Annotated in this window: 43 protein-coding genes, 2 tRNA genes, 3 rRNA genes and 2 pseudogenes (1 of these 50 running past the window's edge); 31 read left to right on the top strand and 19 right to left on the bottom strand. The window is 32.5% G+C overall.

Going from position 1 to position 57,671, the window contains the following annotated elements; genetic code table 11:
* The 5 genes from EAG11_RS11785 to EAG11_RS21950 form a co-directional block, all read left to right on the top strand.
* Positions 1-910 carry the 3' portion of a restriction endonuclease subunit S gene (locus EAG11_RS11785; RefSeq protein WP_129539351.1) on the top strand. It extends 335 nt beyond the left edge of the window, so only the last 910 of its 1,245 coding nucleotides appear in the window; its start codon lies off the left edge, out of view; its stop codon occupies positions 908-910.
* 105 nt (positions 911-1,015) lie between these two features.
* Complete coding sequence (locus EAG11_RS11780; RefSeq protein WP_129539350.1) at positions 1,016-4,174, top strand: type I restriction endonuclease subunit R; 3,159 nt, start codon at positions 1,016-1,018, stop codon at positions 4,172-4,174.
* A 1-nt stretch (position 4,175) separates the two neighbouring features.
* Positions 4,176-4,868, top strand: coding sequence for a M48 family metallopeptidase (locus tag EAG11_RS11775; RefSeq protein ID WP_129539349.1), 693 nt, complete (start codon positions 4,176-4,178; stop codon positions 4,866-4,868).
* A gap of 337 nt (positions 4,869-5,205) precedes the next feature.
* Positions 5,206-5,985, top strand: a complete 780-nt coding sequence (locus EAG11_RS11770; protein WP_129539348.1) for a DUF2971 domain-containing protein — start codon at positions 5,206-5,208, stop codon at positions 5,983-5,985.
* A gap of 166 nt (positions 5,986-6,151) precedes the next feature.
* Positions 6,152-6,607: a hypothetical protein gene (locus EAG11_RS21950; RefSeq protein ID WP_207209597.1), complete on the top strand. Its 456-nt coding sequence runs from the start codon at positions 6,152-6,154 to the stop codon at positions 6,605-6,607.
* 255 nt (positions 6,608-6,862) lie between these two features.
* Here EAG11_RS21950 and EAG11_RS11755 read toward each other — a convergent pair whose 3' ends face one another.
* The 3 genes from EAG11_RS11755 to EAG11_RS21755 all read right to left on the bottom strand — a co-directional run bounded on the left by EAG11_RS11755 (position 6,863) and on the right by EAG11_RS21755 (position 8,567).
* Positions 6,863-7,483 carry a hypothetical protein gene (locus EAG11_RS11755; protein WP_129539347.1) on the bottom strand — a complete coding sequence of 207 codons (621 nt, stop codon included), beginning with the start codon at positions 7,481-7,483 and terminating at the stop codon, positions 6,863-6,865.
* Positions 7,484-8,122, bottom strand: coding sequence for a hypothetical protein (locus EAG11_RS11750; RefSeq protein ID WP_129539346.1), 639 nt, complete (start codon positions 8,120-8,122; stop codon positions 7,484-7,486).
* 268 nt (positions 8,123-8,390) lie between these two features.
* Complete coding sequence (locus tag EAG11_RS21755; RefSeq protein ID WP_164998700.1) at positions 8,391-8,567, bottom strand: hypothetical protein; 177 nt, start codon at positions 8,565-8,567, stop codon at positions 8,391-8,393.
* A 793-nt stretch (positions 8,568-9,360) separates the two neighbouring features.
* Here EAG11_RS21755 and EAG11_RS11745 point away from each other — a divergent pair.
* Positions 9,361-9,573 (top strand): hypothetical protein, encoded by a 213-nt coding sequence (locus EAG11_RS11745; RefSeq protein WP_129539345.1) that lies wholly within the window; start codon positions 9,361-9,363, stop codon positions 9,571-9,573.
* Here EAG11_RS11745 and EAG11_RS11740 read toward each other — a convergent pair.
* The 3 genes from EAG11_RS11740 to EAG11_RS21945 are packed head-to-tail and all read right to left on the bottom strand — an operon-like array spanning position 9,570 to position 10,804.
* Positions 9,570-9,875, bottom strand: coding sequence for a hypothetical protein (locus EAG11_RS11740; protein WP_129539344.1), 306 nt, complete (start codon positions 9,873-9,875; stop codon positions 9,570-9,572). The genes EAG11_RS11745 and EAG11_RS11740 overlap by 4 nt on opposite strands.
* 3 nt (positions 9,876-9,878) lie before the next feature.
* On the bottom strand, positions 9,879-10,139 hold the full coding sequence (locus EAG11_RS11735) for a hypothetical protein (protein ID WP_129539343.1): 261 nt from the start codon (positions 10,137-10,139) through the stop codon (positions 9,879-9,881).
* A gap of 14 nt (positions 10,140-10,153) precedes the next feature.
* On the bottom strand, positions 10,154-10,804 hold the full coding sequence (locus EAG11_RS21945; RefSeq protein WP_207209596.1) for a hypothetical protein: 651 nt from the start codon (positions 10,802-10,804) through the stop codon (positions 10,154-10,156).
* 357 nt (positions 10,805-11,161) lie between these two features.
* Here EAG11_RS21945 and EAG11_RS11725 point away from each other — a divergent pair, with 357 nt between their 5' ends.
* The 4 genes from EAG11_RS11725 (at position 11,162) to EAG11_RS11710 (ending at position 13,018) form a co-directional block, all read left to right on the top strand.
* Positions 11,162-12,088, top strand: a complete 927-nt coding sequence (locus tag EAG11_RS11725; protein WP_129539342.1) for an IS1595 family transposase — start codon at positions 11,162-11,164, stop codon at positions 12,086-12,088.
* Entirely contained in the window at positions 12,081-12,320 is a 240-nt protein-coding gene (locus EAG11_RS11720) for a hypothetical protein (protein ID WP_129539341.1), read from the top strand. Before EAG11_RS11725 ends, EAG11_RS11720 begins: the two co-directional genes overlap by 8 nt.
* Positions 12,321-12,407: 87 nt before the next feature.
* Positions 12,408-12,593, top strand: coding sequence for a hypothetical protein (locus EAG11_RS11715; RefSeq protein WP_129539340.1), 186 nt, complete (start codon positions 12,408-12,410; stop codon positions 12,591-12,593).
* Positions 12,590-13,018: a hypothetical protein gene (locus tag EAG11_RS11710; protein WP_129539339.1), complete on the top strand. Its 429-nt coding sequence runs from the start codon at positions 12,590-12,592 to the stop codon at positions 13,016-13,018. The genes EAG11_RS11715 and EAG11_RS11710 overlap by 4 nt, the downstream gene beginning before the upstream one ends.
* A gap of 100 nt (positions 13,019-13,118) precedes the next feature.
* On the opposite strand, the gene EAG11_RS11705 is transcribed toward EAG11_RS11710, so the two are convergent.
* A complete protein-coding gene (locus EAG11_RS11705) occupies positions 13,119-14,093 on the bottom strand; it encodes a hypothetical protein (protein ID WP_129539338.1) in 975 nt (324 codons plus the stop codon).
* Positions 14,094-14,723: 630 nt separating this feature from the next.
* On the opposite strand from EAG11_RS11705, the gene EAG11_RS11700 reads away from it, so the two are divergent.
* Positions 14,724-15,503 carry a glucose 1-dehydrogenase gene (locus EAG11_RS11700; protein ID WP_129539337.1) on the top strand — a complete coding sequence of 260 codons (780 nt, stop codon included), beginning with the start codon at positions 14,724-14,726 and terminating at the stop codon, positions 15,501-15,503.
* Between the two features lie 190 nt (positions 15,504-15,693).
* Positions 15,694-16,671, top strand: coding sequence for a YheT family hydrolase (locus EAG11_RS11695; protein ID WP_129539336.1), 978 nt, complete (start codon positions 15,694-15,696; stop codon positions 16,669-16,671).
* Positions 16,672-16,909: 238 nt separating this feature from the next.
* Here EAG11_RS11695 and EAG11_RS11690 read toward each other — a convergent pair whose 3' ends face one another.
* Positions 16,910-17,293 carry a hypothetical protein gene (locus tag EAG11_RS11690; RefSeq protein WP_347349695.1) on the bottom strand — a complete coding sequence of 128 codons (384 nt, stop codon included), beginning with the start codon at positions 17,291-17,293 and terminating at the stop codon, positions 16,910-16,912.
* Positions 17,294-17,837: 544 nt separating this feature from the next.
* Between EAG11_RS11690 and EAG11_RS11685 the strand changes: the two genes are divergently transcribed.
* From EAG11_RS11685 to EAG11_RS11640, 10 genes and pseudogenes are all read left to right on the top strand, one after another.
* Positions 17,838-18,908, top strand: a complete 1,071-nt coding sequence (locus EAG11_RS11685; RefSeq protein WP_129539335.1) for an exopolyphosphatase — start codon at positions 17,838-17,840, stop codon at positions 18,906-18,908.
* A gap of 99 nt (positions 18,909-19,007) precedes the next feature.
* The gene (locus EAG11_RS11680) at positions 19,008-19,613 is read left to right on the top strand and encodes a PAS domain-containing protein (protein ID WP_129539334.1); all 606 of its coding nucleotides are present in this window, start codon (positions 19,008-19,010) and stop codon (positions 19,611-19,613) included.
* Positions 19,614-19,663: 50 nt separating this feature from the next.
* Positions 19,664-20,905: an MFS transporter gene (locus tag EAG11_RS11675; RefSeq protein WP_129539333.1), complete on the top strand. Its 1,242-nt coding sequence runs from the start codon at positions 19,664-19,666 to the stop codon at positions 20,903-20,905.
* A 327-nt stretch (positions 20,906-21,232) separates the two neighbouring features.
* Complete coding sequence (locus EAG11_RS11670; protein ID WP_129539332.1) at positions 21,233-22,066, top strand: universal stress protein; 834 nt, start codon at positions 21,233-21,235, stop codon at positions 22,064-22,066.
* A gap of 91 nt (positions 22,067-22,157) precedes the next feature.
* Positions 22,158-23,204 carry a 3-oxoacyl-ACP synthase III family protein gene (locus EAG11_RS11665; protein ID WP_129539331.1) on the top strand — a complete coding sequence of 349 codons (1,047 nt, stop codon included), beginning with the start codon at positions 22,158-22,160 and terminating at the stop codon, positions 23,202-23,204.
* Positions 23,205-23,264: 60 nt separating this feature from the next.
* Positions 23,265-24,359 carry a sensor histidine kinase gene (locus EAG11_RS11660; RefSeq protein WP_129539330.1) on the top strand — a complete coding sequence of 365 codons (1,095 nt, stop codon included), beginning with the start codon at positions 23,265-23,267 and terminating at the stop codon, positions 24,357-24,359.
* A gap of 4 nt (positions 24,360-24,363) precedes the next feature.
* Positions 24,364-25,119: a LytTR family DNA-binding domain-containing protein gene (locus EAG11_RS11655; RefSeq protein WP_129539329.1), complete on the top strand. Its 756-nt coding sequence runs from the start codon at positions 24,364-24,366 to the stop codon at positions 25,117-25,119.
* 402 nt (positions 25,120-25,521) lie between these two features.
* The gene (locus EAG11_RS11650; protein WP_129539328.1) at positions 25,522-26,655 is read left to right on the top strand and encodes an efflux RND transporter periplasmic adaptor subunit; all 1,134 of its coding nucleotides are present in this window, start codon (positions 25,522-25,524) and stop codon (positions 26,653-26,655) included.
* A 29-nt stretch (positions 26,656-26,684) separates the two neighbouring features.
* A pseudogene (locus tag EAG11_RS11645) lies at positions 26,685-29,836 on the top strand (efflux RND transporter permease subunit).
* A 2-nt stretch (positions 29,837-29,838) separates the two neighbouring features.
* Positions 29,839-31,248, top strand: a complete 1,410-nt coding sequence (locus EAG11_RS11640) for an efflux transporter outer membrane subunit (RefSeq protein ID WP_129539327.1) — start codon at positions 29,839-29,841, stop codon at positions 31,246-31,248.
* A 249-nt stretch (positions 31,249-31,497) separates the two neighbouring features.
* On the opposite strand, the gene EAG11_RS11635 is transcribed toward EAG11_RS11640, so the two are convergent.
* From EAG11_RS11635 to EAG11_RS11610, 6 genes are all read right to left on the bottom strand, one after another.
* Positions 31,498-32,679: a cytochrome-c peroxidase gene (locus tag EAG11_RS11635; protein WP_129539326.1), complete on the bottom strand. Its 1,182-nt coding sequence runs from the start codon at positions 32,677-32,679 to the stop codon at positions 31,498-31,500.
* Between the two features lie 74 nt (positions 32,680-32,753).
* On the bottom strand, positions 32,754-34,313 hold the full coding sequence (locus EAG11_RS11630) for a DUF6850 family outer membrane beta-barrel protein (protein ID WP_129539325.1): 1,560 nt from the start codon (positions 34,311-34,313) through the stop codon (positions 32,754-32,756).
* A 67-nt stretch (positions 34,314-34,380) separates the two neighbouring features.
* Entirely contained in the window at positions 34,381-35,733 is a 1,353-nt protein-coding gene (locus tag EAG11_RS11625; RefSeq protein WP_129539324.1) for a DUF4876 domain-containing protein, read from the bottom strand.
* 22 nt (positions 35,734-35,755) lie between these two features.
* Positions 35,756-38,485, bottom strand: coding sequence for a TonB-dependent receptor domain-containing protein (locus EAG11_RS11620; RefSeq protein ID WP_129539323.1), 2,730 nt, complete (start codon positions 38,483-38,485; stop codon positions 35,756-35,758).
* A 250-nt stretch (positions 38,486-38,735) separates the two neighbouring features.
* Complete coding sequence (locus EAG11_RS11615; protein ID WP_242499151.1) at positions 38,736-39,104, bottom strand: SRPBCC domain-containing protein; 369 nt, start codon at positions 39,102-39,104, stop codon at positions 38,736-38,738.
* A gap of 80 nt (positions 39,105-39,184) precedes the next feature.
* Positions 39,185-39,757 carry a Crp/Fnr family transcriptional regulator gene (locus EAG11_RS11610; protein WP_129539322.1) on the bottom strand — a complete coding sequence of 191 codons (573 nt, stop codon included), beginning with the start codon at positions 39,755-39,757 and terminating at the stop codon, positions 39,185-39,187.
* Positions 39,758-40,910: 1,153 nt separating this feature from the next.
* Between EAG11_RS11610 and EAG11_RS11605 the strand changes: the two genes are divergently transcribed.
* The 5 genes from EAG11_RS11605 (at position 40,911) to rrf (ending at position 46,063) form a co-directional block, all read left to right on the top strand.
* Positions 40,911-42,424 (top strand): 16S ribosomal RNA (locus EAG11_RS11605).
* Between the two features lie 123 nt (positions 42,425-42,547).
* A tRNA-Ile gene (locus EAG11_RS11600) sits at positions 42,548-42,621 on the top strand.
* Between the two features lie 87 nt (positions 42,622-42,708).
* Positions 42,709-42,782 (top strand) — tRNA-Ala (locus EAG11_RS11595).
* Between the two features lie 134 nt (positions 42,783-42,916).
* Positions 42,917-45,801, top strand: a 23S ribosomal RNA gene (locus tag EAG11_RS11590).
* Positions 45,802-45,953: 152 nt separating this feature from the next.
* A 5S ribosomal RNA gene (rrf, locus tag EAG11_RS11585) occupies positions 45,954-46,063 on the top strand.
* The 16S, 23S and 5S rRNA genes sit together here with 2 tRNA genes alongside, the layout of an rRNA operon.
* Before the next feature lie 255 nt (positions 46,064-46,318).
* Here the strand turns inward: rrf and EAG11_RS11580 are convergent.
* The 5 genes and pseudogenes from EAG11_RS11580 to EAG11_RS11565 all read right to left on the bottom strand — a co-directional run bounded on the left by EAG11_RS11580 (position 46,319) and on the right by EAG11_RS11565 (position 50,062).
* Positions 46,319-47,140, bottom strand: coding sequence for a serine hydrolase (locus tag EAG11_RS11580; RefSeq protein ID WP_207209595.1), 822 nt, complete (start codon positions 47,138-47,140; stop codon positions 46,319-46,321).
* A complete protein-coding gene (locus EAG11_RS21940; RefSeq protein ID WP_207209594.1) occupies positions 47,134-47,442 on the bottom strand; it encodes a hypothetical protein in 309 nt (102 codons plus the stop codon). Before EAG11_RS21940 ends, EAG11_RS11580 begins: the two co-directional genes overlap by 7 nt.
* Before the next feature lie 337 nt (positions 47,443-47,779).
* Positions 47,780-48,619, bottom strand: a pseudogene (locus EAG11_RS11575) (IS3 family transposase); the annotation flags it as partial.
* Entirely contained in the window at positions 48,613-49,143 is a 531-nt protein-coding gene (locus tag EAG11_RS11570; RefSeq protein ID WP_129538344.1) for a helix-turn-helix domain-containing protein, read from the bottom strand. The gene EAG11_RS11570 and the pseudogene EAG11_RS11575, both read right to left, overlap by 7 nt.
* Before the next feature lie 91 nt (positions 49,144-49,234).
* Positions 49,235-50,062, bottom strand: a complete 828-nt coding sequence (locus tag EAG11_RS11565) for a M57 family metalloprotease (protein ID WP_129539321.1) — start codon at positions 50,060-50,062, stop codon at positions 49,235-49,237.
* Between the two features lie 583 nt (positions 50,063-50,645).
* On the opposite strand from EAG11_RS11565, the gene EAG11_RS11560 reads away from it, so the two are divergent.
* The 4 genes from EAG11_RS11560 to EAG11_RS11545 all read left to right on the top strand — a co-directional run bounded on the left by EAG11_RS11560 (position 50,646) and on the right by EAG11_RS11545 (position 57,480).
* A complete protein-coding gene (locus EAG11_RS11560; protein WP_129539320.1) occupies positions 50,646-53,360 on the top strand; it encodes a S8 family serine peptidase in 2,715 nt (904 codons plus the stop codon).
* 120 nt (positions 53,361-53,480) lie between these two features.
* On the top strand, positions 53,481-54,503 hold the full coding sequence (locus EAG11_RS11555) for a hypothetical protein (protein ID WP_129539319.1): 1,023 nt from the start codon (positions 53,481-53,483) through the stop codon (positions 54,501-54,503).
* Between the two features lie 8 nt (positions 54,504-54,511).
* Entirely contained in the window at positions 54,512-56,386 is a 1,875-nt protein-coding gene (locus tag EAG11_RS11550; RefSeq protein WP_129539318.1) for a LodA/GoxA family CTQ-dependent oxidase, read from the top strand.
* Positions 56,387-56,454: 68 nt separating this feature from the next.
* Positions 56,455-57,480: an NAD(P)/FAD-dependent oxidoreductase gene (locus tag EAG11_RS11545; protein WP_230727823.1), complete on the top strand. Its 1,026-nt coding sequence runs from the start codon at positions 56,455-56,457 to the stop codon at positions 57,478-57,480.
* Positions 57,481-57,671: the final 191 nt, after the last annotated feature.

Below are 57,671 nucleotides of genomic sequence, written 5' to 3'. Positions count from 1 at the left end.
TAATCAGTCATGTATGGCACTTTATCCAAATAAGCATTTACTTGACAAAATGTATTTATTTTACTTCTATGCCTTTAATGGTGATAAGTTAGCCTTCAGATACTGTCAAGGAACTAAACAACAAAGTTATAATGCAAAATTAGTTAAAATATTACCTATTATTTTCCCTCCCCTTCCTGAACAAAAAGAAATAGCTAACTGTCTTTCTACTTGGGATAAAGCGATAGAAAATCAAATAACGTTAATTAAAGCAAAAGAAATTCTTAAAAAGGCAATAATGAAAGAGTTGCTTACAGGTAAAAAAAGATTGCCTGGGTTTAATGAAGATTGGAAAGAGTTTAAGTATTCTCAACTTATCAAGCAAGTTACAAGAAAAGAACAATGGGATGATTCAAAGATTTACAAACTTATAAGTATTAAAAGAAGATCAGGTGGTGTTTTCGCTAGACAAAGATTATTTGGACATCAAATCGAGGTTAAACAATTGGTTAAAGTAAAAGAAAATGATTTTTTAATATCGAAAATGCAAATTGTTCATGGGGCATCATCAATCGTAAGGAAAGAGTTTGAAGATTATTATGTGTCTGGTTCTTATGTGATATTAAATATTAAAGACGAAAAAGTTTTAACTCCGTTTTATTTGGATTATGTGTCAAAACAAAAATCATTTTACCACCAAACATACATTGCAAGTTACGGTGTACATATCGAAAAGATGACTTTTGATTTTAAATCATTCTTAAAAATGAAAATTACTTTGCCATCACTTCTTGAACAAGAAAAGATAACAAAGATCATTGATATAGCACAAAAAGAGATCCAAATAGAAAAACAAAAATTAGCTGATTTACAAAAACAGAAAAAAGGCTTGATGCAACAATTGTTAACAGGTAAAGTAAGATTGGTTTAATAATAATTAAAAGGTTTTTAAAACTATGGGAAAAACAATCTATATTAATGAAACCTGTCATTTAAAAAATGGACAAATAGCACTAAATTTCCAAAGTAACATATAATGGCATTTACAGAGAACAATATATCACAAATACCAGCACTTAAATTACTAATTAATTTAGGATACAAATATCTTTCCTCAGAGGAAGCATTAGCATTTCGTGACGGTAGATTAAGTAATGTCATTTTAACAGATATACTTAGGGAACGTTTAATTTATATAAATGAAATTAAGCTAGGAAATAAAAAAGTTAAGTTCGAACCTTCTAATATTGAAAGGGCAATACAAAAGTTACAAGATATTCCTCTAATGGAAGGCTTGGTTCATGCAAGTAATTATATTTATAACTTGTTACTATATGGACAAGCTCTAGAACAATCAATTGATGGGGATAAAAAGAGTCATACTATTCAATACATCGATTGGGAGAAACTGGACAATAATTATTTTCATGTAGCCGAAGAGTTTTCAGTAATGCGAACGGGGCGAAAAGACAGCTATAGGCCTGATATTGTATTATTTGTAAATGGTATACCTTTGGTAATTATAGAATGTAAAAGCTCAACAATTAAAGAGCCTATTAAACAAGCTATCTCGCAACATATTAGAAATCAACAAGAAAACGGCATTCAAAATCTGTACTGTTACAGTCAGATTCTAATGGCAACTTCATTAATACAGGCAAGATATGCCACTACCAATACAAAAGAAGAATTTTGGGCTGTTTGGAAAGAAAAGGATATTTCATTTAGCGAAAACATTGAGAATCTTGTAAATCAACCATTAGATAAGGAAACTGAATATAAATTATTTGAGACCTCAGATAATAGAAGCAAATATGATTATAAAGCTTATAAAGAAAAATATGATCTTTATGTAGCACCTTCACAACAGGACATATTAATTTATGGTATTCTAAGCCAGCAACGCTTACTGCCGTTTATTAAAGATTTTGTTTTATTTGAAGCTGGTATAATTAAAAAAGTAGCTCGTTTTCAGCAATTCTTTTCTATAAATAAAATTATTGATCGTATAAAGCCCATTCGAAATGGAAAAAGAAAGGGTGGCGTAATTTGGCATACACAAGGAAGTGGTAAGTCATTAACCATGGCTATGCTTGCTCGAAAAATTAAAGATACAATTAGAAATCCACAGATTATTTTAGTAACCGATAGAATTGACTTAGACAGACAAATTACAGCGACCTTACGAAAAGTAGAAGTTGATGTCATTAATGCTACATCGGGAAAACAATTAGTAAGTCTTTTAAGAGGTAATGGCGATTTCGTAATTACAACCATTATAAATAAGTTTGATGCTGCTGTTAAAAGTTTATCAGAAAATCAATTAGAGAGCCCAAATATTTTTGTCCTTATTGATGAAGGACATAGAACACAACATGGGGTTTTCAATGTGAACATGGAAAGAGTTTTACCTAACGCTTGTTTCATAGTATTTACTGGGACACCTTTAATGAAAAGACAAAAAAATACTGCTAATAAATTTGGAGGAATTATTGACGAATATTCTATAAAAGAAGCTGTTGAGGATGGTGCCATTGTACCTATTTTGTATGAAGGGAGGTTAGCAATACAAGATGTAAATAAAACAGCATTAGATAAAGGTGTTGAAAGGGTCATGGAAAATTTAGAAGACTATCATAAAGTGGACCTCAAAAAGAAAATGAGTCAAGCTGGTTTAATTTCTAAAACAGACCAAAATATTTTTCAAACTGCATTGGACATTAGTATACATTTTCAAAGCAATTGGGGAAAAGATAATACTGGGGAGCATTCTGGTTTTAGAGGCATGGTGGTTTGTCCTGATAAATTAACTGCTGTGAAATACAAAAAAGCGTTTGATTTAATTGCTAAAGTAACCACTGAAGTCATCATGTCTGCTCCCGATACAAGAGAAAACAATGAAGATGTTCACAGTTCCGAAGCACCTGAAGTAAATCAATATTACGAATTGCTTAAAACAAAGTATGGTCAGGATATAGATAAAATGATTATTCAGCAATATGAATATGGGGAAAATATAGAATTACTAATTGTTATAGATAAGTTACTTACCGGATTTGATGTCCCACAAACTATTGTAATGTATTTATGTCGTAAACTACGCGAGCACACCTTACTACAGGCCATTGCAAGGGTAAATAGAGTTTATCCCGGAAAAGAGTTTGGATATATCATAGATTATGCTGGAGTAATGGAAGAATTGCAAGAAGCTATTGAAACGTATTCCAATGATAGCGATGGTTTTGATCCTAAAGATTTACAGGGTACAATGAAAAATATCGGAGAAGAAATTGATAAGCTGCCTCGTGCTTATGCTGATGTCATTGAAATCTTCAAACCTATAAAAAACAAACATAATATTGATGAATATGTTTCATTTTTAGCGGATGATGCTTTACGAGAAGAGTTCTATAATAAATTCAGTGTTTTTGCACGTATTCTAAAAATAGCGTTAGCAACAGTTGAATTTCACGATAATACTTCTATTGCTGAAATACAACAATATAAAAATGAGCTTAAAAAATTTGCAGATATTAGAGTTGCAGCTAATAGTACTTATTTAGATACAGTAAGTTTTTCTCAATATGAAAAACAACTTCAAAAATTACTAGATCAACATGTAATTACGGAAGAAGTTATAAGACTTGTTGATCCAATTGATATTTTAGATTCAAAATCTTTTGAAGAAGAAGTCGAAAAATTAATTGGCCCTAGAGCCAAAGCCGAAAAAATTGCAGCAGCTACCTCCAAATATCTTTCCATAAATATTGATTCTGATCCCATTTTATTCAAAAAACTATCAGAATTAATTAAACAAACTATTATTGATATGAGAGCTAATCGTCTTTCTGAATTGGATGCCTTAAAAAAGCTAAAAAATTTGAAAGATCAAGCATTAAAAGGAGCAACAAATGATCTGCCTGAAATAATTAAAGACAAACGTAGAAAAGTAGCTATTTTTCACTTGCTAAAAGAAGAGATAGAATTGAAAGATAGAGAGACAGAAATAACGTTGATGTTTGATGAAATACTATCTAATTGTGAAATAGTTGATTGGCATAAACGTGTAGATATCATCAATAAAATTGAATTAGAATTTGGGGATTATTTAATGGATGTAATAGATTTATCTTTAGAAAAAGCGGATGAATTAACAAAAAAAGCAATTGAAATCGCTATTGCAAATAAAGAGTAAAATGAATGAGCAAATTGTTTTCGGGAGACATCATATCGATTTCGAATTAAAGTATGCTAATCGAAAATCTTTAGGGATTAAGGTACAACCAGATACCACGGTTATAATTACAGCTCCTACAGACACACCTATAGATAAAATTAAGACATTTGTATCTAAAAAAGCAATGTGGATTTTAAAAAAGAAATCCTACTTTCTTAGTATGGATACTATTAATATTGATTTAACAATTAAGTCAGGATACTCGGTAATTTATTTAGGTAGGCAATATAAATTAGTAGTTGAACAAGATCTAAAAGATGATGTAAGATATAAAGGAAATTTATTTCATATTTCAGTCAAAAAAAAAGAAAATGCACAAAAACTGTTTGAAAATTGGTTACACCAAAGAGCTATTTTTAAAATTACCGAAATTGCAAAACCTATAATTAAAAAGTTCTCTTTAAAATATGAAGCACCAATTGATATCTACTTTCAGGAAATGCCTACTCGTTGGGGCAGTTGTACTATTAAAAACAAGCTTATTTTCAATCCCAAATTAATACATACGCCGAAACGTTGCGTTGAATATGTGGTTATGCATGAATTATGTCATATAGTTTACAAACATCATAATCCAGATTTTTTTAATTTATTGACTACAATGATGCCGGACTGGGAAAAAAGAAAAGAAAAGTTAGATACTTTTGCTTAAAAATAATTATATCTAGATAATCGGAATTAAATAAGTACTTAATTCAGAATATCTGTTAACAATATAAATAAGTAAAAAAAATATTAATATTTTGTCAACTCTCCTGTGACCATTTGTAAATACTTTAAAATAGTCTCTATATTATTTTATTCAGAGATCACATATACCAAATATTGATAAAGTAAAAAAAATACATTCCATTTTACGGAAAACCATATTTCCATTATACTTTTTTTGCTTAGTATTGTAAATATTAAAATTCCTTGTTAATGAGCATAGGTCTGTAGTTAGGGGATTAGTATTAGAGAAGTTCTAACCAATCATAAAATCAAATTTAATGGAAAGTAGATACCAAAAACTTGTTCGTAAAATGGTTATTGATGACCAATTGCCTCAGTTTGTATATAGAATGAGGTCTGTAAATCGATATTTATTCGATACATTAATAAATGGAGAAATGTGGTTTCCAAATCCTATGGATTTTAATGATCCTTTTGATTGTGATATAAATATGACTTTCAATGATTCACAACACTCTTCCATTCAACATTATTATGATACTTACCTCAAAAAGAAATTTTCACAAAAAGAATTAGAAGGAATAGAAACGGCTAAGATTTCTAATCTTGATTTTGGAATCTTACTTAACAAAGTTGCTAAAAGAGTAGCTCATCAAAAAGGTATTGCTTGCTTTATGTCCAACTGCGACAATTTATTGATGTGGGCACATTATGCAGATTCTCATAAAGGAATATGTTTAAAATTTGACATATTGGAGGACGTCGAATTTTTTACTCCAGCAAAGAGAGTTATTTATGCCAATGAATATCCACAATACAATTACTTGCAAGATAAAAATGATTTTGTGAATCAAATGTTTTTCACAAAATCTGACGAGTGGAAGTATGAAGGTGAAATTAGAGTTCTTAAAAGTAAAAAAGACAATTATAAATTCAACAAAATTTGTCTTAAAGAAATGATTTTTGGATGTAATATTTCCGAAAATGACAAGAAGACTTTGATGAAAATTATGCGCCAATATTATCCAGATACTAAATTAAAACAAGCCGTAAAAAACGAATATAAGTTTCAATTAAATTTTGAAGACATTGAATAAATAATGGCTATAGTAACTAATACAACCTATTTGGGTAATTAACATAATGGAAAGTTTGATTTTATATTAGGGATCAAGTAGTAAACCCAAATAATAGGCTTAGTTACAAATGTAATAAAACAAAATAGCCCTTGCATTAATAAACTAAAAAAATCATAAATCAATTATGGAAATTAAACAATTATCTGAAATCTTAAAACTTAATTATGCAAATGCTTATAATGGAGAAAAAGTTGTTCAAATTCACCTATTTGGAGTTAAATACGGAAAAATAATTAGAGAAAACAACTATTCTTCTAAAGATATTATTAGTGAGTCAGGATTAAATGATTCCTACATTGCTGAACTAAATAAGGGAATTAAACTAAGAGATGAAGTAATTTTTGAGAGTGATGAAATAGAATTAAATGCTTTAGGAAAAACCCTAAAAGATAATTATGAAAATGCAAAAACAGGAGAAACTGTTGCTTCCATTTTCTTATTTGGAATTAAACATGGAAAACTAATTAAAATGAAGAATTATTCTATTAACGAAATTATTAAAATATCTGAAATTCATGAATCATATTTTGCAGAACTAAATAAAGGAATAAAATTATCGGAATATCTTTCAATAAAATAAATGCACCACTACCAAAAAAAAACATTTTACATTTAATATTGCTAGCTATATAAATATCAATTGATTGAGTTCATTATTGAGACCTTTTTTTAAGGTGTTTGTGAAGACCATCCATTATTGATCTTGGAACTTTTCTTAGCCTATTAAAAAAAACTATTTACTAAGAATAATGGCTTAGAAAAAGCTAGCATCAAAAATTAAATAAAATGTGTGCTAGATTCTTGACTTTGTGCAAAATAGTTATAGATGTTTTTTTTACAGTTTAATAATTATAAAAGTTGCTAAACCTAAAATAATCATAGAAAGAAATATAAACCCTCCTAAAATTAGTTTAGTATTTTTTTCTACTAATCCGGTTTTTTCCAATTTATTTAATCGGCTATCGAGTTTTTGATATCTCTTTTTATCATTAACTGCTCTATTTATAGTGCTTTCTATAAATAGATTAAATTGGTCATTATGTTTTAGAAATATGGATTTACTGTATTTTAATTCATTATAAATCTCTTCCGATGTTTTATTGTTTGTAACGATATCAGAGTAAATTGATTGGGAAATGCTTAATAATATCCTCATCATTTTGTTTATGTCTACGATGTTCTCATTTGAAATTGAGGATATTTGTGAAATTGAATTAATCAATGTCGATGTATGTCGAGTTTGAGAGTTAATCATTTCTAACAATGTTTCTGTATCTATAGTTTTATATAGTCCAAATAAACGTTCTTTTTGTGATTGATCGGAAAGAACTTTTAGTTGTCTTGACATTAAATCCAGAGTCTCTTTTAAATGAGTTATTTGTTTTTTTGACTTCTCATTATTCTTTTCTATAAGATCAAGATTATCAATATGATCAGTAAATATATTTCCAGTCATTTATGCTAAGTTTAGTTGGTAAAGCAAATCTTGACTTTTATCTAAAGATGTTTCAATTTTTTCAGACTCTGTCTTAATCTCGTTTTTTAATTGATTTATATTTTTTTTTGCTTCTTCAATTTCAGCTTTTAGCGATTCAAAAATAGGAAGGCTGTTACCAAATATTTTTTTTGTAGCAAATATACTTTCTTCTGCTTTTAATGACGAAATATTTGACCTTATGATATTGTTATTTGTTAAAAGAGTATTAGAAAGTACTTTTTGATTTTCTAATCTAAAAATATTGTCATCTGTTTTTAAGATAAATCTATCTTTATATTTGTCCCAAGCTTGAATAATTAAAACCGAAGCTAATCCAACAATTAATCCGGATAAAATTGGAGAAATATAGCTGGCTACAGAAGCAAGTGGAGGAAATGCACTTATTAATGCTTTTTCAATAATTTCGTCTAGTGCTACACCTATTAAAATAACCACAGCAGCTCCTAGTATTTTTAGAGCTTCTTTTAATCTAACTTCCCAGGAAAATTCACTAGAACATATTATTTTCACTGCCTTTAAGATGGAATGAAAAGCAGTTTTCACAAACTTTAAAATATTTTTTGCAATTTTAAAAAGGCTGGTTAATATTGCATCCAATAGAGTAGAAATAAAAGCGTTAATTGAATGGTCCTTAAATGTGCTTAAAATATCTTTACTTTTTTTAATGGTAACTATATACAATAATACACTAACAAATAATTACAAACTTTAATCCGCTACTCTTAGCGGATTTTTTAATTTAAAAACATTATGGAAAATAAAATTAACAAAATAGCACAGGAAATCAGTATTCTTTTAAAAGGATTAAGTTTAAAAGAATTTAAAGAGGTTATTAGAAAAGTAGAAACAGAGGTATATGAGTCAACTAAGATAAATTAGATGTATTTCTTACAACATCATCTACACTTGAAACCACTTTATCTATTTTTTCACTAATATCATAAACTTCATATTCAGAAGATATCTTTTTTGAAATATCTGTTAGTTTATTACTAATCTCGACTAGTAGTTCAATCATAGTTTGTGCTTGATCTTCATTCATGGTATAGAGTTTTAAGAGTTAAATAAAAAAGAGCAAATAATTACTACTTGCTCTATAACTTAATCTAAAAGAAGAACCAGAAAAATCGTAGACTGATATTCAAGTTAATTCTTAAAGCTTTGTTTTTGTGTTTGTTCTTACTCATGTTTATCGGATTTAATATGATTCATATTTTAAATTCGCATGTGGAACAGCACATTTCAAATATATCAAAAATACTTACACTTTTAAAAATGTGTAAAAATTTTTTACGCGCGGGTGTATTTTAAATACATATTTTAATTACATTTGCACTATACAAATATTATTAATATTACTAATAATAATTTAATAAAAAGAAACCCTAGCGCAATGGCTAGGCTCTTTAAATTAAACATTGTTAAACAGAGAAAATCCACTTAATCAATTCAAATACGGCAGCCACCGACAAGTTGATTAAGAAATTCTCTAGCCAAGCAACAATAGATTTTTTATCCATTTTTGTTTAGGTATTAAAAGTTGATAATTCAGTTTGCAGAAGTAACCTCTACTGGTCTGTCTAAGATTCAAGGTTGTTTTCATAATAATTGGATTAGATTTAATTAAACTTACGCCTACTTACTTATTGTGAGCTAGGCTTTTATTATTTATGGTAAAGATACTTTATCCTTCTGTTGTAGGCAAGGCTTCAATATTACCTAATTTACCAAGTTATTAACATATATTTATTAATAAGTGCAACAACTTAATAAAAAACAATTATTAACAACAAAGCCACTCCTTAAATGAAGTGGCTTTTTTAATACTTAATATCATGACAGAGCAAGAATATTTAAATAAACTAAAAAGGCTTGATATAAATACCAAAAAGCATTTTGATGAAATTTTTGTAAAAATCTACCCTCATTTTTGTAAATTGTCCTATAGTCAATTAGAATTACTTACTGAACATATAAAAAGAATGGGGGCTAAAGATTCTATTATTATTTCCCAATTATGGGAAAAAGGAAAAGAACCTAAAGTTTAATTTTCAAAATATAGACTACTTTCTATATCTTTAATTATTATTTCGGAATCTTCTTTTACAGCTTTAACTAAGTAAACGGTTTGATTTGCGCAATCTACATCATTAAACTCTTTTTCTGTAAATTCATCATAGAATTCTACTTTAAAGTAAACTCTTTCTTCAATTGGTTTGATGTACCAAAATACAGCTATACAATCTTTAAAGATGTAATTTCTATCAGTTCTATATACAATATCAAATGGTTTGTGCGTATGATTTTTTCCTGTTATGGTAGAGTTTTCATTAATGTTAGATTCATTCATGATTTATTTGTTTTTTATGATTAGCTTATAAGTGAACAATAGAAATAAAGGTAAAGAAATATAGAATATAAATTCTGTAATATCGTAAGCATGTAGTAAGCTATGCATTTTTTCTCCATCATAGGATATAACACTTGATTTTCCAATTGGATAAAAATAATAATCGCCAACTTTATCAGAAATTAAAAGAATAGCAAAATTAACAAAAAACCAAATTGAATAAAAGATTGAGAAATCACGATTTTGTTTTATAAATTTTTCCATAGTTTGTGGAGTTATTAATTAGTTGGCACAATAGATGAAACAGAATCGCCTATTGCATATAAATATCTCTTAGTGTTGTTGCTTGTATCGTAAAACAGTATAAATCTAAGTTTATCGTCCAAGAGGGTTAAACCGTATTCAGAGTTATAGACATATAGGTTCTTATCTGACTTGTACTCTACAAAATCGTGATTTCTAATTAACCAATTACTTTGTCCACGCTTAAAGTAAAGTGTGTTCTTGTCGAAAAATAAATAACCATTATACTCTTCCTTCTTAATTGTTCTCCATTCTTCACCTTCACGTATTTGTTCTAAAATCATAGGAACAACATAGCCACCATCCAAAGGAGTAGTAACCTCAATTGTATAATTTTTTTGTTTAGCAGAAAGTGTACTTTGAATCAGTGGTATGTTTACAGAGGATTGAGGTATTTGAATTGTATAACCATTGTCCCTAGGCAGTGTGCCAACCGCTCCCGTGTATGGATTAGTATTACCTATAGTTGTAAAATTGTTATTTACAGTTTGGTCACGATTAGTTCGATAATGGTCTTGAACAATAGTACCGTTTGTGCGTGTGTAACCATTTACCCAGACATCTTGGGCAAAAGAATTTGAATAAATAAAGAAAACTGACAGTAAAAGAAAAGTAACTTTTTTCATAGAGTTTAGTTTATATCACTAAAACCCTAAGTGAAGTTGTTACAAAAAAGAGCGTGGGTTTGTAACCGTACCAAGAATCGGGGTTCTGGACAAACCTTGCACCATGATAAAGTTACGCCCACGCCATAGCATGAGCATAGTCTTATTATCGTGTGGTGCTTTTTGAAATTGTCCAGATTTCGATACCATGATAATAGCTAACGCTAATATTTTAATAGCTGTAAAAGTAATAAATTACAATAGATTTCAAACATTTGATGTTAGAAAATAAAAGCCGTAAATTTGAATAAAAGTTAGACGATTTTTACACTAAATGAATAATTTTCACTACCTTTAAACTAACCTAAACCACTAGTTATGTTCAATACTAATATCAAATCCGTTTTAGAACTTATCAAGACTTTCCCCAATGAACAAACTTGCATTGAGTACCTTGAACAAATAAGATGGGATGGGAAACCAGTAAGTCCTTTTGATGAAAATTCGAAAGTGTATAAATGTAAAGACAATAAATACAAGTGCAAAAACACAGGTAAATATTTTAATGTTCGCACAAATACAATGTTTGATAATACGAAGATGGAATTACAAAAATGGTTCTTAGCTATTTGGTTAGTAACTGCTCATAAGAAAGGAATTGCATCAACACAATTAGCAAGAGATATAGATATTACTCAAAAGTCGGCTTGGTTTATGTTGCAAAGAATTAGAGCCTGTTTTGGAATTGAAAACTATAATGAATTAGAAGGAACAGTCGAATGTGATGAGAGTTTCTATGGTGGAAAAAATATTAACAGGCACAAAGATAAAAAAGTAGAAAAGTGCCAAGGAAGAAGCTTTAAAGACAAAACACCAATATTGGGTATGTTACAGCGAGGTGGAAAACTAAACTGTTTTGTTGTTAGAGATACTACAAAGAAATCTATTCAACCACTAGTTAGAAAATATGTAAATTCGGGAACAAGACTTATATCAGATGAATGGCACGGATATAGAGGATTAAATAACATGTATGAACATAACATAGTAAATCACGCCAAAAAAGAATATGTAAATCTAAACGATTCTACATTACATTCTAACACAATAGAATCTTCTTGGAAAATAATGAAGAATTCTTTACGAGATATGTATAACTTTGTATCTAGAAAACATTTACAGTTATATGTTGATGAACATGTTTACAGATATAACATGAGAAAGTTACAAGACAGTGATAAATTCAATTGGTTAATATTGAATTCGGGAATAAGAACAAAATATAAAGATTTAATAAATGGATAAATTCACAAAAACAAAACTACTTAGAGAGGGAGTTGCAAATCAAGTAATTGATGGTGAAACTTATTTCGCAGTAGAAGACGTAAAAACAAGATATAAAGAAGTGAAGATTAATGTTGCAAATATTAAAACATTATCTAATACTAGATACATTAAAGTTGAGGATATAGAACCTTACACAGACTTTGATGGAAAGATAAAACAAGCACTCAATTTTAATCCTAGAAAGAAATAACATTTGATTATAGTGCACGTATATACTATAAGAAAATACGATGATATTAACAATGTTATTAACAATTGAATACATTATATTTATAGTATGGAAGTTTTAGAAGAAATATTAGAAAAAGATGATGTAAGATTTATAGCTGTTGAGGCTACTAATCCTGACAATATTATTGCAAGTGGTAACAACGCTAATGAGGTAATAAAAAAAGCTGAAATGTCTGGTATTGAATTTATATTTTCATATATACCTGATAAAAATCAAACTTTTATTTTTTGAATTCAATAGACTACCCATTTACTGAAATTGCTGGAAAAATTAGACCTTTTATACCTATAATGATACTTAACCCATTTAATGGGAAGCAGCATATTTTTAATGCTTTATTAGATAGCGGTGCTGATGCATGTGCATTTCCCAAATATGTTGTGGATAGCACAGGACATAATTTAAAAGCTGTCGATGTTATTAATTCTGTTTCAACTGGAATTGGAGGTGTACCAGTTACTACTTGGAAACATAGTTTTTTAATTGGGTTAGTCCATCCATCTGGAAAAGGCGTAATAAAATGGAGTTCTAAATTATTGATAGATTGCTTTGATCATGATAATGCACCACCTCTTTTAGGAACAAATGATTTTTTAAAAGATTTTAAAGTTATCTTAGATTATCCAAATAAAATAATCACTCTTATATGGAGCTAAACATACAATCCTACTAGTTATAGTAGGATTTTTTATTACAACATCTTTTCTAAAATCCGCGGAGAAAAGAATTAAACAGAAAAATCTTTCGCGGTGTAAACTAATATATAGTTACCTTTTTAATAATCCTTTTTGAAATATTTTTAATTTTTTCTGTTAACTCTCTTTTCTCTTCAATTTTGAATTCATTGACGATTTCAACAATAGTTATCGATAGTAATTTGCCCAACGCAGCTTTCGCTGCACTTTTTCCTGCGTTTTTTAATGCAATTTTACCAGTTGTTTTAATATTGTAATGAGTAGTTTTGGATTCTAACAGTTTCTCTTTTTTTTTCGTAGCTTTTTCAAAAGCTTTGTCCATTTTCTCTCCATTTATTTGCAAATATTCTTCATTGGACTTTGTGGGATCTTTTTTTGAAGGCTTGGAACGCCATTCAGGAGTATCTTTAATTTTTGTATTGTTTTTGGATATATTTATATCTCTTTCAGCTGCTCCAAAATTTTCTTCACTATGCAGAAATTTCTTTTTTTCTTCAATTGTAAAAAATTTATTTAGAACAGCATCGGTAGCAACTTCATTAACTGATACTATATGTTCCATGTCCCACTTCTCACTATAACCTAAATTTCTATCAGTATAGAGTGAAGCAATACCATCAGGATTTCTGTCGAATATTTTTTTTAGTGCCTCATTGAATTCTTTATCTGTATGTACGTTCCTGTTATATTTAATTTGTTCAGCATTATCCTTCATAGTTTTATACTCGCTATTTGGAACAAATTTTGTTTTGTATGTAGCAGATCTCTCAGTAATTGGCTTTCTTTTCCATTCCTCTTCTCTTTTGGCTTCTTTCTCAAAATCTAACCCCGTATTGTGAGCTCTATTTTCTAAAATATCAGACAAACCAAGAGATGTTGCAATTGATTCGATAGTTGTATTTTTAATTGAATCCAAAAGATCTCCATTCATTTTAACAAATTCAATTTCATCCATTTCCTTTTGGAGTTTTTGTATTTCTTCAATTAAATGAATATCTTGATTATTTAAATCTATTTCAATTTTTTCAAAATCCATTTTTTTTTATTTAAAATAACAAACAATTCAATTAATTAAGATAAAAGCACATTACGCAAATATAAGTTTTTTCAATAGGTATCTCAAAATATTTAATACGTCTACAACTCCTTCTTAATTCCTCCTTAACTTCCTGCGCACACCATTTAGATTCTACTACTTACAGTTGAGATATGGGAAGATCTAATAATGAGTTAATTTCAAATTTGAAATGTAAATTTCAGCATTTTTATTTAGGTAACTCTTAAAATTATTATGTATTTATACATAATAATTTTAAGAGTTACCTATTAGTGACCCTTCTTTTTTCTGACATAACATAACACTCAGTGTTTACTGGTGCTTACGATACAGGTGACGGAGCCTCTTTCTCCGCCAGTAAAAGTTTCAAAAGAAATTTTAAAAATCAAAAGCCTTTAAACAGTAATGTTTAAAGGCTTTTTTTGTTTTAGTAACCTTTCAAAAAGCACATATATTATTTCTGAATTATTGCAAGATTTTTCATTATATTTGAGTTAGGTATTATTTATTTTTTACAGGATGCTAAATTTTAGTTTTTTGAATAATATCTGATTTATATTTTACTTGAAATAATTGCGCCCAACGGGTTAATCATAATAATTTAAGAAAATGGATACTTCGAAATTTTTTGACTTAAAAGGAAAGACCGCTATAATTACTGGTGGAGCAAACGGAATTGGAAAAGCATGTTGTGAGATACTTGCGGCTTATGGAGCAAATGTGGTCGTTTCGGATTACAATCTCGAAGATGCAAAAAACACTTCAAAAGGAATAAATGATAATGGCGGAAAATCTATTGCAATATATTGTGATGTTACAAAAGATGAAGCTTTGGTAGATCTTGTTAGTCAAACAGTAAAAGAATTTGGAAGTATAGAAATTTTGGTTAATAATGTTGGGGGTGGTGGTGCAGGAAAAGAAAGTCCATATGATATTACTGTAGATCAATTTAAAAAGGTGTATGATATGAATGTATTTAGTATGTGGAGATTATGCCAATTAGTAGCGCCAGAAATGAAAAAGGCAGGTTACGGTAGCATTATTAATATGTCATCAATGGCTTCTATAAATACTAGTCCAGCTATTAGCGCTTATGCTTCTTCAAAAGCGGCAATTAATCATATGACTAGAAATCTAGCTTATGATTTTGGTCCTGATAATATTAGGCTTAATGCTATTGGGCCGGGAGCGACAAGAACACACGCATTGAGTACAGTTTTAACACCAGAAATAGAAAAGGCAATGCTTAAACATACTCCAATTGGTAGATTAGGAGAAGCGATTGATATTGCAGGAGCGGTACTCTATTTTGCATCACCAATATCAAGTTGGACAAGTGGGCAGGTTATTTTTATCAATGGTGGCGGTGAGCAAACATTGGATATGTAATTGTAATAAATAATTTCATCAAGTCTAGTTAGTATATTCCGTTTTTTGTTTTGTAAAAGCTTAGAGAAATTCAAAATTAATTAGATCGACAATATTGTAATGTAGATTAGGTAACAAAACATTTTATAGATATAATGAATTAATTATTAGATATGCTTAAATTTGTTTTGTCGGATAAATTATTTATATCATGCCATTAATTGAACAATCTCATTATGATTTCCCTTCTATTATGCATAGAAATAGGCATTTTTCTACTATTTATGCAGCTATGTTTAAGCGATTTCCTATACCAGATTACAAGAGAGAAAAACATGAATTAGTCGATGGAGATTTTATTAATATCGATTTTATTATAAATAGTCCCGATAAAGCTATTATTTTATGTCATGGGCTTGAGGGTGATTCACGCAGGACTTATAATAATAGTTGTGCTGATTATTTTCAGAAGAAAGGATTTTCAGTATTTGCTTGGAATAACCGAAGTTGTGGAGGAGAAATGAATCGCTTGCCCAGACTTTATCATCATGGTGCTATAGATGATTTAGATGCTGTGGTTCAATATGTTTTACAAAGAGGGTTTAGCGAAGTTTATTTAATTGGATTTTCAATGGGGGGCGTTCAGCTCTTAAATTATTTTGGATGGTCAAATATAGATAAGCGTATTAAGGCAGGAGTTTCTATTTCTGTACCAACACATATTGCAACAAGTGCCGCGGTTCTTAAGCAAGGTTTTAATAAATTGTATTTAAAGAATTTTACTATTGATATTGTAAAAAAACTTAAATACAAAGCAGTGCAGTTTCCTGATTTGATAAATAAAGATCAGATCGACAAAATTACTTCTTTTGACGAAGTTGATCATTACTTTACGGCTCCCTTGCATGGTTTTGCAAGTCGTGAGGAGTATTATCAACGTGTTTCTCCCGAATTTTCGTTACAAAACATTACGACACCAATTTTGATTATTAATGCTTTAGATGATCCTTTTTTGGGCGAAAGATGTTATCCTAAAACTATTGTACGAGATAGTAGTTATGTTTATCTTGAAACTCCAAAATATGGAGGACATTGTGCATTTCCTCTTCGTAATTCAGAGTATTCTTATGCAGAGAAAAGAGCTTACGAATTTTTTAATTCTAGTTTTGATTTTCAAAATCGTTTGTAACTGATTTTAGCTTTAATTACTTCTCTAGTTACTGCTTTGTTATTTTCTGGGCAGACTATTATTCTTTTTTAAGTATAGAAGCTTAGAATCGTAAAACATTCTTGTTGTTTAAAGTATATTTTATCAAAGTTTTAGAGAAGGAAAAAATCATTAACTGTTACTTGTAAATGATTATTTTACATCAAGACTGGTGTTTAAAAGGGTAAAATAATTTTCTTCAGCCGTTATGCCTTTTTTATTAAGATTGAAATTTATTTGAAATTTCTGAAATTTGTTTGTTTAGGATAGCTTTTGTAAAAGCTAAATTTGCCTTTGAGGAATCAGCAACTAGATAAATAAAATAACTATTATTCTGTGAGATTTTTAAAAACTGATACTGATTTGTCAATGTTATAGTGATATCATCTATACTTTGATCCGATTTTAGAAAATCATTAGCATTCAGCTGCGCTCTGATCATCTCTAATGCAAATTTGGAAGCACTTTCGATGTTAAAGTTCTTATTGTTTTTTTTTGAATAATAAATATTTCCACTTTTGATATCAATAACACTTAAAGCTACAAATCCTGGCATTTCCTTAGAAATGTTCTCTCCAAATAATTTTAAAAAATCTGACATCATAAAAATTTAAGGGGCAAATTTAATTTTTTTCTGAATCAAATACTACAAGAACTTCTTTTAATTCTTCTAAGTAATTATTAATTAATGTCTAAAAAAATAATAGTCAAAAAAAAGATAAAAAAGGAGATAGCTCTTGATGCTGATTTTTATCTCAAAATGAGCTAAAAACATTTTTATGGTGTGCTAAATACGTATAATTTATACGAAAATAAAAATTGTATTAATATATTAAGTTGTATTTATCTGATATTAGAATTGAAAAAAAAATGTACTAACGGATTATATATTAAATAATTAAAGAATTCGATTTGTTAATGTCTTACAATTTACCGTTTAAAAAAATCAAACCGAGTATTTTTTTCGTACTTTTGCAGCCCAAAAACACCAGTAATTGCGGTAGAAAATTGCATTTGAGATTAGCTTTAGTATTACTAATTATCTCCTTAAATTTTACACTAAAAATGTAAGATGTTTTTGTATCGTTAGAGCGTATAATAAAAACACAAGATTTAATAAATGTCCTCATACAAATAAAACTTAACCTATGAAAAATCTAAAATTATATTTTACACTATTTCTTTTAATTTTTATTACTCCAATACTTTTTTCACAAGTAAATATTTTTGCTGGAATTGAAATTGGAAGTAAAGGAATAAAAATGTCCGTTATTGATGTTCATAATATCAAAAAAGGAAATATTGACGTCAAATCATATTGGACAGAAAATGTTGCTATAGCAAAAGGTATTTCCATTGATGGAAATATGACTGAAGAAAATATAGATAAAGCTGTTACAATCATTAGTAATAATTATAATAAATTCAAGAATGAGATGAAAGTCTCTGATGATAATATTTTTATAGTAGGTTCTTCTGGTGTTGCTATGGCGCAAAATACACAACTTCTTATTGATAAAGTAAAAGCAGCTACAGGAAAAGAAGTTGAGTTCATAGAAGCTCATATGGAAGGGAAAATGCTTTTAAAAGGGTGTATTCCTCCAGTTGATTATAAAAACTCAATAATCTTAGATATTGGTGGAGGAAATACTAAAGGAGGTTATGTAGATGTAGTTAACAATGATACTTTTGTTTTCTTTCCGTTAAGCTTAAACTATGGAAGTGTAACTCTTACGGAAACCATAATGAAAAAAACGAATAGTGATGATTTAGGAGAATATAATTCACGCTCATTTACTTTTTTACCTGTACTAAGAGAACAAGTAAATGCGATGTACAAATCAAAACCTCAGGCTTTAAATAAAGAAAAAATTTATATGTCTGGTGGGGCTGTTTGGGCTTTTTATACGTTATATAAAGGGGTGACTAAAGAGGCGTTTAATCAGTTTAAGTTAGAAGATGTTATTAACTACGATGCGATCTTGAAAAATAATTTCAAAAAATTTGAAGATCTGGCAAAAACAGATGAAGAAATCGCAAAAGTATTAAAAACATATTCGCAAAAATATTTGATTTCTGGTAGTAACATCTTATTGGTTTGTTTAGAAGCGGTACCTGAGGTTGACAAGAAAAAGCTATATTTTGCAAAAGAAGGACAAATTGCATGGTTGGTATCATACATTACAGATCGTTCTAAAAAAGTAAAGAAAATTTATTAAAAACAACCCTGCACACAACTATATTATATTCGACTAATTTTATTTAGCAACGTATTATTCGTCAAAACCTAATTACACAAAATAATAAATTTAAATTTTATGGATAAAAAATGTCCAACCCCAATTGATCAAGCCGTTGAATGGGATACTACTCAAACTATTGTGAGTAAAGCCGATTTATATGGAAATATAGAATATGTAAATGAGACTTTTTCGGAAGTTTCAGGATATGATGAATCTGAATTGGTTGGTCAGGCACATAATATTATCCGCCACCCTGATATGCCAAAAGTGATTTTTAAAGTCTTATGGGATAATATATCAAAAGGGAAAAAATTTCATGGTATCGTTAAAAACTTAGCCAAATCAGGAAAGTATTACTGGGTAATTACAGATTTTGATTATATAGTAAGTGATGATGCAAAAATTTTAAAGTATATCGCTCGTCGTAAAGCTATTTCTCCTGGAGTAATAGAAAAAGTGGAAGACTTATATAAAAAATTATCCAAAATTGAGCAAGTAAGCGGAGTAGATGGAAGTGAAAAATACTTAATTGGTTATCTTGAAGATCATAATCTTGATTATGTAGAATTGATTACAAAATTAATGATGGATGATTTGAATGAACAAGTTGAGACAGAATCTTCTACTGAAGAAATAGAAGAAACTAAAAAAAGTTTTTTCAGTAGGTTTTTTGGTAACTAATACTTTTTTCAGTACTCAAAAGAATGTCTCCTAATTAAATATTTTCGAAAATGCTTAACCGTTATTTAGGGAATTTTAAAAATTTCCCAAGAGAAATATGGATTCTCGCCCTGATTACTTTAGTAAATAGAATAGGAGCCGTAGTTGTTCCTTTTTTGTCTAAATACTTTAAAGACGAATTAAATCTGAGCTATTCACAAATAGGTTGGGTTATGGTTTGTTTTGGTATTGGATCTTTATTTGGGACTTTTTTTAGCGGGAAATTATCTGATATTTTTGGAGCTTACAAGATTATGGTTTTTAGCTTGTTCTCCAGTGGTGTTATTCTTATTTCATTGCAATTTGTGAAAACTTTTGAGCTGTTATGCTTTTCTATTTTCCTTCTAACTGCAGTTGCTGATATGTATAGACCAGCAATGATGGTTAGTCTTAATGATTATGTGAGTAGTGATTCAAGAGTTCGAGCTTTATCATTATTGAGGATGGCAACGAATGTTGGTCTTGTTGTGGGGCCAGTTTTGGGAGGATTGTTAATTATAAATTCGGAATATAATACCTTATTTATTGTAGATGGTTTGACATCTATTATTTCTGTATGTCTTTTTGTAGTTTTTGTTAAAGAGAAAAAATTACTATATAAGCTTGAAATGAATGCAGTAGGTCAGGATAAATTTGCACCTCTAAAAGATTTTCCATTTGTAATGAATTGGATTATTGCTTTAATAACAGGATACCTGTATTTTCAGGTTTTTTCAATTGTACCTATTTATCATAAAGAAGCATATCATTTGTCTGAATTTGATAGCGGAATGTTTTTAGGTTTTAGTGGAGTTGTATTTATCTTATTTGAACTGGCTTTGGTCAACTTTGTTCAAAAGAATAAAATTACTGACTTGGTTGCTATCATGATAGGATTGGTATTAATTGGAGCTTCATATCTTTTATTGTTTTTAGTTCATCAACCATGGGTATTTTGGATTTTTATGCTTTTAATGTCTTTTGGTAACATGCTAACTTTTGCTTTTGCAAGTAGTTTTGTTATGAACAGAAGCCATAAAAATTTAGAAGGAATATTTATGTCGACTTTTCAAATGAGTTATGGTTTTGCTCATGTATTTAGTTCTAAAACAGGACTAACGATTGTTCAAAATTTCGATTATAATACAAACTGGGTATTTAATTATTCACTTGCATTTGTTACTGCTTTTTGTACTTATTTAATATTTTTAGTAGTTAAAAAAGAACAAAAAAAGGTAAAGGAAGACATTGTGGTTTCTTTCTTTAAGAAGTAAATGTTTTAATATATAAAACGAATTATAGAGTTTAATTATCGAATTAACTCACCAAAAAAAGTCCTGAACTAATTCAGGGCTTTTTTTGTGGTATTTTAGTAACTGTATTTCAAGTTGTTTCTTGATAAGTTTAAACTTTTTATTCGTGTATAGAATGGATATGATGCTTTTTTGTTCAGAATTTGCTTTGTTTTTAGGTGGTTGTTTGGTTTCGGAAACTAAATATCACGGTTGAGGTTGAAAAAATGATTATTCAGTCATTTTAGAAAGAATTTAAGCCGTTAATTAAGGAACTTTACTTTTATAATTGTTTTAATTGATATACTTATGATCTCACCATTTACTATTATTGCAGCTACAAATTTTTCTGATATAGCAAATAACGCTGTTGCTTATGCCGCGGGACTTGCAAAAGCTACAAATGCCAAGCTTGTTTTGTTTAATTCTTTTTCTTTGGGGTTACACAGCTCTAATGCTCATATTACAGCCGAAGCAATGCAAAAGCAAATAGAGAAAGCTACTGAAAAACTAGAAAATTTTGGAAAAGAAATTTCAAAGCTTTATGCTATTGAAGTAAGTTGTTTCTGTAAGTATTCTTTTTTAGAAGATCAGCTTTCATCGATAATTGAAGATACTAAAGCTGAGCTAGTAGTTATGGGGATGGCAGAACGCTCTTTTGAACAGGAATTATTAGGTAATTCGACAACAGCAGTAATAAAAAATTTAAATATACCTGTATTAGCAGTTCCTAGAAATGCTCATTTTCAGAAGATACAGAAAATACTCTATGCTTGTGATACTTTAAGTTTCTCTTCGATAGAAAGATTTAGTTGGTTAAAAGATATTGTAGGTAACCTTGGTGCCGAGCTAGAGTTTTTTAGTGTAGATGAAAAAATAGATAGTCTTAAGCAACAGCAGGGAGAACAATTATTGAATTCGTCACTTGAAGAAGCGTTTAAAGAAGTTAAATACATTTATAAAACAGTTAAGTCTAATGCTGTAATTGATGAGATTAAGAAAGAAATCAAGAATTATAATGCAGATGTTTTAGTAATGGTACCACAAAGGTATGGTTTTTGGGATTCTTTGGTACATAAAAGTAAAACCAGAATTATGGCTGCAGGTTTAGATATACCATTATTGTCTTTTCCAAATCTCTGATACTGTTTTTATTTTATATAATGAGGTAAAGCTTGGTTAGCAGATTTCTTATATAAAAAACAAAAGAATAAAATAATATAATCTATTACAAATGAATGCAACAATTACGGCTATAGGTGGCTTTGTACCGACTTCTATACTTAGTAATGAAACAATATCTGAAACAGTTGACACAACTGTAGAATGGATTGAAAAAAGAACCGGAATAAAAGAACGTAGATTAGCTACTAGCAAAGACCAAGCAACCTCAGACCTTGCTTGTGCTGCAATTGAAAATTTATTACAAAACTATGATGTTGATCGAAAAGAAATAGACTGTGTATTGTTGGCAACAACAACTCCAGACCATCTTTTGACTCCAACAGCAAGTAAAGTATGTGAAATAAGCAGATTAACCAATGCGTTTGGGCTTGATCTTAATGCAGCCTGTAGTGGTTTTCTGTATGCCCTTGAAATGGCTACGACTATGATTGAAAGTGGTCGATATGAAAAAATTATTGTAGTTGGAGCTGATAAAATGAGCTCAATTGTAGATTATGAAGATCGCAATACCTGTATTCTTTTTGGTGACGGAGCAGGAGCAGTGCTACTAGAAAAAACAGAATTAGGATACGGAATGATGAAAAGTATTTTGCGTACTGATGGTAGCGGTACATCATCATTATTAGTACCTGCTGGCGGATCTAAGTTTCCTGCTACGATGAATACTATAGTGAATCGAGATCATTATATTAAGCAAGAAGGTGCATTTGTATTTAAAAAAGCTGTTGAATCTATGAGCAGTGTTTCGCAAGATGTTCTTGCGAGTAATGATTTAAGTGTAGAAGACATTGACTGGGTTGTGCCACATCAGGCTAATTTAAGAATCATCAACGCAGTAAGCGAAAGTTTAAATATTGAAATAGAAAAAGTTAAAGTAAATATTGAACGATATGGTAATACAACATCAGCAACAATTCCGTTATGTCTTTGGGATTTTGCGGCTGATTTTTCAGTAGGTCAAAACATACTAATTACCACTTTTGGAGCTGGTTTTTCGTGGGGTGCAACCTGTATAAAATGGGGAGTTATGCGAAAACGTGTACCTGAAAAATCTTCAAAAAATGATTCAAAATCAGAATATGCCTTAGTGCATTAATAGAGAAAATCAACTACTATAATAATTTTCTTAATTCAACAACTGTTCTTATATTAGCTTATGAATCAAAATGCACAAAACAAAAAGAAGGGAAAGAATTTTTTCTATAAATACTATAGGATTATTGTAATACCAGTCGTTTTTCTTGTGTATTTATCGTCTTATTTTGTTTTAAATCCTTTTAGAAATTTTGATGAAGGTTCTTTTTTGGATTTAGATTGGACTCATGATGTGTTCTTAATTTTAGTGTATTGTGCTATTCTGACCGAAATAAGTCTTTTTGTAGGACGTACTCTAAATCACTGGATTAGTTGGGAACAAAACCCTATTTTTAGAGCCTTCGCACAATTTTTGTTTCTTATTATAGGTAACATTTTTTTAAATTATTTGTTCTCTTTTTTGTGGCAATTTTTTTATCCTGAGATACCGCTAAAAGAAAGTGAACTTCTTATTATATGGCAATCTTATTTGATGGCAGCTATATTGTCACTTTTTATAAGTTTTATCCATACCAGTATTTTTTTACTGAATCGATGGCGAGTAACTTCTGAGGAAGCTGCAGAGCTTAAAATTAGAGCTTCTCAGCTTCAGGAAGCTGTAACCCGATCTGAATTAGAATCTTTAAAATTACAGCTTGACCCTCATTTTACTTTTAATAATTTTAGTACTCTTACCGAATTAATTCATGAGGATCCATTATCAGCAGCATCGTTTTTAGAAAATATCACAAAGGTTTATCGTTATATGATCTCTAATCTAAATAAGGATACTATTACGGTAAGAGAAGAGATTGAATTTTTAAATGCTTATTTTTATCTTTTAAAGAAACGTCTAGGCGAGAAGGTGGAGTTAAAGCTACAAGTAAATGCGACGACTCTAGACCTTCATTTGCCACCTTTAACATTGCAATTACTAGTTGAAAACGCTGTGAAACATAATGTTGCGACTTTATCTAATCCGCTTATAATTTCTATTTATTCAGATGTTGGTGATGTTGTTGTAAGAAATAATTTGCAGCCTACATCTGGTAAAAGCTTTGTTTCTACAGGAGTTGGGAATAAAAATATTGAGTTTAGATATAAAATATTATCTGATCGTATGCCTGTTTTTTCGGAGTCTAATGGCTTTTATTGTGTTCGTTTGCCCTTAATATAATAGTATGAAAATTTTAATTGTAGAAGATGAAATTATCAATGCCAATCGTCTTAAAAGGCTATTGGAGGAATTGGAACCTGACTGTGAAATTCTAGACATTATAGATACAGTTCAAGGTACAATAACATGGTTAAATACTAATGTTATGCCCGATTTAATTACGATGGATATTCGTCTGGCAGATGGTATAAGTTTCTCTATTTTTGAAGAGGTGAAAATTACTTGCCCCATTATATTTACTACTGCTTATGATGAATATGCAGTGAGGGCTTTTAAGGTTAATAGTATTGATTATTTGATGAAACCGATTGAAAAAACGGAGCTTCAAGATGCTTTAACTAAATTTAAGTCTTTAGCTAGAGCTAAAAATAACAATGAAGATATTACAGGGATTCTAAAAAGATTTATCAATAAACCTTCTTTTAGATTACGCTTTTTAGTCACTTATCGTGATGGATATAAAAGTGTAGATGTTACTGATATTGATTTTATATACTCAGAATTTAAAACGTCACATCTTTTTCTTAAAAATGGTACCATTATAGCAATTCCCCAAACAATGGAAGAGCTTGAAGAAGAGCTTGATCCAGATATTTTTTTTAGAGCCAACAGGCAATTTTTTATACGAGTTGAAAGTATAAAATCTATTTCGAATTACTTTAATGCTAAGCTTAAAATACAACTTTACGGGGATTCTGAGCGTGAGGTGATTATAAGCCGAGAAAAAGCACCTTTTTTTAAACAGTGGATGGATCGCTAATAGACTAAAATAAATCATTTTAGAAGACATCCTTTGCTCGCTTTTATAGTTACAAATTCTTTTTGTTGCTAAAATTATTTGGTGTTTATACAATGGTTATAAAGCCGATAATCTAAATTCACACAATCGATCTTCGTGTGATCTACCGTTATATCTGGATGATTCTTATAGCAGTAAGAGCAACTATTATACCTATCTAGATAAGTTGGTTCGAGCATACACAACCAAAAGTTCAATTAAAAATTTTCATCACACAATTCTAGAGATCATTTTTCCCTTTGGTGATCTACCGTATTCGTTTCAGTATTGAAAAATTACGGTTGGGTAATCTTCCAATAATTAAAGAGGGATTTGGATTGTTATTTTGCATCAAATTCGATGTATTCATTAAAATGAAATAAAATGACAAAACAGTTTTTCCAAAATAATAAAACACTCAGCAAAATGGTAGTTTTATTGATTATCATTAGCTTTTCTTCATGTGGAAAAGCTGGAGCAGAAGCTTTAGGAGCTCCAAAGCCAGAAGTAGATTTTTTTCAGGCTAAATCTATGACAGGTGAAGTTGAAAAAAAATACCCAGGAATTATCGAAGGTTCAGTTAATGTTGATCTAAGACCTCAGGTGTCAGGATATCTTGAAGCAATTTATGTAAAAGAAGGAGATTACGTAACCAAGGGACAATCACTTTTTAAAATTAAATCAGATGTTTTTGTAGAGCAGGTTAATAATACTCGTGCAGCATATAAGAGTGCATTGGCAAATCTGGCAAATGCTAAATTAGAAATTGAGAAGATTAAGCCTCTTGTTGATGCAAAAGTATATTCGGATATGCAATTAAAAACGGCACAAGCTAATTACGAAGCAGCCGTTGCACAGGCAGCTCAAGCAAAAGCAGCTTTAGGATCTTCGCAGCTTAATGCAGATTTTTCTTTGATTAAAGCACCAGTAAGTGGTTATATCAGCCGTATCCCCAATCGTGTTGGTAATTTGGTAACACCAACTGATGCTGTTCCGCTCACTGTCCTTTCTGAGATTAATACAGTATTTGTGTATTTCTCATTGAGTGAATCGGATTATCTCTCTTTTTCAAAAGAATCAGAATTAAACCAATCTGTAAGTTTGATTTTGGCAGATGATAGTGTATATGAGCATCAGGGTAAATTAGAAGTTGCCAGTGGTAATATTGATCGTACTACGGGAACTATTGCATTAAAAGCTGTTTTTCCAAATCCTAAAAAACGATTACGTTCAGGAGGTTCTGCAAGAGTGATATTGAATAGTAGTTTGTCTTCAGTAATTACCGTTCCAATGGCTAGTGTAAAAGATATACAAGATAAATTTTTTGTTTATGTTTTAAAAGAAGGCAATAAAGTAGCAATGGTTCCTATTGAAATTGCAGCTAATACCGGAACAAACTATTTTGTGAAAGCTGGAGTAAAATCAGGTGATAAGATTGCATTAAATAATATCGATGCACTTTATGATGGTATGGAAGTAGTTCCAAAAGTAACTACAAAAGCGTTGAGCAATAAATAATTTTGACTTTAATATAAATAACATTTTCTATGTTAAAAAAAATAATAGATAAGCCTGTATTGGCTACGGTTATCTCCATTGTATTGGTGATATTGGGTATCATAGGTCTTACAAGATTATCTGTAACTAGGTTTCCAGATATTGCGCCACCAACTGTAATGGTAAGTGGTGTTTATCCAGGAGGAAATAGTGAAACAGTTATTCGTTCAGTAGTAACTCCACTTGAAGAGCAAATAAATGGAGTTGAGAATATGCAGTATATAAAATCTACTGCCAGTAATGATGGAACTTTTTCTATCAGTGTAATTTTTAAACAAGGTGTAGATCCCGATCAGGCTGCGGTAAATGTGCAAAATAGAGTACAGCAAGCCACTCCAAAATTGCCTCAAGAAGTTATCAGAATGGGGCTTACGACTTCTAAGCAGCAAAATAGTATGATTGTTATTTTCAATCTTTATACAGAAGATAATAGCAAATACGATGAGTTGTTTTTACAAAATTATGCTAATATCAACCTTGTTCCTCAAATTAAGCGTGTTCCAGGTGTAGGTCAGGTACAGATTTTTGGACAAAAAGATTACTCGATGCGCGTTTGGCTTGATCCACGAAAAATGGCGAATGCTGGATTAGTACCGTCTGATGTAAGTCAGGCAATTGCAGATCAAAGTTTAGAATCGGCTCCAGGAAAATTAGGAGAAGAATCAAAGTCGGCTTTAGAGTATGTTATTAGATACAAGGGGAAGAAAATAAGCCTGAGCAGTATGAAAATATTGTAGTTAAAACAGATGGTAATAATATTTTAAGACTTAGAGATGTAGCTAGAGTAGAATTTGGTTCTATTTCTTATAGTGGAGACAATAAGTCTAGTGGGAAAAATGCCGTTACAATGGCAATATTACAGACATCAGGTTCTAATGCAAACGACATCGAAATCGGGATTAATAAAGAAGTAGAACGTTTATCCAAATCTTTTCCTCCAAGCATTAAATATGTTAATGTAATGAGTACTAAAGAAAGACTCGATGAGGCAATAGGACAAGTAAAATCGACATTGCTAGAAGCCTTTATTCTGGTTTTTATAGTAGTTTTTATATTTCTTCAGGACATTCGCTCGACAATTATTCCAGCAATTGCAGTTCCAGTTGCTATTGTAGGAACATTTTTCTTCTTACTGGTCTTTGGATTTACGATTAATATTCTAACACTTTTTGCCTTGGTACTAGCCATTGGTATTGTAGTGGATGATGCCATTGTAGTGGTCGAAGCCGTGCATAGTAAGATGGAAGGAGATTCAGAACTTTCGGCTAAAGAAGCGACTCATAGTGCCATGGCAGAGATTACAGGAGCAGTTGTATCGATAACATTAGTAATGTCGGCAGTATTTATTCCGATTGGTTTCATGACTGGATCATCAGGGATTTTTTATAAGCAGTTTGCTTATACACTTGCGATTGCAATTATCATATCGGCAGTAAATGCACTAACACTAACGCCTGCATTGTGTGCACTTTTGTTAAAGAACAATCATAATGGAGATCATGCAAATGATTCTCATAAATCGGGATTCAAAGAGCGTTTTTTCGTTGGATTCAATACAGGATTTAATAATTTGACGGGTAAATACATTAAGGGAGTTCGTTTCCTTATTGGCAGAAAATGGCTTGCAGGAGGGTTAGTTGTTGGAATAACTGCTATTACAGTTGTAATGATGATGTCTACTCCAAAAAGTTTTGTACCAATGGAAGATGATGGGTTCATGCTTTATAGTTTATCGATGCCACCAGGAACAGCATTGGATCGTACTACAGCAGTAGTTGAAAAGATTGAAAAAGAACTTTCGACAGTAGAAGCAATAGATAATAATACCAGCATCACAGGTTTTAATATCCTTAGTAATAGTGCGAGTCCAGCGTACGGATTAGGATTTATAAAATTAAAACCTAAAAAAGAAAGGGGAGCAGTTCAAGATATTGATGAAATCCTTAATATGGTTAGTGCTAAATTATCAGTTATAAAAGAAGGTTCTATTATGGTCCTCAGAATGCCTCCTGTAGAAGGATTTGGTGTTACAAGTGGTGCAGAAATTGTACTTCAGGATAGAACAGCCCGTGATCCAGCTACATTAAAAGCGATGACTGATAAAGTGATTGGGCAAATTATGCAACAACCAGGAGTTCAATATGCTTATACGACATTTAGAGCAGATTATCCGCAGTTTGAACTTGAAGTAGATGAAGAGAAAGCCAGCCAAATGGGGGTTAGCATACGTGAGCTTTTAAATAATATCCAAACTTATTTTGCAGGAGATCAGTCGGCAGATTTTACAAGATTTGGAAAATTTTACAGAGTCAATGTTAAAGCTGATGGGATTTTCAGAACTGATCAGGAGGCTTTTAATGAAATATTTGTAAGGAATGCAAAAATGGAAATGGTTCCTGTAAAATCTCTTGTTAAGCTTCATAAGGTTTATGGACCAGAATCGGTAAACCGCTATAATCTTTACAATTCGGTTAATATTACTGCAGTAGCATTACCAGGATTTAGTAATGGAGAAATTATGGGTAATCTAGAAACAGTTTTGGATAAACTTCCGTCGGATTATAGTTATGAGTGGACGGGGCTAAGTCTTGAAGAGAAAGAAGGAGGTAATCAAACCATCGCCATATTTAGTTTATGTCTTTTATTTGTTTTCTTTTTATTGGCAGCACAGTACGAAAGTTATTTATTGCCTCTCGCAGTATTGCTTTCTATCCCAACAGGTATATTGGGAGCTTTTGCGGGAGTTAAAGCAGTAGGTCTTGATAATAATATTTATGTTCAGGTTGGTTTAATTATGCTGGTCGGGCTTTTGGCTAAAAATGCCATTCTTATTGTAGAATTTGCCCTTCAAAGACGTTATGCAGGCTTATCTATTGTAGAAGCTGCTATCGAGGGAGCCAGATCAAGATTAAGACCTATTATCATGACATCATTAGCTTTTATTGCGGGTATGATACCATTAATGTTTGCCACAGGAGGAACAGCAGTAGGAAATAGATCAATAAGTGTAAGTGCTGCTATCGGGATGTTTAGCGGTGTTGTATTGGGAGTTTTTGTAATTCCGTTACTTTTTATACTATTTCAATATCTACAAGAAAAAGTATCAAGTAAGAAGATTGTAAGTAAAACTATAAAAGAATAATAATGAGAGTACTATATAAAATTGGGATTTCTTTATTTACAGGTGTTTTGTTAACATCCTGCGTAGTAGGGAAAAAATATTCTCGAGCAGATTTAAATGTACCCGAAAAATATCGTGAAGAGGTAGTATTAACAGGAGATACGATTTTGCATCCCTGGAAAAATTACTATAAAGATCCATTGTTGGTTGATTTGATAGAAAAAGCCCTCGTTAAAAATAACGAAGTGCTTGTCGCTATGAAAAGTATGGAACAGCTTGACCTCAATTATAAACAAGCTAAATTATCGCTATTGCCAACGCTAGATTTTGATGCAAATGCGAGCCGTAGTTATCAGTCTAAAAATTCACTTAATGGTTCTTTGAGTGCGCAGTTTACCAGTAAAGATTATATGGATGACTATAATTCAAATCTTCGATTGTCTTGGGAAGCTGATATATGGGGTAAAGCAACTATGCAGAAAAAAGAGGCTAAGGCTAACTATTTTGCTCAAAAAGAGAATCTTTCGGCTTTAAAGACCAGAATTATTGTTCAGGTTGCTCAATCGTACTATAATCTTTTAGGATTGGATGAGCAACTTAAAATAGCACAGAGAAATATTGAATTGAGTGACAGTACGTTAAATATGATGAAACTTCAATATAATTCAGGAGCAATTAGTTCATTGGCGCTTCATCAGACAGAAGCTCAGAAAAAAACAGCTGAGTTATTGGTTCCTTTAGCGAAAACGAATATAGCAGTTCAGGAAAATGCATTGCAAATTTTATGTGGAGAATATCCAGATAAAATAGCACGATCAGGAAATCTTGAAGTGGCAGAATTTAGTGTTGGTTTACCTTCTGGGATTCCCGCATCGCTTTTAAGCCGAAGACCAGATGTAAAAGCTGCTGAATATGCTGTTATGTCAGCTAATGCTAAAACAGGATTAGCAAAAGCTACAATGTACCCAACACTGAGTTTGAGCCCTTCAATAGGAATTAATTCGTTTGAATTCGATAATTGGTTTAATTTTCCAGGTTCAGTTACGAAAACTATTGCCGCTAATTTAGCACAGCCAATATTTAGAAAACGTGCCTTAAGAACGGCTTATGAAGTGGCAGTTATAGAACAAGAGAAAGCAGTTATTCAGTTTAAGCAATCTTATATAACAGCTGTTGGAGAAGTGAGCGATGCAATGTCACAATTAAAATATGCCGATGAACGCATGGAACTTGCAACTGAAAAAGCAGTTTCTTTAGACAAAGCAACTTCTGATGCTACATTATTATATAAAAGTGGTATGGTAACTTATCTGGATGTTATTGTGGCACAAAATGGTGCCTTGCAAAATGATTTAGATGTTGTTACTATAAAATTAGAAAAACTAAATGCGGCAATAAATTTATATCGTGCTTTAGGAGGCGGAGTGCAATAAAATTAATTGTACACTGATTCTGTTATTAAACTTTAAATCAATTTATAAAATCTTGTATTTGAAACTTTATCGGAATTTCTATTGGTTTGTAAGTATAAAAAAATCCTGAAAATATTTCAGGATTTTTTTTTTTTTTGATAGGGTAGAAACTTAATCATATTGTTTCTTGCCTGTATTTTAGTGCATTTATGAAATTGAATTTATAAAGTAGTACGAACTTTAAGTATATAAAACAAAGCTCTAATATTTCTAAATCGTTTTGCTTTTTGCAATCTTTTCTTTCTTTTTAGGGAATTCTTCAGGAGCAGGTTCGCGATAAATTCCAGATGATATACTTTTTAAGAAAGCTTCAAGATCTTGTAGTTCTTGTTCAGTCAAATTTAATTTTTTCAATAAAGGTGAAGTTACAGGGAATAATTTGTCATTAACCTGATCACCTTTAGGTTTTATATTCGGCATTCCGGCATTATATAAATTCAAAACCCCTCTTAATTGAGGAAATAATCCATTGTGCATATAAGGTCCCGTATGTGTAATTTCTCTTAATGAAGGCGTTTTAAATTTTCCAACATCTTCAGGATTGTGTGTAACATAATATCTACCTAAATCTTCGTATTTTCGTTTGTAATATGTCAAACCAGCATTATGGAATTGATTGTCTGAGAAATAAGAAGAATTATGGCAATTAAGGCATCTAGCTTTTGTTCTAAATAAATGTAATCCGTTAACTTCTTTATCTGAAAGTTGTGTACTATCTCCCTCAATGAATTTATCAAAACGACTTTTTCGACTTACAATCGTACGCTCAAAAGTTGCAATAGCTTTTAGGATTTTTTCCTCTGTTACTTTTTCTTCCCCATAAGCGCTATAAAAAAACTTTTTGTATCCTTCTATCTTTTGAATATTCTTTACAGCAATATCCATATGGTTATTCATTTCTTTAACATCGGCAATAGGAAATTTTGCCTGCTCTTCTAAAGTTGCTGCACGTCCATCCCAGAAAAAAATCTTAGAAAAAGCAACGTTTATAATTGGCTTTGAATTTCGTGTACCTGGTGTTCTGTCATGTCCATTAGAAACGCGTTTTCCATCTCCCCAACCTAATTCAGGATCATGGCACGAAGCACAAGATATTTGTTGTGAACCAGACAACCTTGGGTCAAAGAAAAGTATTTTACCTAATTCTCTTTTTGCAAGTGAATAAGGATTATCTTCTGGAAATACAACATTCGGAAGTACTCCTAGATCTTCAAAATCAACAACTGAACTATCAATAGTTGGCTTAGGCCATTTACTGTGATCGCCACTGCTGTACAATTTTTTTAATTCCGCTATAGAATAATAGTTGTCATTATCAGGATTGTAATTTCTTACGGAAACTAATGTTATACTAAGTAATAAAAGGATTATTAGAACTGATTTTTTTTTCATTTTTGGGTAATATTGACTTTCAAATCAAAGGAATTGCAAAATTATAAATTATTATTTTTTGATTACCATAAAATTTAATAATTTATCGAAATCCCACCATTGAAGTAAGTGCTTGCTTTTGTATTTAAATTGGCATAGTACTCTAAATGTTTATTGTCTAATGCCGTTAATGTTTTATAATTTATAAAAAGTTGAAGTGTTTTTTTCTTAGGTAATTTGATATAATAATTAGCAACAATATTCGACTGTAATTTTGAAGTGCTATCATAAGCATGATCCGGAATAATCACATTATCTGCAAAAGAGGTATTTGATGAGGTGGGTACATATACCAGATCTTCGTTTAATGCAACATAATAATTCACACCAAATTCAAGGTTTAATTTGTTCTTTTCATTAACAAAAAGATCTTTATTAAATACTGCCTGAATTTCTAAAGTGTTTAATTTTTTATTTGTGTTGCCTAATAAATCAATGTATTTATGTTTAGCATAAGCACCAATTAGTTCAAAATTATAAATTACACGATCGTTTTCTTTTTTAATAATCCCGCTACTAAGTTGCAAACGATCTAAATTCATTCTGTAGTTTTGCCCGTTTTCTGCCACCGAAAAATTATCTCCCTGACCAGCACTATATTCTAATTGTAGCTTATAATCTTTAGACGCTCCGTCGTGATAATAATTCAATTTTGCAGTATTCGAATAAAAGCGATAACGGTACTGTTTTAAATCTTTTTGTATGTAAACATTACCATTAGCATCTTTTCTGTATAAATCCTCCATTGATTTGTTGAATTTATAGGTCACACCCAAACTGTTTCTATCATTCTGAAATTGGTATCCCAAACCAAAATTTTTATCAATTGTATTATAGATATACTTATTATAAGACGAATTAAAAACGACACGACCATATCCAGAAGAAAAAGTAGTGAATGTTTCTGGATAGGCAGGAGCATTTTGGGTATCATCGACGTAATCGATATCACCTGTTTCTGTTTTTTTTGACATTCCTACAGAACCAAACACACGATGATCTTTGTAAACATAACCGCCATGTAATTCTCCTCCATATTTACTCAGCGCAACTTGTGGGCGAGGGTCAATTTTTCGATAATTTTTACTATTGATATAAAAAACAGTTGCTCCCAACAATATATTATTTTCTAATTGATAAGATACACCTCCATTTAAGTTGTAATTTTGAATTTCCCAATTTCCTTTCTTTGGTGCGAAAAAATAATTAGGAGAAAGTACGTTCTGATTTTCCGTACGCTCTGTTGTAAGGTTATATCCTAAACCATCTTCACGTATTTGATTGTAAATAAAATTTCCAAAAAGTCGTAATCTAGGTTTTATATTGAAAATTCCATGTGTTGAAAATGAGTACTTTGTTGCCTTTTCAGCAGTTTGTACACGTTTAAAAGGCATTAGCTTTTGCTCAAAATCAATTTGAGTTTGTGTAAAATCACTTAAATTATGAGAGGTGAAGAAGAGGGGAGTTTCAAATAATTGAACCCCAATATCATTATAGAATGAGTTTTGATTGACCAATAGACTATCTTTAAGTTGTGCTTGTACAGTACAACTTAACAGTAGTAAAAAAAATAATATTGCTTTTTTTGAAATCATTTTTAAGATTCTAACTTGTTTAAAAAATAAAACTAACACGTTGTTATTTTATTCCTTTCTTTATAATTTAGTTTGCGAAACCTCTAGGATTTGCCATAGGCAATTTTACAAAATCATTAGCCGAATTATTACTGTCTTCTAAAATTCTGCGACCGTTAACAATGCTTTTAGTCTTTCTAATAACAGATTGCGAGTTAAATGCAGCATCACAATTCGTGAAAGAAGCATCTATTTCTGAAGGCAACATTTTTGGTCTTTGAGAACTAGGGTTAAAATTTTGTAAATCAACACCATCTATAATATCCTTTGTTGGTATTTGCAGAAAGAATTTAGTTTTACTATCTATTGTAGTTATTGATGGATCTGAGTAATCTGAAAATTTATTTAAATCATCAGTACGAAATATAATAAAACTATCTCTCCCAGGATTATCGATTAAGAAATCTTGATTACCGCTATCGTATCCAGCACGACCCCAATAGCCAATTTCCATATCCTTAACAGCTGGATTTTGAATATCATAACGATAAACATCTTTCCCTTTTGACAAAAGATAATCCCCTAAATACACTTCAAAATCAGCACCACTTAAATCAATAGTTAAATCTGGATTTTTCACACTTACAGGAATACCAGTATTATCAACTAAAGGAAATTTATGATTAATTGCCGTTTGAGCAATAACAATACTTTCTCCAGCTTTTATGGGGTATTGCGTTCCAGAACCAGGAATTCTTATAACATAATCGGCATAAACATTTTTTGTATTCGCATCAGATCCAGATGTCATACCAATTGATTTACTCCAGTCATACTGACCGTTTGCTAATGTAAAAGAGCTTTGGATAGTATTTATTTTACCATAAAGCTGACCAATATATAAACCATCAGCATAAATTACTTCGTTAGAGTTATTATAGATTTCAATAAACTGATCGCGAAATGATGCACCTTGTGATGCATGAGAACCAGCATAATAAATTTGTTTTATAACTAAATCTCCAATTCTTGCCGCTTTTAAATCAATATTGGTTGAGGTAATATTAGCGTTAACAGTTATATTTTCTTGTACCCCATTAAACGTCACCGTCTCAGTTGAAGGAACAAATTGAAACAAATCAGAAAACTCTTGACTTGTTAGCACTTTCGTTGCTGTTATATTATAAGTTCCTGGAAGAATATTTGTAAAACTAGCAATACCAGTAGTATTTGAAGTTGCTTTATAAGTATCTCCCGTGTTCGTATTCGTTAAAACGACATTTCCAGTATTGACAACTAAACCATTGTATTGATCCTTATCGTATTTTAAATTTACAGTAAAAGAAACTGGCTGTAAGTTAGTGCCACCTCCAAAATCATCATTGATAGTGCAAGAAAAAAAAGTAACTGCAATAGCAAATAATAGGATTATATTTTTCATAAAATTGAAGTTGTATTAAAATTTAAAATTGATATTCGATCTTGGTTCCAAAGGATAATTTCACCATGTCAGGTTTTATTCGTTGTTCATTAGTACCATTAACAAAGGCAATTTCTGTTTGTTTTAGATCTAAAAAATTATTGGCATAGAATGAAAATCTAAATCCATTAAGGAAATCTTTCGAAACTCGCAGATTAAAGTTATGATATACTTTTTGAAGCTCTCTGTCATAAACAGACTTTGTTTTCATAATATGTCCGTAAAGGGCAGTGTTGTTTTGATCTTCTTTAGGAATTAAAACCTTGTTTAAGTTCTGATCTAAATAGGCATACAATTCGTTGTCCTTACTATAATTATTATCGCTTATAATAAAATGCTCACTTCTAACTGCGATCACCATACCAATTTTAGGTAAATGGTAACTTATATTTCCTGATAAATTAAAACTTTTGTAATTTTCATCATAAGGTTTATATAGGCCATATTTCTCGGGTGTTTTCGCATTTGTAGAGCGATAATAACTATCGACATCATTACGATTTGTCGTTTGTACGTAGATTCCATTAAAATCAAAAGAGATGTTTCTAATAAAAGTTTTATCAAAATTCATAAAAAACTCGACACCTCTATCTTTCGATATGTATTTGTTTACCAATTGTGTTTGTAAATAGTAAAAAGGCGAATATCCTGTAATTGTATAAGTAGGTGTCTGATTTCCGTTATAGTTAATTTGCAGATCAGCAACCTGACGTGTTGTAGGAAGCTGCTGACTTGTAATTCCGTCATATAAATTATTATAAAACCCAGTAATGTTTACTGTAGCAAAAGGCAGTTTGTAATCAAAACCAATTTCTGAACGCAAACTTTTTGAAGGCTTTAAATTTTCATTATTAGGATAATCGATAAAAGTCTGAACAATCCCCAAATTATAATAACCTGGTAATCTGTAATCTCCTAAAACAGCATCATAATAGCGGGGACCAGTATAAACTTGATTTAAAGAAGGTGCTTTAGAGGTTAAACCAAACCCTCCTCGAATCTTAAAATCATCCTGCGCATAAGAGGTGTTAATACGTGGCGCTAAAAAAGAATATCCGTATTGATTATCATAACGTAAACCAGCGTCAATGCTTAAAGCGCTTCGATCCCAATTTTTTACGATATTGTCTTCAGCGTAAAGTGAAAATTGATATTCAGCCAAAATATTATCAGCATAATTATAAGGTCGGAAAGCCTGTCCAGATCCACCATTTCCATTTGTAAAAGCGCCATCCATCGTTTCTGGGCTTCCTAAACGTCCACGACCTTTATTATCACTCATTCTAATAGAAGTTCCATAAGATATATTATGTATCCAGCTATCTGTAGAGATAGATTTATGTAAGTCGGCAGATAAAAAAGAAGAAATAGGAATACCTTCTACTGCTTTTATACTAGTATAACTAGGTGATGTATAGCTTCCTTCGTAGACTCCTTCGGTAGTACTTGTACCTACTATCGTTCCGCCAATATTTACTACTTTTGATTCAAAAGTGTTTTGCTCGCCATAAGAAAAATTGAAATTTACATCTAAATTATCAAAATAACTTTCCGAAAAATTTATTTTGAAACGGTTTGAAATCGAGAGGTCTTTCTTTTTATTCTTAACGATCTTATCATCTGTACCTTCAGCTTCATAATTAACATTGTCATTATTAAAACCATAGTCAACAGAAAATGAATTACGAATGTTTTTGTTGGCCCAACTCCACATCAAACTTGTATTAACACGATCGTATTTCGTATAAGAAACGCGAGGCTCTGAGTTAGATTTAGTGTAATTTAGGCTAGCATTTAAAAAACCAAAATTATCACTGATTTTAAAGCCTTTAGAAAAACCATATTCGCTAGTTCCATCTCTCAAAGAAGCGTAAATTTTAAAAGGGGATTGTCCTGCTTTCTGTTCAATCTTAATTAATCCTGAAGTCAAATCACCATATTTAGCTGATGGAATACCTTGAACTACTTCAATCTTTTCGATATTTCCTGTTGAAATCTGTCTTAAATCTGCTCCAAAATTCGCATTAGAAAAATAACCGTTAAAATCATTGGCTGAAGGATCCCCAAAACCAATTAAATTAGGAGAGAATGGACCTGCACCATTTGCCCCATAGTTCCCCCCATAGGATTGCATATTTTCATTGTTTGAAATCGGTATTCCATCGACAACGACAGCGGTTCCAAAAGATTTGTTACCATATGCACTATTACTAATGGTATTTGGTCTTACTGTTCTAAAAGCAATGGTCTTAAACTCATTCATGTCAAAATTAGTAGTAGCCTGACCTGGTAATTGTTCTAAAACATCACTAAGAGAAAAAGCCTGTACCTGATTAATAGCTTCCCTTCCCAAGATAATCTCTGAGAAGTCTTTTCCTTTTCGGGCAGTAACAATAATTTCTTTTAACCTTAAATCATCATTTTCTAACTCTACAATTATAGGTTTCGAAACTTGTTCTTTAGTATATGTGATATTTTTTTCTTGTTTGCCCAATAAATGGAAATTCAAGTTAAATTGTTTGGTATCGTTTAATTTGATTTCAAAATATCCCTTTTCGTCAGTTATTGTCCATTTGTTCGATTCTACGTCCAAAACAGTAACACTTTGTAGCGGTTTTTGAGTTATGCTTTCAATAACATATCCTTTTATTAAGAGTTGCTGTGCTGAAATAGTAGTGGTAATAAAGAGGAATAAAAAAACGAAATATCTCAATTTAAAGTGTTTTAAAATTTTTGCAAATGTAAAACTTTTAAATTTATTTAGACTTAGACCAAATAGCTTTGTTTGGTTCTTTTGCCTTTTTCAGGATTAAATTAGCAATGGAATTCTTGTTTGTAAATATTTTCAGATATAAAAATGATGACTTATTAAAGACTGAATCGAAGTTTCTTTCGCATTTATCTTTCAGCCAGTTTTTTTACTTTTTTATTCATTGCTTCAAATCCTCGTTTGGTGTTATTATTCAGTGTTTTTTGAAGATTAGGACGAGAATACCAGTGAAATTTTCGTATTGTACAAGAGTTGTTGTGCCGTTTCCGTTGTCAGTAAGTTCAAAATTATGTTCTCCGTCAAAAAAACCTCTCATTATAAATATACCAAACCAACTTATTTTTTCGTTGACTTCAAAACCTGTAACTATCGCTTTAAACGTACTTGCTTTTACTTCCGGTGGCTCTATTCTAACTATAATTTTTTTTCCTATTTCAAAGTCACCTGTCAATGATGTAATAAACGGATTCCAATTAGGGTAGTTTTTAAAGTCAGTTAGTATTGCCCAAACTTTATTAGGAGTTGCGTTAATTACGATTTCGGTGTTTAATAAAAATGCCATTGTTGTTTTATTTGTTATTGTGATTAATACAACAAAGGTCTTACGTAAAACTGATTTTGCTCTTGACAAAAATCAAGAATTTAAGTCGATAGTTTTTTTCTAATCCTGCTAAAAGTTTCAGGCGTCATTCCAAGCATCGAAGCTATATATTGGAGGGGAATGTTATTAAATAAAATCTTATTGTTTTCAAAAAAATGAAGATATCTTTCTTCTGCCGACAAAGACAAATGATTCTGAATTCGACTTTCCATCATTGTTAGGCATTTAATCAAGAAAGTTCTTTCGAGTTTAGCCCAGTTAGGAACAAGACTTTCTATTTTAGTATAATCTTCTTTTGTAATAATAAACAGTTCTGTGTTTTCCAAAGCCTGAATTGTCCAATGTGAAGGACTGCTAAAAAAGAAGCTTGAAAAATCTGTACCAAAATATCCTGTTGTTGCTATCCATTGTGTAACCTCAATTCCGTTAGGGATTGTAAATATTCTTAAGAAACCAGATTTGATAAAACAAAATGTGTCACATATCCTTCCTTCCGTTAAGAGATACTCGCCTTTTTTTAAAGTTACCTGTTTAAAAAGAGAACTTACTGCGGTCAATTCGGAGGGCTGAATTATTTCAAAATGAGAATTTATATATTGTTCAAGTTCAGTCATAAGTTATAGAGGTGTTATAAAAATTGTGATTAACGGCAAAGCATTGCATTTTGAAAATAATCAAGAGGAGTGTCTGCCGAATACCTTTATCAAAGATAACAGAAGTTCTATTCATATAGGTGAAATTGGTTTTTAAGTAAAATAAGATATCTATCCTTGGTTAGCACTATTAAATTATAAAAAGACATACTATATATAGGTGTAAGTTTATACTATATAGGTGTAAGTTTTATCAGGAGCTCAATCCCACTATACATTTCAATCTTTTATGTCGAACCCCGTCATAAAAGGATTTCCATTTCTATTGGGGCTAGGGTAGTAGGTTTTATATTATATAAGGGTGTCTAGAGAAGTAAGAGTTGAATAGTATATATATAGGAAGGATTGTTGTTTCTTATTGTATATAAGGAATAGAATTTACTTTGATTGTTGTTTTAAGGTATTGAGATGAGGTTTGGTTAAGAAAGCGTATCAAAAAAGAGTTCTTCTTAATGAGAATCACGTAATAATTGCACTAAGAACTTAGAGGTTTTTATCAAAAACGCATTCTGATTGCGATAATACTCACAAAACCCAAAAACACCCAAACAGTAAGGTATGAGTTATCAATGCATTAAGAAATAAACGTAAAATAAACATAAAAATGCGATCGAAAAGTATTGTTTATCTATAAAAAGGTGGTAGTTTTGCACCCGCAACAAACAAGACGTTCACTGACACACTGGCAAGCAAAACAATCGGATTTAGAAACGAAAGTTTCTAAAAAAAAAGATTAAAAAAAGCTTGTGAGTTTGGAAAGCGAAAGTTACATTTGCACCCCGCAAACGAAGTTTATCGAACACTTCTTTAGATAAGAGTTAAGTGAGATAAAACAACGGAAGTTCCTTGAAATACTGCTAAGAAAAACGAAGAAAACGGAAACGAAAGTTTCTAAAAAAAAAACTTCAAAAAATCTTGCCAGTTAAAAAGAAGTTCATTACTTTTGCACCCGCTTTGAGAAACAAGCGAACAAAAATAAGTAGACAAGTTCTTAGACATATTGAATTGACAGCCGTTTCGAAAGAGATTTCGAAACAAAGAATAAAGAGTAATAGAATCGCAAGATTTGAATAAGACCGATAGAATCTGAAGTCGCAATATAATATAAAAATATACGATGAAGAGTTTGATCCTGGCTCAGGATGAACGCTAGCGGCAGGCTTAACACATGCAAGTCGAGGGGTATGCTTCTTCGGAAGTAGAGACCGGCGCACGGGTGCGTAACGCGTATGCAATCTACCTTTTACAGAGGGATAGCCCAGAGAAATTTGGATTAATACCTCATAGTATTATTAAATGGCATCATTTTATAATTAAAGTCACAACGGTAAAAGATGAGCATGCGTCCCATTAGCTAGTTGGTAAGGTAACGGCTTACCAAGGCTACGATGGGTAGGGGTCCTGAGAGGGAGATCCCCCACACTGGTACTGAGACACGGACCAGACTCCTACGGGAGGCAGCAGTGAGGAATATTGGACAATGGGCGCAAGCCTGATCCAGCCATGCCGCGTGCAGGATGACGGTCCTATGGATTGTAAACTGCTTTTATACAGGAAGAAACCCTGGTTCGTGAACCAGCTTGACGGTACTGTAAGAATAAGGATCGGCTAACTCCGTGCCAGCAGCCGCGGTAATACGGAGGATCCAAGCGTTATCCGGAATCATTGGGTTTAAAGGGTCCGTAGGCGGTTTAATAAGTCAGTGGTGAAAGCCCATCGCTCAACGGTGGAACGGCCATTGATACTGTTAAACTTGAATTATTAGGAAGTAACTAGAATATGTAGTGTAGCGGTGAAATGCTTAGAGATTACATGGAATACCAATTGCGAAGGCAGGTTACTACTAATATATTGACGCTGATGGACGAAAGCGTGGGTAGCGAACAGGATTAGATACCCTGGTAGTCCACGCCGTAAACGATGGATACTAGCTGTTGGGAGCAATCTCAGTGGCTAAGCGAAAGTGATAAGTATCCCACCTGGGGAGTACGTTCGCAAGAATGAAACTCAAAGGAATTGACGGGGGCCCGCACAAGCGGTGGAGCATGTGGTTTAATTCGATGATACGCGAGGAACCTTACCAAGGCTTAAATGTAGTTTGACCGATTTGGAAACAGATTTTTCGCAAGACAAATTACAAGGTGCTGCATGGTTGTCGTCAGCTCGTGCCGTGAGGTGTCAGGTTAAGTCCTATAACGAGCGCAACCCCTGTTGTTAGTTGCCAGCGAGTCATGTCGGGAACTCTAACAAGACTGCCAGTGCAAACTGTGAGGAAGGTGGGGATGACGTCAAATCATCACGGCCCTTACGCCTTGGGCTACACACGTGCTACAATGGCCGGTACAGAGAGCAGCCACTGGGCGACCAGGAGCGAATCTATAAAACCGGTCACAGTTCGGATCGGAGTCTGCAACTCGACTCCGTGAAGCTGGAATCGCTAGTAATCGGATATCAGCCATGATCCGGTGAATACGTTCCCGGGCCTTGTACACACCGCCCGTCAAGCCATGGAAGCTGGGGGTGCCTGAAGTCGGTGACCGCAAGGAGCTGCCTAGGGTAAAACTGGTAACTAGGGCTAAGTCGTAACAAGGTAGCCGTACCGGAAGGTGCGGCTGGAACACCTCCTTTCTAGAGCCCTATATGTTAGCAGTAATGCACGTTAGGGAAAGAAGACGAAAGATTTTAAAGGTTCATCTCTAAAGATTATATTACTCTGCTGTTAGTTCAAATAATAAATTTAAGTAAAAACAGAGTCTCGTAGCTCAGCTGGTTAGAGTACTACACTGATAATGTAGGGGTCGGCAGTTCGAGTCTGCCCGGGACTACTATTTAAACTTAAATAAAAGGAAATTTTAGAAGTTGAGCATTTATGAGCGAATTCATAACTCATAATTCATCATCATTTTAAAAATGGGGGATTAGCTCAGCTGGCTAGAGCGCCTGCCTTGCACGCAGGAGGTCAACGGTTCGACTCCGTTATTCTCCACAGGTCAATCCCTTAATTGGGTGCGATAAAAGTTCATTGACATATTGAGATAAGAAAATAATAAAAAGTAGAAAGCGTTTTTATTAGCGATAATAAAAACAAAAAAAAACGGTCATATTAATTTATGATTGGTACAATAAGCAAAATAAGGGCGTATGGGGGATGCCTTGGCTCTCAGAGGCGATGAAAGGCGTGATAAGCTGCGAAAAGCTACGGGGATCGGCACACACGAATTGATCCGTAGATACCTGAATGGGGCAACCCACTATGTTGAAGACATAGTACACCGATAGGTGGGCAAACCCGCTGAACTGAAACATCTAAGTAGGCGGAGGAGAAGAAAACAAAAGTGATTCCGTAAGTAGTGGCGAGCGAACGCGGATTAGCCCAAACCAATGTTGTTACGGCAATGTTGGGGTTGTAGGACCACGATATTTGTTGCACAAAGAATTAGAATCTACTGGAAAGTAGAACCACAGAGGGTGATAGTCCCGTATAGGTAATGAGTGTAAATGATAGTGGTATCCTGAGTAGGGCGGGGCACGTGAAACCCTGTCTGAATTTGGCGGGACCATCCGCTAAGGCTAAATACTCCTGAGAGACCGATAGTGAACCAGTACCGTGAGGGAAAGGTGAAAAGAACCGTGAATAACGGAGTGAAATAGATCCTGAAACCATACGCTTACAAGCGGTCGGAGCCCTTTCGTGGGGTGACGGCGTGCCTTTTGCATAATGAGCCTACGAGTTAACGTTGCTGGCAAGGATAAGTGGTTAAGCCACGGATCCGTAGCGAAAGCGAGTCTGAATAGGGCGCTTTAGTCAGTAGTGTTAGACGCGAAACCGTGTGATCTACCCATGGGCAGGTTGAAGCTGTGGTAACACACAGTGGAGGACCGAACCGGTTGACGTTGAAAAGTCTTCGGATGACCTGTGGGTAGGGGTGAAAGGCCAATCAAACTCGGAAATAGCTCGTACTCCCCGAAATGCATTTAGGTGCAGCGTTGTGCATAAAGTTATATAGAGGTAGAGCTACTGATTGGATGCGGGGGCTTCACCGCCTACCAATTCCTGACAAACTCCGAATGCTATATAATGTTTCACAACAGTGAGGGCTTGGGTGCTAAGGTCCAAGTCCGAGAGGGAAAGAACCCAGACCATCAGCTAAGGTCCCCAAATATATGTTAAGTTGAAAGAACGAGGTTTGTCTGCCCAGACAGCTAGGATGTTGGCTTGGAAGCAGCCATTCATTTAAAGAGTGCGTAACAGCTCACTAGTCGAGCGGACGAGCATGGATAATAATCGGGCATAAACATATTACCGAAGCTATGGATTTACAATTAATTGTAAGTGGTAGGGGAGCATTCTAACAGGGTTGAAGGTGTGTCGTAAGGCATGCTGGACTGGTTAGAAAAGAAAATGTAGGCATAAGTAACGATAATGCGGGCGAGAAACCCGCACACCGAAAAACTAAGGTTTCCACAGCTATGCTAATCAGCTGTGGGTTAGTCTGGTCCTAAGGCGAACCCGAAAGGGACAGTCGATGGCTAACGGGTTAATATTCCCGTACTACTAATTACTGTGATGGGGTGACGGAGTGATGAAAGCGCCGCGAACTGACGGAATAGTTCGTTGAAGTACCTACCTATAAGATCTGCAGGCAAATCCACAGATTTTGGGGAAATACGATAGTACTCGGAGACTTCGGTTGAAGAGATAGTGCGCCTAAGGGCTTCCAAGAAAAACCTCTAAACTTCAGGTAATTAGTACCAGTACCGTAAACCGACACAGGTAGTTGAGGAGAGAATCCTAAGGTGCTCGAGAGATTCATGGCTAAGGAATTAGGCAAAATAGACCTGTAACTTCGGGAGAAAGGTCGCCAGCAGCAATGCTGGCCGCAGTGAAGAGGTCCAGGCGACTGTTTATCAAAAACACAGGGCTCTGCAAAATCGTAAGATGAAGTATAGGGCCTGACACCTGCCCGGTGCTGGAAGGTTAAGAGGAGATGTTATCTTCGGAGAAGCATTGAATTGAAGCCCCAGTAAACGGCGGCCGTAACTATAACGGTCCTAAGGTAGCGAAATTCCTTGTCGGGTAAGTTCCGACCTGCACGAATGGTGTAACGATCTGGACACTGTCTCAGCCATGAGCTCGGTGAAATTGTAGTAGCGGTGAAGATGCCGCTTACCCGCAGTGGGACGAAAAGACCCTGTGCACCTTTACTATAGCTTAGTATTGACCTTGGATAAATGATGTGTAGGATAGGTTGGAGACTGTGAAGTGGCGTCGCTAGGCGTTGTGGAGTCATTGTTGAAATACAACCCTTTGTTTATCTGAGGCCTAACCCCGTTATTGCGGGGGACATTGCTTGGTGGGTAGTTTGACTGGGGTGGTCGCCTCCAAAAGAGTAACGGAGGCTTCTAAAGGTTCCCTCAGTACGCTTGGTAACCGTGCGTAGAGTGCAATGGCATAAGGGAGCTTGACTGAGAGACATACAGGTCGATCAGGTACGAAAGTAGAGCATAGTGATCCGGTGGTTCCGCATGGAAGGGCCATCGCTCAAAGGATAAAAGGTACGCCGGGGATAACAGGCTGATCTCCCCCAAGAGCTCATATCGACGGGGGGGTTTGGCACCTCGATGTCGGCTCGTCACATCCTGGGGCTGGAGAAGGTCCCAAGGGTTGGGCTGTTCGCCCATTAAAGTGGCACGCGAGCTGGGTTCAGAACGTCGTGAGACAGTTCGGTCTCTATCTACTGTGGGCGCAAGAAATTTGAGTGGATCTGATTCTAGTACGAGAGGACCGAATTGGACAAACCTCTAGTGTATCTGTTGTTCCGCCAGGAGCACCGCAGAGTAGCTACGTTTGGAAGGGATAAGCGCTGAAAGCATATAAGCGCGAAACCCACCACAAGATGAGATTTCTTTTAAGGATCGTGGGAGATGACCACGTTGATAGGCTATAGATGTAAAGGCAGTAATGTCATAGTCGAGTAGTACTAATAATCCGTAAGCTTATGTACGCCTTTTCCCCCGATGCAAGTCGGGGGGAGAAACTTTCTAAAAAATTATTTTTTCTTTATCTCAGTGTGTTAAGATATTATTGTAATTATTAATTATCAATTGTTAATTGTTAATTTTTATTACAAAAGTTGCCTAAAGCAACTAACGACCTTAAGGTGGTTATTGCGGCGGGGCTCACCTCTTCCCATCCCGAACAGAGTAGTTAAGCCCGCCTGCGCAGATGGTACTGCAGTTATGTGGGAGAGTATGTCGTCGCCTTTCTTTAGAATCCTCATCATGAATTTGATGAGGATTTTTTTTTGTCCAAAACTTTTTGGGAGATAAGGCAAAAGGCAATCCCGATAGCTATCGGGAGCAAAGCTTCGCAAAGTTTAATGACTTTGCGAGCCTTTTTTTCTTTGTGCTCTTTGCGAGAATCCAAAAAAAGTTTTATACTGTTCAGGCTTTATTGTTTTTGATTGTATGGAATATAATTTTCCCATTGCCAAGGAGTATAAATATCTCCAATTGAAGTTTCTAGTAATTCTTTAAAAATCCCCCTGCGTTGTCGCTATTACTTAAAATTATGATTCCTATGCCAGCTTGAGGATAAATGATTGAGTAATGTTGAAAACCGCTTCCATATCCTTCCTTAAAAACTCCTGGTCCGTAAGGCGATTGTAATACTCCCCAGCCAAGTCCGTAACCAAGATTAATTCCATCATTAGCATTGGATTCTTTTGTGCTTAATGGCCCAAACTGTTTAATAGATTTAATTTTAATTTGTTGAGTAAACATTTCTTTTGTTGTAATAGGATTAAGCAATTGGTTAGTAAGTAAGGCTTTGGTAAAAAGAGTGTAATCATTTAGTGTAGTTTCTAAGGTACTGGCAGATCTTGCATCATTATCTTTATCTTTTTCGTATAATTCTCCTTTTGAATTATGACCAACACAATAATCTTTTTCAAACTTTGGTTTCCATTTATAAGATGAATTTTTCATTTTTAAAGGATTAAAAATATTTTCTTGCATCATTTCTTCTAAAGGTTTATTCAGGTAATATTCTAGTACAACTTGTAGATATACTAATCCTTCTCCAGAATAGCTGTATCGAGAACCAGGAGTGAAATTAACTCTCAATTTTTCGTCAGACTCGTACCATCTCCAGTTTGGGAATCCTGATGTATGATCTAGACACATTCTAGCTGTTATTTTTTGATAAAGTGTATCTCGTTTGAGGTCTTGGTAGTTGTCATGCCATTTTTTGGTTGGTTTATATTCGTAAATTGGTTTAGGTAAATAATCTTGCAAAGGTTTATCTAAATCCAGAATACCATTCTGAACAAGTATCATTACCATAGTAGCAAACACAGCTTGCTTAAAGAAGCCCCGTAGATATTGGTTTCATTTTTTATGAGCTCCTTAGTAAGGGCATTTTTATAACCAAATATCTTTTTGTAAACGACTTTATTTTTGTTGAAAATTGCTATAGCTAATCCCTCTACATGAGCCGATTTTATTAGAGATTCAATTTTTGTATCTAAATTAGCTACTGATATTTTTTTCTTGTCAAGCTTAACAATATCTTGACCAAAACAATTTAAAGAAAAATGAAATAGAAGTAAAAGTAAAAGTGTAAAGAGGGAGTTTTTTATTTTCATAATGTGGCTTTTAAATTATGTAAATATTTTGCAGTTAAATACTATCTTTATTTTAAGAAGGATTTTTAATTTACTAAGATAAAAAAAATGTATTGAAAAAAAAATGATTAATGTGTTTTAAATCAGTGTTTTGTGTTTTGTTTTTTAATATTGAATGATTATTTTATTAGCTTATTCTTAGTAAAATTATATTCATAAAGTGATTCCATTTTTTATCAATGGACTGTCCCAGATACCAGAAAACTTATTATTGTGTTCGCTAAAATCTCCTGTCTATTGATAAAAAGAGGCTACTTCATAAAATAGACTGCACCCAAAAGTTTAGACAAATTTATAATTAATTTTGATAATGATGAGCTCGATATTGTATCGGGCTCATTCCTTTTAAATTCAGTTTGATTCTTTCATTATTGTAATATTTTATATATTCTATAATTTCCTTTTTTAGATGATTTATGTCTTTAAATTTCATAATATAAAATAGTTCTGATTTTAATATGCCAAAGAAATTTTCTATAACTGCATTGTCTAAGCAGTTTCCTTTTCTTGACATACTCTGCACTAATCCTTTCTCCTTCAAAAGCTGATGATATCGCTTCATTTGATACTGCCAGCCTTGATCGGAGTGTAATATTAAATTAGTATCATTTGATATTCTTCGAAAAGACTTTTTAAGCATATTGGTGATTTGATTAAAATTTGGTCTTTCAGATAAATCATAACTTATTATTTCCCCATTGAAAAGATCAATTATAGGTGATAAGTACAATTTATTACCTGAGATATTAAACTCAGTTACATCGGTAGCCCATTTTTGATTGGGTTTATCAGCCTTAAAATTGCGCTGCAATATATTAGGAGCTATCTTTCCTTGTTCTCCTTTATATGATCTGTACTTCTTGATTCTGATTAAACTTTTTAATCCTAAAATTTTCATCAATCGCAACACTGTCTTGTGATTAATTAAAATTCCTTTTTGCTTGATTAATAAAGTAATACGCCTGTAACCTAATCTACCCTTATGATGATTGTAAATCTGTTTAATCAAATCTTTAACATCTTTGTATTTATCAATTACTTGACTTCTTTTTTCATAGTAATAATAAGTACTTCTAACCATGTTCGTACAATTTAACAAGAGGTCTAAATCATATTTATGCCTTAGTTCCATTATGGTTTGAGCCTTTTGTTTTGATTGGCTTGTTCGGCTTGAACTAAGGCGTTGAACTTTTTTAAAATTTCGTTCTCAGCTCGTAAATACTCCAGTTCCTTTAAAAGTTCTTCTTCCCTAGTTAAGGGTTTGTCTGTTTTTCTCTGTTTTCTCTTAAAATTCATAGATCTGGGTCTTCCTTTAGGTTTAGATGATAATCCCTCTAAACCAAAGTTAGCAAAATCTCTTTTCCATCTGATAATAATTGAGTCTGAAGGAATGTTAAATTTTAAACGAGCTTCCCTTAGTGATAATAAATCCTTATCTATTGATAGTAATACTTTTTGTTTAAAATCAATGGAATAGACACGATTCTTCCGTGGTAACAATCCGATTGTTCCATATGCTCTGTAAAAGCTAACCCATCTACGAATATTTGACTCACTAATACTCTTTTCATTAGATACCGCTTCACTGGAGTATCCTTTCTCGATAACTAACCTTACACATTCAAGTTTGAATGCGTAATCATACTTGACTTTTCTTTCCATAAAAATGCCCCCAAATAGTGTCTAACTTTTTGGGGGCAGTCTAAAATGAAGTAGCCTCTTATATTTTGTAAAGATTCCTTTAATTCAACTTTTAATATAAATAATTTAGAGCAGTAACATCGTTAGAATTGAAGGCTCCAGTTTCACTTGAACTGAAACAAGCTCTCATGTATGAAGTTGCATCATATCCTGTAGGTGTTCCTGGGATATGAATTGCTCCAACACCAGCAGTTCCTTCGTTTGAATTTTGTCCACAACTTTGACGGCTAAACCAATCAGTATGGCGTAAACCAATGCAATGACCAATTTCGTGTGCCGCTACGTGTGCATTTACACCTACTGAGTAAGTATCTAATCCAGAATATAATGTAACTGAGCTATAAGGTGCTCCTCCAGAAGGAAAACCAGCTACACCACCAGCAGATCCAATTTGTCTTTTTACAACAATGTCTGCACCTGCGGTACTTGAACTAAAGGTTAGAGTAAAGTTAATAGATAATCCTAAGCTATTGTATCTATTTACTGCCGCTTGCAATCCTGCACGCATATTTGTAGATAGAGCTGATGTACCAGTTCCTGATAATCCAACAACAGTAATAGTTTGTGGAGATACTAAATTGGTAGTGCGGTATTGTTCTGTTGTGATTCCTCCTTGGAGATTCATTTTGTTTAATTGATCTGGTGTCATGATAATACATCCTTCAATCAAGAATGCATCTTCTGTAGAACCATCTAGTTTTGTGTTTTTGATCACTTGAACATCTGTACTATTCAGTGAAAGTTCTCTAAGTTTATTTAACACATCCGGTGTTACTTTGAGAGCTTCTTGCTTTGATTGATTTGAGTCATCGTCTTTGTTACAAGATAATAGCGTTAATGCCATAAACGATAAGGCTAAAATTGATTTAATTGTTTTCATTTAATAGTTTTTTGGGGTTAGTTTAATAGTTTGATTTATAGGGGCTTTACAAAACATTAGTACTATATTACTATCAAATTTATATAATTTTAATCAAAAAAATACTTACAAAAAATATGATTTAACAAAATTAACAATTTTTGTTAAATTATTTTATACACCTTTTTTATAATATTTATCTGATAATCATTGTGAGCCCAGCAAAATCAATAATTAATTATTAATCAGTGAGTTATGTAAAACGGAATCACTTACAGTAGAAAAATTCATATTTATTTTATAAATATCAAGAAAAAGCTTCTATAGTATTTTGTAGCTTTAAAATTGGAACAAGGGTTTAAAGATAAATATGACTCTTACAGATTTTGAAGTTTTGGAATGAAATAAAAACTAATAAAATTTTTACAAATAATTTAATAACTTTGGTTTGATTAGTAGGTATAAATATTTGTGATATAAATCATTATAAATAAATTGAGTCTTTTTGTTTACCTAATTTAAGAGCCATAAAATAGTCAGGATAGTTATTTTTTTGTTTCATATTAATAAAAATGGTTAAAATTCTAATTAATAACTACAGTTAATGAAGACACAAATTACTTTCCTTTTTTTTATGATAACAACAATCAGTCTTTCTCAAAGTCCTGATAAATGGAAACAATATATAGAGCGTGAAAGAGAAAATAAATTTGAGAAATACCATTTTACATCTTTAGAAAATGCGCATCAGAATAAATACAAGGTTGTAAAAAAACTAGATGATACTTTTTGTATTGTTGAAAATGGTAGTTTAAGATCTAATAAACTTTTAGTAAAAATACTGCCTGTAAATGATTTATGGAAACTACCATCAAATTTTTCAAATCATAAAGAAGGCAAAGAATATATTATAGCTACAGATAGTGTTGAATCGTTAATTACTGACTTGGAATCGATGCATATTTCTGATATCAAAATATTAGGTAAGAATCTTGTAATTGTAAAATGTGATTCTAAAAAAATTATTGATGAGATTATAGGTTTAAGCAGTGTGTCTTCTATTTCACAAGAATCGTTACAACCAAAAGGAGAATCTAAGATAATAGATCAAAATTTTAGTATCAATTACATAAATAAAGCTCATGCTAATTTTTCTCTTTTAACAGGAGAAAACCAAATTGTATCAATCAAAGATGATTTTTTTGATCTAAATGATATCGATTTACTGAGTAAGCACATTCCATCGGCAGCGCAATCGGCTACTGTATCAAGTCATGCAACTGCTATGGCGACTATAATCTCTGGATTAGGAAATAGTTCTGTCTTAGGAAAAGGAGTCGCTCAAAAGACTAAAATACAATCTTCTGACTTTTTGAATATCTATCCTGATGAAGTAGCGACTTTACAAGGAGCAACTACTCAAAATCATTCCTACGGAACAGTAATTGAGAATTTTTATGGTTCGCTAGCAAATGCTTATGATTCACAATTATTTTTAAATACTGATTTGACTCATTGTTTTTCTTCTGGTAATAGTGGACTTGAAGGTTATAAATCTATTACAGGTAATTTTAAGCAATCTAAAAATAGTATTCTGTTGGGCTGTATTGATCATAACGAAGTAGTTATGCCGTTTTCTTCAAAAGGACCAGCCTATGATGGGCGAATAAAACCGGAGCTGGTGGCTTTTAGCACACAAGGTACTTCCAATTCTACTGCGTTAGTTACAGGAATTATTACCCTTATGAAACAACATTATAAAACTATAAATAATACCTCTTTAAGTAATGCTCTCACAAAAGCAATCTTAATTAATAGCGCAAAAGATTTAGGCAATATCGGCCCAGATTTCAGCTATGGCTACGGTAATGTAAATGCTAATAAATGTCTAAAAACGATCAGTGAAAATAGAATCATATCTGGTAATTTGATATCAGGACAGATAAAATCACATGAAATTACGCTTCCATCAAATGCAAAAAACTTGAAAATTACATTAGTGTGGAATGATTTGCCTGCCGCAATCAACAGTAATATTAGTTTGATAAACGATTTAGATATAGAAGTTATTTCGAATAACAACACTACTTTTTTACCATGGATTCTTAACCCTGATACTCCGCAAGAACAGGCTAAAAGAGGAAAAGATAAACTTAATAATATCGAACAAGTGACTATTGAAAATCCCACCCCAGGATCTTACAATATTACTGTTATTGGTGCATATATTTCAAATGCATCTCAGGATTATAGCATTGCCTACGAATATGAATTAGAGCGTCAATTTGAATGGAATTATCCTGTTGGTAATGATAATTTCCCCTTTGATGGTAAAACTATTTCTCCTTTTAAATGGGATTCTTCATTTTCGGGAACCTCGGGACAATTGTCAATTAGTTACAATAATGGACAGACTTGGGAAATTATTGCAAGTGGTATAAATCTAGATAGCGAGCAATTTACTTATATTCCTACAGAGCAAAAATTCGCAAAAGCAAAATTAAAGATGACTATTGGTACTACTGATTATATCTCTGATAGCTTTACGATTTCTTATGATTTAAATATAAGGACTAGTTTAGTTTGTGATGGCACAACAGAAATTAATTGGGACACACCCACTGATGTTATTTTATTTAATATTTATCAATTGACAGGAGATCATTTCGAATTTAAAGAACAAACAACAAATGCTAATTATATCTATACCGATGGAAAAATTCACACCGTTACGCCTGTATTTGATAATAGCGAAGGAGTAAAAAGTGAGTCTACATTACAATATGCTCAAAACTCAAATTGTTATTTCGAGTTGGCTTTGGCAGAAGTTTATGAAGAGAACAAAGTAAAAGTTAGTGCCAGTCTTTTTAGTTTATACAATATCAAAAGGTTAGAATTAGTCAAAATAATTAATACTTCAGAAAGTGTTATTAGCACAATAAATGATGTCAACTCTAAAACATTTTCTTTTATAGATACTGTCCCAATAAAAGGCAGCAATAGATATAAAATAAATATAATTTTAGAAAACAATAATGTATTCAGTTCTAAAATTTTAGATGCTAATTATTTAGAGGATGATTTATTTCTTGTTTATCCAACGTTATTAAGCAAAAATGAAGAATTAAATATTGAAGTTAAAAATGAGGAAAATGCTATTTTCTATTTGTACAATATTAGTGGGCAAAATACTATTACTTCTTCATTGTTTTCTAAAACCAATAGTATCGATCTGAGCAATATTGCTTCAGGAATTTACATCTATAAGATAATAACAAGCTTAGGAGGAATACAAACAGGAAAAATTTCAGTTTTTTAAACATATAAGAATAGTTATTTTTAGGTTTCTGTTTATTATCCTAAAATCACGTATTACTACCTAAGTCCATCTTTTTCGTATTTTTTATATTGCAGTAATCAAATCTACAACCTAAACTATATGCAAAACGAATTATCAAAAAAGGCGGCTATTGATTGCGAGACCAATCCTGCTTTATCCCTCAAGAAAATGTTTATTGATACGACCATGGGAAATCGTATCATCGCCGGACAATGCCCAGTTCGCAGAGGTGTATTCCTTAAACCTCATGGTGTTGCAAAGGCAGATTTTATAATGATGCCAGGATTACCACCAGAATACAAAGTAGGAATCTTTGCTCATGACCATTTTGAAGCTTGGGTACGTTTTTCAAGCGATACAGTTCCTTATGCTCCAGATATGAGGACTACTGTGGGAATAGGGATCAAGCTGTTTGGAGTATCAGGTAAAAAGTTATTAGAATCTAGTGAAAATGCAACTACGGCTGACTTTATTTTACAAAATATGAATGTGTTTTTTGTAGATAATGCTACAGAAATGTGCAAGTTTACTAAGGCAGGAGTAGTCGATCATGATTATAATCTGTATTTAAAAGACCATCCTGAAACCGTACGTATTTTGGATGAAATGGGAAAAGTTGTTTCTAGCTGTCTAACGACGCCTTACTGGAGCGGACTTCCATATTCTTTTGGAGAAAGTCATTTTGTAAAATACAAATTAGAACCAATAAGCCCACCGTTTAGCGCACCACCATCTCAAAACTCAGCCGATTATTTGCAAGCCGATTTACAAGCTCGTCTAAATATGGGTGAAGCACAGTTTAAATTTATGGTTCAGTTTCGTACAGATCCTGAAAAAATGCCATTGGATAAAGCAATGACTCCTTGGGATGAAACAGAATCTGTTCCTGTTCATATTGCTACATTGGTTATTCGAAAACAGGATATTACAAATCAGGGTCAAGCAGAATATGGTGAGAACCTTTCTTTTAATCCGTGGCGTACTTTAGAAGCACACAAACCACAAGGTACTATTAGCGATGCCCGTAAAATTGTATATGAGGCTGGAGCCGATTTAAGACGTTTTAAAAATGGTGTTCCCGCTGTAGAACCAATTGTACCAAGACAATTAAACAACCAATAACTAGCATTATGGATACTAAAAATATAAAAAAAGTAGCTATTTATCCAGCAATCGGAATAGCTAGAATTGGAAATTCTCCTGAATATTATCTGGCCTCTGATTTACCGGGCGTAGCTCCTGTTGCTGAAGGCGGTTTTAAAGACGGCGACAATTTATTTAAAAAACAGGTGCCTTTATTTCGTATTTATGCTTTGGATGAAAATGATAATCCGCTTTATGAAATTAATACAGATACGGCAACAGATGTAAATATTGAATGGGATGTGCATGTAGCCAATAGAAAAGCGGCATGGTATCAGTTTAATAATGCTTTGGATTTAGGAGAATATAGTATCCCAAGTCTAAAGCGTAACGGAGGTATTACAGGTGTAGATAGAGAACAGCTTGTTATTGACCCAGGACCAAGAAAAATTAGTGGCAAAAATATATCTGGTAAAGAATATCAGTTGGATACAGGGAAATTTTTTGATAAAGAAGTTTCTTTGGGCGAGTTAAAAACTGATGACAAAGGACGTTTGTTATTTTTTGGTGGTGATGGAAAAAGTGAATCCCGACTTAATATTCGTGCCATAACTTTTGCTAATAACGACGACTGGCATGATGATACTTCAGATGGTGTTGTAAGAGCCAAAGTGACTATTGGTGGGCAAACATTTGATGCTAAGCCCGCTGTTGTAGCTTGTACTCCGCCAAATTTTGGGCAGGGATTATTTCCTGTGGTAAGTATGCTTGATGTAGTTCAGGATTTGTATTTAAATGAAGGCTGGATAACTCCCAAAGGGACAGTAAAATTTTATGAAGATATCTATCCTATATTATCCCGAATGAGTACTACACAATGGGTTAATGAAGGTTTCTTTGTTTTGTTTGGTACAGATTCTCCAAGTGATTTTAATAATCCGGAATTCATCAGTCAGTTAGAAAATCCAGGGACTCAATTTGAATCAGAAAGAAAACGAGTATTTGAATGGTTTAGAGATCATCAATCAAATGAATATGAACCAACTAAATTACCTCCTCATTATGGAGATTTATTTGGTGACTACGAAGATTTACCAGCGGTTGACTTATCAGTAACAGCTACCCAATATGAAATGCTTCGCCAGTGGTCCGAAGGTAATTTTGTAACGGGAAAACCAAAAGAAATTATTCCTTTTGATGAATTATCAGTAAACGAGCAGGTTGATGCTTTATTAAAAGCTCCATTAGAAGAATGTTTAGGAGGTCCTTTTCATCCCGGAATTGAGATTACATGGCCATTTAGACATCTTATGATGTGGGACGAGCCTTTTCGCTTAAAAGTTATACCGAAAAACGAAAAAGTTAGAGATGATTATGGAGGTATTATTACTTCAGAAATTGCTTTGTCTGAAAATGGGCCATTAGATGGAACAGGACCTGGATCGCTTACACGTTGGTTAGGCGTGCCATGGCAAACAGATGAAGCCAGTTGTATGTCGGGTTATGATGTAACACTTTATTTACCATTACCTTCATTTTGGTCAGTACGAGTTCCTAATACAATATTATCAATGGATAGTTACAACCGATTGAAAGCGACAACAACAAATGATGGACAGAAGTTAAAACATTTCTCTTATCGTGTAGATTGGATGCGTGATTTTACTTCAAACTATGTACCGCGTATTAATAATATGGTTGCTAAATGGCATCAGTTGGGGATTATTACTAAACAAGAACTTGACAATCAATCGCAATTTTTACCCGATACCTTATGGGTTGAAACCGATCGAGAAGGGCCAGCAGGTATTGATCCAACTTTAGAACAGGTAAAACATGCCGAAAGAGAAAGTACTGTGAGTGAGCGATTATTTAGAGCTACACCACGCGAAAGTCATCCATTAAAAAGACACGAACTATAGTAACTCCAACTTCCATACCTGTAGTAATTATTGGAGGTGGTCCAGCTGGTCTGGCAATTGCATTAACATTGCGCGAACATCATATTCCATGTGTTGTAATAGATAACCATATGGGAAGCACTGTTAAACTAGGAGAATCACTAGCTCCCAGTGCTAATGCCGTATTCCGAAAATTAAGTTTGGAAGAAATATTGACTTCTGAAGTTCATAGTTTATATGTAGGTAATAACGTTGTGTGGGGCGATTCATCGCTCCGCCAGCGTTACTTTTTAAATGAACCATATGGCGACGGAAGGCATTTGAATCGAACTCTTTTTGAAAAACAACTTCAGGATATTGCTATTGAAAGAGGTGTAATTATTTTAGAAAATTACCGGCTTACTAGCATTACACAACAGGAGAATAAAATGATTGTGAGTTGTTGCCATTCTGATAATACAACAAGAACGATTACTGCCGATTTTATAGCCGATTGTAGTGGTAGAGCCTCGATCGTAGCTAAAAAAATGGGAATTAAGAAACAGATTATAGATAATCTAGCTTCTTATCATTTTATTGCAGAACAATCAGAAGAGTCTTTAAAAGGAATGACCTTTATCGAATCAGTAGAAGATGGCTGGTGGTATGTAGCTCCGTTAGCTGATAATAAAGTAATTGTCAATTTTATGTCGGATAGCGATTTACATTCGAATAATGCTACTTCACTTTATGATTGGTTATTCAGTAAAATTGCCACGACTCAACATCTTAAAAACTATCTCCCTGCAATAAAATCTTTAACAACCGAAGTAGGTATTAAAACTGCTACCACTTCTTTATTAGATAAACCAGGTGGTAAACAATGGATTGCTGTGGGTGATGCATTATGCACTTATGATCCATTAACTTCTTTTGGAATTACAAATGCACTTGTAAGTGGACATAACGCTGCAAATGCAATAGCTGGGTTTTTAAATGGTAATACTGACTCATTGTCTGAATATATTACTTCTCAAATGGCTTTGTTTAATAAGTCTGTTGCTCTGTTGCAAAATCAATATCAATCTGAACAACGCTGGACTAAACATCTTTTTTGGGAAAGAAGACACTTGTAATGGATGATAGATGGTTTGATATAGGATAAGTATTTGGTCTGTAGGTAATTACTGAAGTACTTTTACGGTGCTTTAAAAACAGGTAAAAGTACTCATAATCAATACGTTATATTTGTTTAATTTAGATGCCCTGTAAAACAATTGATAAAAAGTTTTACGATGAAACAATAGGTCGCATCCGAAAAACCTTA

The sequence above is a fragment of the Flavobacterium sp. 140616W15 genome (assembly GCF_003668995.1).
Lineage (GTDB): Bacteria > Bacteroidota > Bacteroidia > Flavobacteriales > Flavobacteriaceae > Flavobacterium.
This window is presented reverse-complemented; position numbering and strand designations above follow the sequence as displayed.

Excerpts from the sequence above, each read along its gene's own strand:
- EAG11_RS11625 (WP_129539324.1), bottom strand. The coding sequence starts at position 35,733 with ATGAAAAATATAATCCTATTATTTGCTATTGCAGTTACTTTTTTTTCT.
- EAG11_RS11665 (WP_129539331.1), top strand. The coding sequence starts at position 22,158 with ATGAATGCAACAATTACGGCTATAGGTGGCTTTGTACCGACTTCTATA.
- EAG11_RS11670 (WP_129539332.1), top strand. The coding sequence starts at position 21,233 with ATGATCTCACCATTTACTATTATTGCAGCTACAAATTTTTCTGATATA.
- EAG11_RS21945 (WP_207209596.1), bottom strand. The coding sequence starts at position 10,804 with ATGAAAAAAGTTACTTTTCTTTTACTGTCAGTTTTCTTTATTTATTCA.
- EAG11_RS11735 (WP_129539343.1), bottom strand. The coding sequence starts at position 10,139 with ATGGAAAAATTTATAAAACAAAATCGTGATTTCTCAATCTTTTATTCA.
- EAG11_RS11580 (WP_207209595.1), bottom strand. The coding sequence starts at position 47,140 with ATGGTAATGATACTTGTTCAGAATGGTATTCTGGATTTAGATAAACCT.
- EAG11_RS11660 (WP_129539330.1), top strand. The coding sequence starts at position 23,265 with ATGAATCAAAATGCACAAAACAAAAAGAAGGGAAAGAATTTTTTCTAT.
- EAG11_RS11740 (WP_129539344.1), bottom strand. The coding sequence starts at position 9,875 with ATGAATGAATCTAACATTAATGAAAACTCTACCATAACAGGAAAAAAT.
- EAG11_RS11570 (WP_129538344.1), bottom strand. The coding sequence starts at position 49,143 with ATGGAAAGAAAAGTCAAGTATGATTACGCATTCAAACTTGAATGTGTA.
- EAG11_RS11715 (WP_129539340.1), top strand. The coding sequence starts at position 12,408 with ATGGAAGTTTTAGAAGAAATATTAGAAAAAGATGATGTAAGATTTATA.
- EAG11_RS11780 (WP_129539350.1), top strand. The coding sequence starts at position 1,016 with ATGGCATTTACAGAGAACAATATATCACAAATACCAGCACTTAAATTA.
- EAG11_RS11640 (WP_129539327.1), top strand. The coding sequence starts at position 29,839 with ATGAGAGTACTATATAAAATTGGGATTTCTTTATTTACAGGTGTTTTG.
- EAG11_RS11615 (WP_242499151.1), bottom strand. The coding sequence starts at position 39,104 with ATGGCATTTTTATTAAACACCGAAATCGTAATTAACGCAACTCCTAAT.
- EAG11_RS11725 (WP_129539342.1), top strand. The coding sequence starts at position 11,162 with ATGTTCAATACTAATATCAAATCCGTTTTAGAACTTATCAAGACTTTC.
- EAG11_RS11705 (WP_129539338.1), bottom strand. The coding sequence starts at position 14,093 with ATGGATTTTGAAAAAATTGAAATAGATTTAAATAATCAAGATATTCAT.
- EAG11_RS11630 (WP_129539325.1), bottom strand. The coding sequence starts at position 34,313 with ATGATTTCAAAAAAAGCAATATTATTTTTTTTACTACTGTTAAGTTGT.
- EAG11_RS21755 (WP_164998700.1), bottom strand. The coding sequence starts at position 8,567 with ATGAATGAAGATCAAGCACAAACTATGATTGAACTACTAGTCGAGATT.
- EAG11_RS11745 (WP_129539345.1), top strand. The coding sequence starts at position 9,361 with ATGACAGAGCAAGAATATTTAAATAAACTAAAAAGGCTTGATATAAAT.
- EAG11_RS11695 (WP_129539336.1), top strand. The coding sequence starts at position 15,694 with ATGCCATTAATTGAACAATCTCATTATGATTTCCCTTCTATTATGCAT.
- EAG11_RS11555 (WP_129539319.1), top strand. The coding sequence starts at position 53,481 with ATGCAAAACGAATTATCAAAAAAGGCGGCTATTGATTGCGAGACCAAT.
- EAG11_RS21940 (WP_207209594.1), bottom strand. The coding sequence starts at position 47,442 with ATGAAAATAAAAAACTCCCTCTTTACACTTTTACTTTTACTTCTATTT.
- EAG11_RS11685 (WP_129539335.1), top strand. The coding sequence starts at position 17,838 with ATGAAAAATCTAAAATTATATTTTACACTATTTCTTTTAATTTTTATT.
- EAG11_RS11560 (WP_129539320.1), top strand. The coding sequence starts at position 50,646 with ATGAAGACACAAATTACTTTCCTTTTTTTTATGATAACAACAATCAGT.
- EAG11_RS11610 (WP_129539322.1), bottom strand. The coding sequence starts at position 39,757 with ATGACTGAACTTGAACAATATATAAATTCTCATTTTGAAATAATTCAG.
- EAG11_RS11720 (WP_129539341.1), top strand. The coding sequence starts at position 12,081 with ATGGATAAATTCACAAAAACAAAACTACTTAGAGAGGGAGTTGCAAAT.
- EAG11_RS11650 (WP_129539328.1), top strand. The coding sequence starts at position 25,522 with ATGACAAAACAGTTTTTCCAAAATAATAAAACACTCAGCAAAATGGTA.
- EAG11_RS11565 (WP_129539321.1), bottom strand. The coding sequence starts at position 50,062 with ATGAAAACAATTAAATCAATTTTAGCCTTATCGTTTATGGCATTAACG.
- EAG11_RS11700 (WP_129539337.1), top strand. The coding sequence starts at position 14,724 with ATGGATACTTCGAAATTTTTTGACTTAAAAGGAAAGACCGCTATAATT.
- EAG11_RS21950 (WP_207209597.1), top strand. The coding sequence starts at position 6,152 with ATGGAAATTAAACAATTATCTGAAATCTTAAAACTTAATTATGCAAAT.
- EAG11_RS11770 (WP_129539348.1), top strand. The coding sequence starts at position 5,206 with ATGGAAAGTAGATACCAAAAACTTGTTCGTAAAATGGTTATTGATGAC.
- EAG11_RS11775 (WP_129539349.1), top strand. The coding sequence starts at position 4,176 with ATGAATGAGCAAATTGTTTTCGGGAGACATCATATCGATTTCGAATTA.
- EAG11_RS11680 (WP_129539334.1), top strand. The coding sequence starts at position 19,008 with ATGGATAAAAAATGTCCAACCCCAATTGATCAAGCCGTTGAATGGGAT.
- EAG11_RS11755 (WP_129539347.1), bottom strand. The coding sequence starts at position 7,483 with ATGACTGGAAATATATTTACTGATCATATTGATAATCTTGATCTTATA.
- EAG11_RS11690 (WP_347349695.1), bottom strand. The coding sequence starts at position 17,293 with ATGATGTCAGATTTTTTAAAATTATTTGGAGAGAACATTTCTAAGGAA.
- EAG11_RS11675 (WP_129539333.1), top strand. The coding sequence starts at position 19,664 with ATGCTTAACCGTTATTTAGGGAATTTTAAAAATTTCCCAAGAGAAATA.
- EAG11_RS11550 (WP_129539318.1), top strand. The coding sequence starts at position 54,512 with ATGGATACTAAAAATATAAAAAAAGTAGCTATTTATCCAGCAATCGGA.
- EAG11_RS11635 (WP_129539326.1), bottom strand. The coding sequence starts at position 32,679 with ATGAAAAAAAAATCAGTTCTAATAATCCTTTTATTACTTAGTATAACA.
- EAG11_RS11655 (WP_129539329.1), top strand. The coding sequence starts at position 24,364 with ATGAAAATTTTAATTGTAGAAGATGAAATTATCAATGCCAATCGTCTT.